This is a genomic window from Cobetia sp. 14N.309.X.WAT.E.A4, assembly GCF_030397495.1.
Classification (GTDB): domain Bacteria; phylum Pseudomonadota; class Gammaproteobacteria; order Pseudomonadales; family Halomonadaceae; genus Cobetia; species Cobetia marina.
In genome coordinates this window covers 57,489-113,034 of record NZ_JAPNXT010000004.1, presented here as the reverse complement: position 1 = coordinate 113,034, position 55,546 = coordinate 57,489, and the positions used below count along the sequence as shown (strand labels likewise).

54 protein-coding genes and 1 other RNA gene (2 of these 55 only partly in view) are annotated in these 55,546 nt (G+C 64.3%); 27 read left to right on the top strand and 28 right to left on the bottom strand.

From position 1 onward, the window contains the following. The 4 genes from OW493_RS07420 to OW493_RS07405 form a co-directional block, all read right to left on the bottom strand. Positions 1-866, bottom strand: partial view of a DUF4105 domain-containing protein gene (locus OW493_RS07420; RefSeq protein ID WP_077379608.1) — the 5' portion only. Its footprint begins 166 nt before the window's first position; 866 of the gene's 1,032 nt are visible here — the first part of the coding sequence; it begins with the start codon at positions 864-866; the stop codon falls past the left edge of the window. Positions 867-876: 10 nt separating this feature from the next. Beyond that, the gene (locus OW493_RS07415) at positions 877-2,028 is read right to left on the bottom strand and encodes a histidinol-phosphate transaminase (protein ID WP_289863749.1); all 1,152 of its coding nucleotides are present in this window, start codon (positions 2,026-2,028) and stop codon (positions 877-879) included. A gap of 88 nt (positions 2,029-2,116) precedes the next feature. Beyond that, entirely contained in the window at positions 2,117-2,647 is a 531-nt protein-coding gene (locus OW493_RS07410; protein ID WP_176503535.1) for a hypothetical protein, read from the bottom strand. Next, positions 2,635-3,645 (bottom strand): alpha/beta hydrolase, encoded by a 1,011-nt coding sequence (locus OW493_RS07405; protein WP_077379600.1) that lies wholly within the window; start codon positions 3,643-3,645, stop codon positions 2,635-2,637. Before OW493_RS07405 ends, OW493_RS07410 begins: the two co-directional genes overlap by 13 nt. Positions 3,646-3,927: 282 nt before the next feature. On the opposite strand from OW493_RS07405, the gene OW493_RS07400 reads away from it, so the two are divergent. Continuing rightward, positions 3,928-6,108 (top strand): malate synthase G, encoded by a 2,181-nt coding sequence (locus OW493_RS07400; RefSeq protein WP_084209511.1) that lies wholly within the window; start codon positions 3,928-3,930, stop codon positions 6,106-6,108. A gap of 279 nt (positions 6,109-6,387) precedes the next feature. Further along, positions 6,388-6,804 (top strand): PaaI family thioesterase, encoded by a 417-nt coding sequence (locus tag OW493_RS07395; protein WP_077379595.1) that lies wholly within the window; start codon positions 6,388-6,390, stop codon positions 6,802-6,804. A 27-nt stretch (positions 6,805-6,831) separates the two neighbouring features. On the opposite strand, the gene OW493_RS07390 is transcribed toward OW493_RS07395, so the two are convergent. After that, positions 6,832-7,251: a DUF423 domain-containing protein gene (locus OW493_RS07390; RefSeq protein WP_077379593.1), complete on the bottom strand. Its 420-nt coding sequence runs from the start codon at positions 7,249-7,251 to the stop codon at positions 6,832-6,834. 115 nt (positions 7,252-7,366) lie between these two features. On the opposite strand from OW493_RS07390, the gene thiS reads away from it, so the two are divergent. From thiS to OW493_RS07370, 4 genes are all read left to right on the top strand, one after another. After that, on the top strand, positions 7,367-7,567 hold the full coding sequence (thiS, locus tag OW493_RS07385; protein ID WP_077379591.1) for a sulfur carrier protein ThiS: 201 nt from the start codon (positions 7,367-7,369) through the stop codon (positions 7,565-7,567). A gap of 67 nt (positions 7,568-7,634) precedes the next feature. After that, the gene (locus tag OW493_RS07380) at positions 7,635-8,468 is read left to right on the top strand and encodes a thiazole synthase (RefSeq protein ID WP_077379589.1); all 834 of its coding nucleotides are present in this window, start codon (positions 7,635-7,637) and stop codon (positions 8,466-8,468) included. Between the two features lie 61 nt (positions 8,469-8,529). Beyond that, the gene (gene trmB, locus OW493_RS07375; protein WP_289863748.1) at positions 8,530-9,369 is read left to right on the top strand and encodes a tRNA (guanosine(46)-N7)-methyltransferase TrmB; all 840 of its coding nucleotides are present in this window, start codon (positions 8,530-8,532) and stop codon (positions 9,367-9,369) included. A 128-nt stretch (positions 9,370-9,497) separates the two neighbouring features. Then, positions 9,498-10,406 carry a putative RNA methyltransferase gene (locus OW493_RS07370; RefSeq protein WP_240704346.1) on the top strand — a complete coding sequence of 303 codons (909 nt, stop codon included), beginning with the start codon at positions 9,498-9,500 and terminating at the stop codon, positions 10,404-10,406. Between the two features lie 239 nt (positions 10,407-10,645). Here the strand turns inward: OW493_RS07370 and OW493_RS07365 are convergent, their stop codons facing one another. Next, positions 10,646-11,575, bottom strand: coding sequence for an AEC family transporter (locus OW493_RS07365; protein ID WP_077379585.1), 930 nt, complete (start codon positions 11,573-11,575; stop codon positions 10,646-10,648). 228 nt (positions 11,576-11,803) lie between these two features. Between OW493_RS07365 and OW493_RS07360 the strand changes: the two genes are divergently transcribed. Both OW493_RS07360 and OW493_RS07355 read left to right on the top strand, forming a co-directional pair. Next, a complete protein-coding gene (locus tag OW493_RS07360; protein WP_077379583.1) occupies positions 11,804-12,397 on the top strand; it encodes a hypothetical protein in 594 nt (197 codons plus the stop codon). Between the two features lie 58 nt (positions 12,398-12,455). Further along, positions 12,456-13,115 (top strand): SCO family protein, encoded by a 660-nt coding sequence (locus OW493_RS07355; protein WP_176493802.1) that lies wholly within the window; start codon positions 12,456-12,458, stop codon positions 13,113-13,115. A 424-nt stretch (positions 13,116-13,539) separates the two neighbouring features. Here the strand turns inward: OW493_RS07355 and OW493_RS07350 are convergent, their stop codons facing one another. Together OW493_RS07350 and OW493_RS07345 are read right to left on the bottom strand one after the other, a co-directional pair. Beyond that, positions 13,540-14,247 carry an FKBP-type peptidyl-prolyl cis-trans isomerase gene (locus OW493_RS07350; protein ID WP_077379579.1) on the bottom strand — a complete coding sequence of 236 codons (708 nt, stop codon included), beginning with the start codon at positions 14,245-14,247 and terminating at the stop codon, positions 13,540-13,542. A gap of 133 nt (positions 14,248-14,380) precedes the next feature. Then, positions 14,381-15,010, bottom strand: coding sequence for a TIGR02444 family protein (locus tag OW493_RS07345; RefSeq protein ID WP_289863747.1), 630 nt, complete (start codon positions 15,008-15,010; stop codon positions 14,381-14,383). A gap of 82 nt (positions 15,011-15,092) precedes the next feature. Here OW493_RS07345 and OW493_RS07340 point away from each other — a divergent pair, with 82 nt between their 5' ends. Both OW493_RS07340 and OW493_RS07335 read left to right on the top strand, forming a co-directional pair. Then, positions 15,093-17,027 (top strand): ATP-binding cassette domain-containing protein, encoded by a 1,935-nt coding sequence (locus OW493_RS07340; protein WP_289863746.1) that lies wholly within the window; start codon positions 15,093-15,095, stop codon positions 17,025-17,027. A gap of 3 nt (positions 17,028-17,030) precedes the next feature. Further along, on the top strand, positions 17,031-17,819 hold the full coding sequence (locus OW493_RS07335; RefSeq protein WP_271302715.1) for a pseudouridine synthase: 789 nt from the start codon (positions 17,031-17,033) through the stop codon (positions 17,817-17,819). A gap of 10 nt (positions 17,820-17,829) precedes the next feature. Here OW493_RS07335 and OW493_RS07330 read toward each other — a convergent pair whose 3' ends face one another. Both OW493_RS07330 and OW493_RS07325 read right to left on the bottom strand, forming a co-directional pair. Beyond that, positions 17,830-19,053: a patatin-like phospholipase family protein gene (locus tag OW493_RS07330; RefSeq protein ID WP_077379571.1), complete on the bottom strand. Its 1,224-nt coding sequence runs from the start codon at positions 19,051-19,053 to the stop codon at positions 17,830-17,832. A 198-nt stretch (positions 19,054-19,251) separates the two neighbouring features. Next, on the bottom strand, positions 19,252-19,683 hold the full coding sequence (locus tag OW493_RS07325) for a YqaA family protein (protein ID WP_077379996.1): 432 nt from the start codon (positions 19,681-19,683) through the stop codon (positions 19,252-19,254). Between the two features lie 138 nt (positions 19,684-19,821). Between OW493_RS07325 and thiD the strand changes: the two genes are divergently transcribed. Together thiD and OW493_RS07315 are read left to right on the top strand one after the other, a co-directional pair. Next, the gene (thiD, locus tag OW493_RS07320; protein ID WP_077379570.1) at positions 19,822-20,622 is read left to right on the top strand and encodes a bifunctional hydroxymethylpyrimidine kinase/phosphomethylpyrimidine kinase; all 801 of its coding nucleotides are present in this window, start codon (positions 19,822-19,824) and stop codon (positions 20,620-20,622) included. A gap of 169 nt (positions 20,623-20,791) precedes the next feature. Beyond that, positions 20,792-21,322, top strand: coding sequence for a chalcone isomerase family protein (locus OW493_RS07315; RefSeq protein WP_289863744.1), 531 nt, complete (start codon positions 20,792-20,794; stop codon positions 21,320-21,322). 160 nt (positions 21,323-21,482) lie between these two features. Here OW493_RS07315 and dctP read toward each other — a convergent pair whose 3' ends face one another. Beyond that, positions 21,483-22,574: a TRAP transporter substrate-binding protein DctP gene (dctP, locus tag OW493_RS07310; RefSeq protein WP_217493015.1), complete on the bottom strand. Its 1,092-nt coding sequence runs from the start codon at positions 22,572-22,574 to the stop codon at positions 21,483-21,485. 444 nt (positions 22,575-23,018) lie between these two features. Here dctP and OW493_RS07305 point away from each other — a divergent pair, with 444 nt between their 5' ends. From OW493_RS07305 to dtd, 3 genes are all read left to right on the top strand, one after another. Beyond that, a complete protein-coding gene (locus tag OW493_RS07305) occupies positions 23,019-23,681 on the top strand; it encodes a TRAP transporter small permease (RefSeq protein WP_191236449.1) in 663 nt (220 codons plus the stop codon). 124 nt (positions 23,682-23,805) lie between these two features. After that, positions 23,806-25,080: a TRAP transporter large permease gene (locus OW493_RS07300; RefSeq protein WP_077379566.1), complete on the top strand. Its 1,275-nt coding sequence runs from the start codon at positions 23,806-23,808 to the stop codon at positions 25,078-25,080. A 119-nt stretch (positions 25,081-25,199) separates the two neighbouring features. Further along, positions 25,200-25,649 (top strand): D-aminoacyl-tRNA deacylase, encoded by a 450-nt coding sequence (dtd, locus tag OW493_RS07295; protein ID WP_279855783.1) that lies wholly within the window; start codon positions 25,200-25,202, stop codon positions 25,647-25,649. A gap of 106 nt (positions 25,650-25,755) precedes the next feature. On the opposite strand, the gene OW493_RS07290 is transcribed toward dtd, so the two are convergent. The 6 genes from OW493_RS07290 to OW493_RS07265 form a co-directional block, all read right to left on the bottom strand. After that, on the bottom strand, positions 25,756-26,802 hold the full coding sequence (locus OW493_RS07290) for a TRAP transporter substrate-binding protein (RefSeq protein WP_240499768.1): 1,047 nt from the start codon (positions 26,800-26,802) through the stop codon (positions 25,756-25,758). A 251-nt stretch (positions 26,803-27,053) separates the two neighbouring features. Beyond that, positions 27,054-28,460 carry a TRAP transporter large permease subunit gene (locus OW493_RS07285; RefSeq protein ID WP_077379560.1) on the bottom strand — a complete coding sequence of 469 codons (1,407 nt, stop codon included), beginning with the start codon at positions 28,458-28,460 and terminating at the stop codon, positions 27,054-27,056. Continuing rightward, complete coding sequence (locus OW493_RS07280; RefSeq protein WP_084209503.1) at positions 28,460-29,029, bottom strand: TRAP transporter small permease subunit; 570 nt, start codon at positions 29,027-29,029, stop codon at positions 28,460-28,462. Before OW493_RS07280 ends, OW493_RS07285 begins: the two co-directional genes overlap by 1 nt. Before the next feature lie 503 nt (positions 29,030-29,532). Further along, positions 29,533-30,270 carry an endonuclease/exonuclease/phosphatase family protein gene (locus OW493_RS07275; RefSeq protein ID WP_240499767.1) on the bottom strand — a complete coding sequence of 246 codons (738 nt, stop codon included), beginning with the start codon at positions 30,268-30,270 and terminating at the stop codon, positions 29,533-29,535. 98 nt (positions 30,271-30,368) lie between these two features. Beyond that, a complete protein-coding gene (locus OW493_RS07270) occupies positions 30,369-31,013 on the bottom strand; it encodes a thiol:disulfide interchange protein DsbA/DsbL (protein ID WP_084209502.1) in 645 nt (214 codons plus the stop codon). A gap of 261 nt (positions 31,014-31,274) precedes the next feature. Then, a complete protein-coding gene (locus OW493_RS07265; RefSeq protein ID WP_289863742.1) occupies positions 31,275-31,958 on the bottom strand; it encodes a c-type cytochrome in 684 nt (227 codons plus the stop codon). Between the two features lie 314 nt (positions 31,959-32,272). Here OW493_RS07265 and yihA point away from each other — a divergent pair, with 314 nt between their 5' ends. After that, positions 32,273-32,962, top strand: a complete 690-nt coding sequence (gene yihA / locus OW493_RS07260; protein WP_077379554.1) for a ribosome biogenesis GTP-binding protein YihA/YsxC — start codon at positions 32,273-32,275, stop codon at positions 32,960-32,962. A 195-nt stretch (positions 32,963-33,157) separates the two neighbouring features. On the opposite strand, the gene OW493_RS07255 is transcribed toward yihA, so the two are convergent. The 8 genes from OW493_RS07255 to argH form a co-directional block, all read right to left on the bottom strand. Beyond that, a complete protein-coding gene (locus OW493_RS07255; RefSeq protein ID WP_289863741.1) occupies positions 33,158-33,607 on the bottom strand; it encodes a hypothetical protein in 450 nt (149 codons plus the stop codon). Positions 33,608-33,829: 222 nt separating this feature from the next. Then, entirely contained in the window at positions 33,830-34,552 is a 723-nt protein-coding gene (locus OW493_RS07250) for an HAD family hydrolase (RefSeq protein ID WP_271302709.1), read from the bottom strand. Beyond that, a complete protein-coding gene (locus OW493_RS07245; protein ID WP_176493794.1) occupies positions 34,552-35,610 on the bottom strand; it encodes a tyrosine recombinase XerC in 1,059 nt (352 codons plus the stop codon). The genes OW493_RS07250 and OW493_RS07245 overlap by 1 nt, the downstream gene beginning before the upstream one ends. Then, positions 35,607-36,398, bottom strand: coding sequence for a DUF484 family protein (locus OW493_RS07240; protein WP_289863739.1), 792 nt, complete (start codon positions 36,396-36,398; stop codon positions 35,607-35,609). The genes OW493_RS07245 and OW493_RS07240 overlap by 4 nt, the downstream gene beginning before the upstream one ends. Positions 36,399-36,468: 70 nt before the next feature. Next, on the bottom strand, positions 36,469-37,299 hold the full coding sequence (gene dapF, locus OW493_RS07235; protein ID WP_136939446.1) for a diaminopimelate epimerase: 831 nt from the start codon (positions 37,297-37,299) through the stop codon (positions 36,469-36,471). Beyond that, on the bottom strand, positions 37,299-38,570 hold the full coding sequence (lysA, locus tag OW493_RS07230; RefSeq protein ID WP_077379542.1) for a diaminopimelate decarboxylase: 1,272 nt from the start codon (positions 38,568-38,570) through the stop codon (positions 37,299-37,301). The genes dapF and lysA overlap by 1 nt, the downstream gene beginning before the upstream one ends. A 59-nt stretch (positions 38,571-38,629) precedes the next feature. Next, a complete protein-coding gene (locus tag OW493_RS07225; RefSeq protein ID WP_077379540.1) occupies positions 38,630-38,851 on the bottom strand; it encodes a lipoprotein in 222 nt (73 codons plus the stop codon). A gap of 78 nt (positions 38,852-38,929) precedes the next feature. Then, on the bottom strand, positions 38,930-40,324 hold the full coding sequence (gene argH, locus OW493_RS07220; protein WP_084209847.1) for an argininosuccinate lyase: 1,395 nt from the start codon (positions 40,322-40,324) through the stop codon (positions 38,930-38,932). A 282-nt stretch (positions 40,325-40,606) separates the two neighbouring features. On the opposite strand from argH, the gene hemC reads away from it, so the two are divergent. The 5 genes from hemC to OW493_RS07195 all read left to right on the top strand — a co-directional run bounded on the left by hemC (position 40,607) and on the right by OW493_RS07195 (position 46,260). Beyond that, positions 40,607-41,554, top strand: a complete 948-nt coding sequence (gene hemC, locus OW493_RS07215) for a hydroxymethylbilane synthase (protein ID WP_255317590.1) — start codon at positions 40,607-40,609, stop codon at positions 41,552-41,554. Then, positions 41,547-42,482 (top strand): uroporphyrinogen-III synthase, encoded by a 936-nt coding sequence (locus OW493_RS07210; protein WP_347882130.1) that lies wholly within the window; start codon positions 41,547-41,549, stop codon positions 42,480-42,482. Before hemC ends, OW493_RS07210 begins: the two co-directional genes overlap by 8 nt. Next, positions 42,483-44,048: a uroporphyrinogen-III C-methyltransferase gene (locus OW493_RS07205; RefSeq protein ID WP_084209496.1), complete on the top strand. Its 1,566-nt coding sequence runs from the start codon at positions 42,483-42,485 to the stop codon at positions 44,046-44,048. It begins immediately after the preceding gene. Continuing rightward, a complete protein-coding gene (locus tag OW493_RS07200) occupies positions 44,045-45,268 on the top strand; it encodes a heme biosynthesis HemY N-terminal domain-containing protein (protein WP_077379537.1) in 1,224 nt (407 codons plus the stop codon). Before OW493_RS07205 ends, OW493_RS07200 begins: the two co-directional genes overlap by 4 nt. Positions 45,269-45,675: 407 nt before the next feature. Then, entirely contained in the window at positions 45,676-46,260 is a 585-nt protein-coding gene (locus OW493_RS07195; protein ID WP_077379535.1) for a DUF2780 domain-containing protein, read from the top strand. Positions 46,261-46,399: 139 nt separating this feature from the next. Here the strand turns inward: OW493_RS07195 and ybiO are convergent, their stop codons facing one another. After that, positions 46,400-48,859, bottom strand: coding sequence for a mechanosensitive channel protein (gene ybiO, locus OW493_RS07190; RefSeq protein ID WP_167593067.1), 2,460 nt, complete (start codon positions 48,857-48,859; stop codon positions 46,400-46,402). A 427-nt stretch (positions 48,860-49,286) separates the two neighbouring features. Between ybiO and OW493_RS07185 the strand changes: the two genes are divergently transcribed. From OW493_RS07185 to OW493_RS07170, 4 genes are all read left to right on the top strand, one after another. Next, positions 49,287-50,243 (top strand): ABC transporter substrate-binding protein, encoded by a 957-nt coding sequence (locus tag OW493_RS07185; RefSeq protein ID WP_077379531.1) that lies wholly within the window; start codon positions 49,287-49,289, stop codon positions 50,241-50,243. Positions 50,244-50,398: 155 nt separating this feature from the next. Next, positions 50,399-51,367, top strand: a complete 969-nt coding sequence (locus OW493_RS07180; protein ID WP_077379982.1) for an iron ABC transporter permease — start codon at positions 50,399-50,401, stop codon at positions 51,365-51,367. A gap of 49 nt (positions 51,368-51,416) precedes the next feature. Next, positions 51,417-52,520, top strand: coding sequence for an iron ABC transporter permease (locus tag OW493_RS07175; RefSeq protein WP_289863734.1), 1,104 nt, complete (start codon positions 51,417-51,419; stop codon positions 52,518-52,520). Between the two features lie 132 nt (positions 52,521-52,652). Continuing rightward, complete coding sequence (locus tag OW493_RS07170; protein WP_289863733.1) at positions 52,653-53,513, top strand: ABC transporter ATP-binding protein; 861 nt, start codon at positions 52,653-52,655, stop codon at positions 53,511-53,513. A gap of 87 nt (positions 53,514-53,600) precedes the next feature. Here the strand turns inward: OW493_RS07170 and ssrA are convergent. Next, positions 53,601-53,955: a transfer-messenger RNA gene (gene ssrA, locus OW493_RS07165) on the bottom strand. A gap of 181 nt (positions 53,956-54,136) precedes the next feature. Beyond that, positions 54,137-54,613 carry an SsrA-binding protein SmpB gene (smpB, locus tag OW493_RS07160; protein WP_077379524.1) on the bottom strand — a complete coding sequence of 159 codons (477 nt, stop codon included), beginning with the start codon at positions 54,611-54,613 and terminating at the stop codon, positions 54,137-54,139. Positions 54,614-54,775: 162 nt separating this feature from the next. Between smpB and OW493_RS07155 the strand changes: the two genes are divergently transcribed. Together OW493_RS07155 and OW493_RS07150 are read left to right on the top strand one after the other, a co-directional pair. Next, the gene (locus OW493_RS07155; protein WP_077379522.1) at positions 54,776-55,213 is read left to right on the top strand and encodes a type II toxin-antitoxin system RatA family toxin; all 438 of its coding nucleotides are present in this window, start codon (positions 54,776-54,778) and stop codon (positions 55,211-55,213) included. A 72-nt stretch (positions 55,214-55,285) separates the two neighbouring features. Further along, positions 55,286-55,546: the 5' portion of an RnfH family protein gene (locus OW493_RS07150; protein ID WP_077379521.1), read on the top strand. 48 nt of this gene lie beyond the right edge of the window; only the first 261 of its 309 coding nucleotides appear in the window; it begins with the start codon at positions 55,286-55,288; its stop codon lies off the right edge, out of view.

The window sequence follows — 55,546 nt, the reverse complement described above, 5'->3', positions numbered from 1 at the left end:
TCCGGCAGATAGCCGGAGAGCAGCAGCCGATAGTCCAGCGGCAGGCCGTCGGTGAGGCGCGTCATCATCGCGTAGACGAGGGTGGTGCAGTTGCTGGTGGCGGTGTTGTAGAAGCGTGGCTGAGTGCGCAATGTCTCGGCTTCGTCGACGTAGGCCAGCAGCAATTCGCGGATCAGTTCGCGCGGCATCTGCACCCGATAGAGATGCACCTGCTCCCCGCGCACGTTGCTGCGCACGCGGATGATGTCGCGCTCGTCAGCGGCGATCACCGCCAGTTCGTACTCCTTGAACATCCCGCCCAGTGTCGAGAAGGCCTCGTCACGCTCCTTGCGGATTTCCACCGAGAAGGCTAGATGGCGTCCATCGGCGAAACCGAAGCTGACCAGCGTATGAGCGATCTGCGGCCCCATCCAGTGACTGGTCAACAGATCCACCGAGGTCAGTTGATCCAGAGGATAGTCCCGACTCTCCCAGCGCGGCGTGTAATCCTCAGGCGTGCGCCACTCGAAGTTGCGCACCTGTTCGAGGTGCAGGATGTCATCTTGGCTGACGCTCCCCTCGACCAGATGTTCGACCTCCGGTGCCCAGTCGCGGTCCGCCCGCGGGGTGATGCTGTTCCACCAGCCGAGGCTGGCGACCAACAGCATCAGGTAGCTGCCCGCCAGTCGCCAGCGAATCGCATGGAGTTGCGGCGACCACAGCGCAATGACACAGATGAGGCTCAGCGCACCCGCGAGGACGGCCAGTGTCGTGCGAAGCCCCTCCGGTCCCGGCAGGCGGAACCACAGGGCAGGCATCAGCCACAGGCTCGCCCCCAGCAAGGCAAGGCTGGTGACGCTGCGGAGCACGATGCTGGTCAGGCTCATCGGCCGGCACTCATGCGCGATTCTCTTCGACGATGGCCTGCTCGAGACGCGCCAGTCGACCCGGCACCAGGCTGTCCTCCAGGGTCGAGATGCGCAGGATATGGCCGAGCGCCGGGTGAGGGGAGCGGGTGATCAGCACGCCCTGCGCCATCAGTTGCTGCTGAACCTGAGCGGCCCGCTCGGCGCTCTTGAGGCGCACGCAGAGGAAGTTGGTGGCACTGGGGAGGACGTCAGCCCCCAGCGAGCGCAGGTGCTCGGCAAGCTGATCACGAGACTGGATGACCGCGGCGACGTGAGTCGCGGCTTCTTCGGGATGCTCCAGCAGCAGCTCGCCGGCTGCCAGTGCCGGCGCGCTGACGGCATAGTGGATCCGAACCTTGGTCAGAAGGGCGAGATCCTCACGCTCGGCGATCATGAAGCCGAGACGCAGGCCCGCCAGTCCATAAGCCTTGGAGAAGGTGCGCAGCCGGAAGGTACGAGCCATCGGGGCATTGTCGGCCTGCGCCGCATCGGGGCGGAAGTCGTGATAGGCCTCGTCCAGCAGCAGGCTGCAGTCCGCTGGGAGCGCATCACGCAGTGCTCGGACATCCTCATCCGAGTGCAGGTGCCCGCTGGGGTTGTCCGGGTTGGCGAGATAGACGACACGGGCCGCATGCTGACTTGCCGCCGCGGCGAGTGCGGCGAGATCCGGTGCCAGCTGGGCAGAGTGGGGGGCATCGTCAGAGGCATGGGCTTCGGTATATGGCACTTCAACGACCTCAGCACCGAGACCGCGCGCAAAGTACGCCAGTGTGGGGTAGGTGCCGGCACTGGTGATCACGCGCTCTCCCGCACAGATGGTGGCGCGCATCACCAGCGCCAGCAGGCTGTCGGCGCCGGCGTCGACCAGCAGCGTCTCGTAGGCGACGCCCAGGCGCTCGGCCAGTTGATGGCGCAGTTGCCAGGCATCGGCGTCCGCGTAGCTGCGGCTCAGGTCTGCCAGGGCATGGCCCAGCTCGCCGCCGAGTACCGCGTGGGGCATGTCGAGCCCTTCATTGGAGCCGTACTGATGCGGCAGCGCATGCCCCAGTCTGCGTTCCAGCGCCTTGATGCCGGGGAACGGGTTGTGCGGTCCCTCCTGATAAAGGTGGGCCAGGAAACGGCGGGGAGTGGCGGTAGTCATCTTGGCTCCAGAGGCGGTAACGGATGACGCCGGGAGGCAGGAGGTGGCCATGCGGCGTCAGAGAGTGAGTCGAGGAGACAGTGGGCGCTCAGGAGGCAGGTCGCGCACTGGCAAGGGCGTCAAGCGCAGCCTGATCGAAGGCGCCGCTGAGCGTGAATGTCCGGGTCTGCTGGCGCTCCGCGCTGAGACGGCGCACCAGCTCCAGTGTCAGCTGGTAGGGCTGCAGGGTGCGGTCGGAGAGCCTCAGGGGGCCACCGCTGGTATCCAGGCGTGCCACGAGGCGCCATTGCAGACTGTCGATGCCGGGGCGATCGTTGCTCCAGTTGAGCACCTGCGGGCCATCCTTGAGCGCCAGCAGGGCACGTGTCAGCGCTTCATTGAGTGCGCCGGGCTGCACCTCGAGACTGGCATCCACTTCAGGAGGTGCCAGCAGCAGGACCTGCTCGCCCAGTGGCGGGGTCCAGCTCTGCTCATCCAGCAGGCGGGCAGCACTCTGGCCCAGGCCATAGATGGGGTCGCGCTCCGCGCGTGGCACCTGATCCAGTCCCATGCAGCCGGTCAGACCGGTGATCAACATCAGGCTCGCCAGTGTTCGCAGCCCGCGACTCATTCGTGACATGCCGGGGCGCCTCCCCTGTCATCAGGGGCCTCAAGTTCCGGGCGCGGCGACAGCGCATCGAGGAAGGCATCCAGCTCGGCGAACAAGGCCGTGCGAATCGGCTCGGCCTCATTGACCAGATGATGCTGCGCCTCGGGGTGGCGATGAATCCGCGCGTTGGGGAACTTGCTGGCCAGCACGTCGAGATTCCACTGCCAGTCCACCGTGGTGTCCTGTTCGCCCTGCAGGATCAGGGTGGGTAGCGAGCAGGGCGGGAGGGCCTGCAGGCGTGGAATCCAGGCGCGCATGGCCGAGACCCACTTCACGGCGAGTCGATCCGCCTGAAGCGGGTCGTTGGTGCTCAGGAACTCGTAGAACGCCGCGTCATTGGTATTCGCGCGGTACTTGCGCGGAATGGAGTCGATGAAGGGGCGCGCCATGCTATGCAGCCAGCGGGACTGCGGCCACCCCCAGGGGCGAACCAGCGGGGCGAGCAGCGCGATTCCCTGCCAGCGCGAGTCACTGCCACGCATCAGGGCGTCGGTGGCCAGCACGGAGCCGCCGGTGCTCTGACCGATCCCGAACCAGGGGTGCGGCGCCAGATCATGGACTTCCAGATACTCCTGAAACGCCTGCAGGCAGCCGACATAGTCACCGAAGTCATCGATGGAAGCCGGCTCGCCGGAGGACAGGCCATGCCCCGGCAGGTCCCACAGCGCGACCTGCCAGCCCTGCTTCAGCAGGTGGGCCAGCAGGTGACGATACAGCGCGAGGTGATCGAAATATCCATGCACCACGAAGATGGTGCCGCGCGGACTCGGGGGAGTCCACAGCTGTGCCCACAGGCGAAAATCGCCAGCATCGAGGTGTCCGGCATGTACGGTGACATGTGCGCTGCGCAGTTCATCCAGGCCATAGTGGCTCAGGTAACAGGCCAGCGGGCTGGTCGTCTGACCGGGCAGACACTCAGGCAGACGAATGAAAGGGCCATAATCGAGCAGTGCGCTGAAGTCGGGCATGGTGATCTCCATAATGCTGCCATGCTAGCGGCTGGAGCTGTCGTGAGCCATAGGAAAAAACAGTGTTTCTTCATACAAGGGCTGCGTGTCGCGAACTGCCAGCATTCGTCATGCCATTTCCAGAACACGGTAATCCGGTTTCAGCCTCTTGTTCATTGGTCAAAGCCCCGCTTCCGCCAGCCACGGCATCGGGTATGGTGAAGTGATCCACAACCGCCCGGCAGATGATTCATTCCACGTACGGTTCGTCAGTTGATATTCGTTTCCAGGGAGAGCACACGCATGACTGATCGCATTCAACTTGAACGTCTGGCCATTGATGCCGGACTGCACCGCTTCATCGAGGAGGAAGCGTTGCCCGGTTCCGGTATCGCCTCGGCCGACTTCTGGTCCGGCGTCGATGCGTTGCTGCACGAGCTGGCGCCACGCAATCGCGAGCTGCTGGAAACGCGCGAACAGCTGCAGGCCAGCATCGACCAGTGGCACCGTGAGCATCCCGGCAAGGTCGAACTGCCCGCCTACAAGGCCTTCCTGAAGGAGATCGGCTACCTGGAAGACGAGCCGGCCAGTGTCGAGGCCACCACCGCCAACGTGGACAGCGAGATCTGCCAACAGGCAGGACCGCAGCTGGTCGTGCCGGTGATGAATGCCCGTTACGCCCTGAACGCCGCCAATGCGCGCTGGGGCTCACTCTATGACGCCCTCTACGGCACCGACGCGATCAGTGATGACGATGGCGCCGAGCGCGGCAAGGACTACAACCCGGTGCGGGGTGCCAAGGTGGTGGCCTACGCACGTCAGGTGCTGGATACCATCGCGCCGCTGGCTGGCGGTACGCACCATGACAGCGAGGGGTACTCCATTCGTGACGGCCACCTGCTGGTGCGGGTCGGCGGGCGTGACCTGAGCCTCAAGTCGCCGGAACGCTTCCTCGGCTATCGCGGCGACGAAAGCGCGCCAAGCGCGATCATCTTCGCGCACAACGGGCTGCACGCGGAGCTCGTGATCGATGCCGAGCACCCCATCGGCAAGACCGACCCCGCCAACGTCAGTGACCTGATCATGGAGGCTGCGCTCTCCACCATCATGGACTGCGAGGACTCGGTGGCCGCGGTGGATGCCGACGACAAGGTGGCCGTCTATCGCAACTGGCTGGGCCTGATGAAGGGCGATCTGACCGAGACGCTGGAGAAGAAGGGTCGCCAGATGACGCGCAGGCTGAACGCGGACCGTGAATACACCGGCGCCGATGGCACCACCCGCGTGCTGCATGGTCGCTCGCTGATGCTGATCCGCAACGTGGGCCATCTGATGACCAACCCGGCCATCCTGCTGGAAGATGGCAGCGAGGCGCCGGAAGGCATCATGGATGCCATCTTCACCAGTCTGATCGCGCTGCATGATCTCAAGGGTGACAAGGACAGCCGTGGCGGTATCTGCAACTCGCGCACCGGCTCCGTCTACATCGTCAAGCCCAAGATGCACGGTCCGTCCGAGGTCGCCTTCGCTGACGAGCTGTTCTCGCGTGTCGAGCAGCTGCTGGGCCTGCCGAATGCCACGCTCAAGATGGGCATCATGGACGAGGAGCGTCGTACCACCGTCAACCTCAAGGCCTGCATCGCCGCGGCCAGTTCCCGTGTAGCCTTCATCAATACCGGCTTCCTGGATCGCACCGGTGACGAGATGCACACCTCGATGGAAGCTGGTCCGATGCTGCGCAAGGGTGACATGAAGGGGGCGGCCTGGATTCAGGCCTACGAGAAGTGGAACGTGGATATCGGGCTGGAATGCGGTCTGCGGGGTCGCGCCCAGATCGGCAAGGGCATGTGGGCGATGCCGGACCTGATGGCGGCGATGCTGGAGCAGAAGATCGGCCATCCCCGCGCCGGTGCCAATACCGCCTGGGTCCCGTCACCGACCGCGGCCGTGCTGCATGCGCTGCATTATCACCAGGTCTCGGTGAAGGACGTGCAACATGACCTGCTCAGTCGCCCGCGCGCCAGTCTCGATGACCTGCTGACCATTCCGCTGGAGCTTGATCCCCAGTGGAGTGCCGAGGAGATCCAGGCCGAGCTGGACAACAACGCCCAGGGGATTCTCGGCTATGTGGTGCGCTGGATCGATCACGGCACCGGTTGCTCCAAGGTGCCGGACATCCACGATGTCGGCCTGATGGAAGACCGCGCCACGCTGCGCATCTCCAGCCAGCACATCGCCAACTGGCTGCATCATGGCATCGTCGACAACGCCCAGGTGCAGGACACGCTGGAGCGCATGGCGGGCGTGGTGGATCGTCAGAACGCTGCGGATCCCAGCTATCAGGCGATGACGGCGGATCTCGAGGGCTCCATCGCCTTCCAGGCTGCCTGCGAGCTGGTGTTCCAGGGACGAGTGCAGCCGAGTGGCTATACCGAGCCGGTACTGCATCGCCGCCGCCTTGAGAAGAAGCAGCAGGCTCACTGAGGCAGCGTCAGCGCTGCGCCATGAGCGTGGCACTGCGGATGCGGATCTTGGACATGCACGACGGCGGCTCTCGAGCCGTCGTCGTGCTTTCTGGCGATGCCATATTTCCCGAGGCGGCATTTGACGCTAGCCTTGCCCCCAGTAGCGCGCAACCGTACGATCAGCGCCCGCTCAGCCACTGCAGCGCCTGAAACGCGATGGTGTGGCGATCCCTGGTCACCACGCCTGTGCGTGTCGGTGCCACCAATCTGTCGTAGTCATCCTGTCGAGGAGAACGTCATGCCCGTCATGCACGCTGCTGCCATCGAGGACTTTCTCGATGATGTCTTCCCCCAGCGCCTGGGCACCATAGAAGCCGTGGGGGATGGCTGGGCCACCATGGGACTGGCCATCGAGGACGAGCATCTGCGTCCCGGAGGCAGCGTCTCCGGTCCGGCGATGATGGCGTTGGCCGATGTCTGTCTGTATGTCGCGATCCTGGGGGAGATCGGCCCGGAGCCGATGGCCGTGACCAGTGATCTCAACATCCATTTCCTGCGCCGTGCCCGCGGTGACCGGGATCTGATGGCCACCGCACGCCTCCGCAAGCTCGGGCGGCGTCTCGCCGTGGGCGAGATCGAACTGTTCAGCCATGGCGACACGGACCCGGTCGCTCTCGTGACCGCAACCTATGCCTTGCCGGATCGCGATGACTAGCGGCAGGTGGTGGGGGTGATCGCCCCGCTACAGCTTGTTGGCATCCTTTTCCTCGCTGCCGCGCTGACGCCAGCCGGTGATGGCCAGGCTCAGCCAGCCCGCGATCAGCAGCAAGCCACCGATGGGCGTGATGATGCCCAGCTGGGTGCGCGCCGTGGTGGCCAGCGCATACAGTGAACCGGAAAACAGCAGCATCCCGGCCGCCCACAGCCCCAGCGTCAGCATCTGTCCGCGCAGGGGCTGCACCGAGCGCCAGGCCAGCACGCCGACCGCCGCCAGCACGTGCCACATCTGATAGCGCACGCCGGTCTCGAAGACGCGCAGCATGTCCGCGCTCAGAGTGCCGCGCAGGCCATGACTGGCGAAGGCGCCCAGCGCGATGGTGGACATGCCAGCCAGGCCCATGGCCAGCCACCAGTGGCGGGAGTGGGAGTCGTTGTGACGCATAGAGAGAAAATTCCTTGAGGGCAGGTGGCGAGGGCATATCGTACCGACGATGTTGTGCCTACGCCTGTCCACGTAAAGCCGCTACAATGGCGGCCTCTTTTCGCGGGAGGACAGCATGCAGATACAGCTAAACGGTGAAGATCATGTGGTGGCGGATGCCATGACAGTCGCCGCTCTGGTCGAGAGTCTCGGACTTCAGGGCCGCCGCCTGGCAGTCGAGCGCAACGAGGACATCGTGCCACGTAGCGCTCACGCCGACACCCTTCTGCAGGCCGGTGATCGCATCGAGATCGTCCACGCCATCGGTGGTGGTTGAACGTCCCGCTGCCAGGGTCGATAGCTTTCACTTCACGCTCGCTCACGTCCAGCTCGATGAGGTCATCATGACAGACAGTTCTGCCCAGACGCTTAACGCCCCCGTCACCCAGGTCGCCGGTGACAGTCCGCTGGTCGTCGCCGGTCGCGAGTTCTCCTCGCGCCTGCTGGTCGGCACCGGCAAGTACAAGGACATGGATGAGACCCGTTCCGCCATCGAGACCTCCGGCGCGGAAGTGGTCACCTTCGCGGTGCGTCGCACCAACCTGGGCCAGAATGCCGATGAGCCGAATCTGCTCGACGTGCTGTCGCCCAGTCGCTATACCTTCCTGCCCAATACCGCCGGCTGCTACAACGCGCGTGACGCGGTGCGTACCTGCAAGCTGGCGCGTGAACTGCTGGATGGCCACAATCTGGTCAAGCTGGAAGTGCTGGGCGATCAGGACACGCTGTATCCCAATATCGTCGAGACCCTCAAGGCCGCCGAGGAGCTGGTGGCCGATGGCTTCGACGTGATGGTGTATACCTCCGACGACCCCATCGTCGCCCGTCAGCTCGAGGAAATCGGCTGCTGCGCCATCATGCCGCTGGGCTCGCTGATCGGCTCCGGCCTCGGCATCCTCAACCCGCATACCCTGTCGCTGATCATCGAGCGCGCCAACGTGCCGGTGCTGGTGGATGCCGGGCTGGGCACGGCGTCCGAGGCGGCCTTCGCGATGGAGCTCGGCTGTGATGGCGTGCTGATGAACAGCGCCATCGCCCATGCTCGCCAACCGCTGCTGATGGCGGACGCCATGCGCCAGGCCGTGATCTCCGGCCGTGGTGCCTTCCTGGCGGGACGCATGCCGACTCGCCTGACGGCGCGCGCTTCCTCGCCGGGGGCCGGCCTGATCACCGGCTGACCTCCTGAATCATTCGAATCCGATGCTCGCGCATCGCTCATGCAAAGACCAAGACGACCCCATGACTGACGAGACTTCCAAGCCGCAGGACGACACGTCCACTTCTGCTCCTGCTGACGATGCGCAGCAAGAGAGCGTGCAGAACGAGAGCGTGCAGAACGAGAGCGTGCAGAACGAAAGCGCGCAAGCGACCCCTTCCGTGGCGGATGAAGCCGTCGCCCGCAAGCGTGGCATCAAGAGCTACGTGATCCGCGGTGGGCGCATGACACAGGCCCAGACCCGCGGGCTCGAAGAGGTCTTCCCGCGCCTTGGTCTGCGTCACGAGCAGGGCGAGCTGGACCTCGAGGCGCTGTTCGGTCGCCGTGCGCCGCTGGTGATCGAGGTCGGCTTCGGCATGGGCAAGTCGCTGTGCGAGCAGGCTCAGGCCAATCCGGGCACCGACTTCATCGGGATCGAGGTGCATGCCCCGGGTGTCGGCAAGCTGCTGGATGATGTCGACAAGCTGGGTCTGACCAATCTGCGCGTCTATCGTCACGATGCATTGGAAGTGCTGGCTGACTGCGTGCCGGCGGGGTGTGCCGACACCTTCCAGCTGTTCTTCCCGGACCCGTGGCCGAAGAAGAAACACCACAAGCGTCGCATCGTGCAGCCGGCCTTCGTCGAGCTGGTGCGTCGTGTGCTCAAGCCGGGCGGTCACTTCCACATGGCCACCGACTGGGAGAACTACGCCGAGGCCATGGCCGAAGAGATGGCCGAGGCACCGGGCTTCGTCAACACGGCTCCGGCCGAGAGCGCCCCCTATGTGCCGCGTCCGGATTTCCGTCCGCTAACCAAGTTCGAGCAGCGCGGTGAGCGTCTCGGTCACGGCGTGTGGGATCTGATCTTCGTCAAGCAGGACTGATTCGCGCTTCGTGCGCAGTGGCGGCATCATCACGATGCTGCATCGCGGCCGCCTTCGGGTGGCCGCTTGCGTCTGAGACCCGCCGCTTTTGCCTTTCTCTTCCCACCTCGTCCCGAGAGCTGATGACCATGACGACGCCCACCCCTGAGCCGGCTGACCGGCCGACCATGACGCCACTGACGACCCTGACCTGCCCACTGGATGCCCAGCGGCTGATGCGAGATGGCCAGAGCTGGTGCTGCGCCGATGGTCATCGCTTCGATATCGCGCGTCAGGGGCACGTCAATCTGCTGCCGGTGCAGCGCAAGCGCAGTCTGGACCCCGGCGACAGCAAGGCGATGGTCAGCGCTCGCCAGCGGCTGTTCGCCCTCGGTGGCTATCAGCCTCTCGCCTCGGCGCTGGCACGACGAGTGCTGGCGCTGGCAGGGCAGGCAAGTGCGCTGGCCGTGCTGGATGCCGGCTGTGGGGAAGGCTTCTATCTGCGTCAGCTGGCAGGCGCTGCCGATGAGCAGCGGCGCTCGCTGACGGCGGCGGGACTGGATATCTCCAAGCACGCGGTGCTGGCGGCAGCGAAGCAGTCACGCGATGCCGCCTGGCTGGTGGGCACCAACGCGGCACTGCCGTTGGAAGACGCCTGTGTGGATGTGGTGATCTGCGCCTTCGGCTTCCCCGTCTGGCAGGAGTTCGCTCGTGTGCTCAAGCCCGGGGGCCATGTGGTGCTGCTGGAGGCGGGAGCCGAGCACCTGCTGGCGTTGCGCAGAATTCTCTACCGGGAGCTGAAGCCCGCGCGTGGCGAGGCCGGGGTGATGGCCGCCGAAGCTGCAGGTTTCGTGGTGGAGGGGGAGGTCGAGCATCTGCATGCAGGGCTTTCATTGACCAGCAATGAGCAGATCCGGGATCTGCTGACCATGACCCCGCATCTGTATCGTGCCGAGCGTGATGGTCTGGCACGAGCCGAAGCCATGACGGCCTTGGCGGTCGAGCTGCACGCGGAACTGAGAGTGTTCACGCGCGAGGAGGCACAAGGCGCGGCGTAAATAGAAATTCTTCGCATTTGGCTTGCAAAAGCAAATGAGAATGATTATCTTGTCTGTGCGGTGTCCGGGCAGACATCGCAGGGCGCAAGCCCATCCGCGGCGGCGGAGTCAGGCCCCCGCTGCGGAGTTTCTCCTCATCAAGCTAGTCACGGTCTTGGGCATCCTCTTTGGGATGCCCTTTTTCTTGTGTGCGGTTCATGCCGAGAGCCCTCAGGTCGCGAGCCGCGACGGAGCCTCCGTCAGGTCGCCAGCCACAGGGGCAGGGTCAGCATCGCCAGCAGCGTCTGCGCGGTGATCAGCGCCGCCATCAGTTCGGCATTGCCACCCAGCTGGCGCGCCAGGATGTAGGCTGAGGTAGCCGTGGGCAGCGCGGCAAACAGGATGGCGACATCGCGTGCCACGCCAGTCAGGCCAACGCCGGCGCACAGACCCACCACCAATGCCGGCATCGCCAGCAGCTTCAGCAGACTCGCCAGCCATGCCACGCTGCCACTGTTCATCAGTACTCGTGGTCGCAGCGCCACGCCTACCGCCACCAATCCCAGTGGCAACGCCGCGCGCCCCAGCAATGTCAGCGCATCGCCGCTCCAGCCCGGCAGGCCGATGCCGCTGAGATTGAGCGCCGTTCCCGCCAGGCAGGCCAGCACCAGAGGGTTGCGGGTCAGCGCCTTGAGTGAGCGCAGCAGTCCGCCGTCACCCAGAGTGCCGGCACCGATGAACGCCAATACGCACAGCAGGTTGGCCGCTGGCACCATCAGGGCCAGCGCCACCGCCGCGACGGTCGCACCGGCACTGCCATGCAGCGCTGCCGCGCCGGCCACGCCGACGTAGCTGTTGAAGCGGATGCTGCCCTGGAAGAGTGAGGTGAAGGACGCGGCATCGCCCAGCTGGCGGCTCAGCCAGTCGGGGGCATGACGCCACCCCAGCCACAGCGCGGCAGCGAACAGCAGCATCGAGCCCAGCATCACGCAGGCCAGAGGGATGACCGGGACGCTGGCCATGTCAGCGCGCGCCAGGGTGGACATCAGCATGGCAGGGAACAGCACGTAATAGATGAGGCGTTCCAGCTCGCTCCAGAACCCCTCGCCCGGGAAGCGCTTCCAGCCCAGCAAGGCGCCCGCGACGATGAGCAGGAAGAGAGGACCGAGCGCCTGTTGTACACTTGCCATTCTGTCTCCTGGACGTGCTCACGGTGCGGATGGGGCGTCGTGGCCAAGAACGTCTCGTGCCTCGACGTGACACGATGTCTCGGCGGCTGCGCCCGCCGGGGGGCCTGATAAGCTTGTCATGAGTGGCTCACCTGCGCATTCATTCATGTGTCTTAACCTGTCGACCTGTTTGCCACGCGACTGTCTCCTCCTGTTCCGGCGTGCTGCCGGATTGTCATCGGAACCGCCATGTATCGCGCCGAAGAAGAAAATGCCCGCCCGCCCTTGCTCAACCTGCTGATCATGGTGACGCTGCTCACCATCGTCGTATCGCTCTATTACCTGATCGACTACTACCTTGTACGTGACGGCAGCAACGGCAAGGTCACCTGGTTCGCCCCCAACCAGTCCTGTGAGCTCAGCCATGCGCCCTGCAGTGCCGAGCTGGGACGCTTCGGGCGTATCACGCTCGCACTCGATGGTGACATCAGTCCGCTGACGCCGCTGGGTATCCGGGTGATCACGGAAGATGTGGCACCCGAAGGCGTGGAGGTCGATTTCATCGGTCGCCACATGGACATGGGGGTCAAGCGCAGTCTGCTGACCACCCGGGATGCGCCGACGCAGGCACGTCAGCACTGGTCGGGGGAAGGACAGCTCGGTTTCTGCAGCAGTGCCACCATGGCATGGCGAGCACAGGTGATCGTGACCACTGAACGTGGCCGCCTGGGCAGCTGGTTCGACTTTGACAGCCATCCGCCTGCCTCCACGGCGGAGCAGCTCGAAAGCTCGGTCAACCAGCTGTTCTCCCCTGACGAAAGAAGCGTCCGGCGAGACAGCTAGCGCGCGGCGAGGCGTGAGGCGTCTGACCGGCAGGCCACCACTGACAAGGAGTCCAGGCATGCAGGAGGAGAACAGGCAGACCCTGCGCTGGCTGATGCTGGGCGTGGTGGGTGTCGTGGCACTAGTGGGCGCGGGGGTGACATGGCAGGCCCTTCACCGACCGTCGGCGCCGGTGTCCGGCATGCAGGCGTGGGCGAGCCTTGGCGGGCCCATCCAGTTGACATCGGCACGGGGCGACTTCCGGCTCGCCGAGGTCAGCATGGGGGAGGCCGCACCACCGGATGCCACGCCGGTGGTGGCGCTCTATTTCGGCTATACCCAATGTCCGGATGTCTGCCCGATGACGCTGGCGGCCCTGCGCCAGGTGCTGACCGAGTTGCCGGCGTCGGCGGCCGCTCGCGTGGTACCGGTGCTTGTCTCTCTGGACCCTGAGCGTGATACGCCAGCACGTCTTGCCACCTATGCCGGGCACTTTGGTCCGCGTTTCATCGGGGTCACGGGCAGCGATACCGAACTGGCCGAGATCGCGCGTCGCTACGGGGTCAGTCATCGGCGTGTCGATGCCCCGGATTCCGCGCTGGGCTATACCGTGGATCATGGTGCGGCGCTGTATCTCGTCTCCGCGCAGGGGCGCATCTACGATCGCATTCCCTTCACGCCAGGCGCGGCCGGCATTCGGGCCGGCCTGACTCGCGTGCTGAGCGAGACCGCTCCCTGACGTCTCCTTGTCGTGCTGTCATGTGCGTCTCGGACACGAGGGAAATACACATTGTCCACAAGTTGGCAAGAGCCTGTGACGAGAATTGTGGATAATCATTCCGCCATCTTTCAGCAACCTGCTGTTTTTGAAGGTAGACTTTTGTATTTCAACAAAATCAACAAGTTAAGGCGTACATTGCCGATTTCGGGAGTCAGTGTTCACTTTGCCGCCACCCCTGACGGCCGCTGAGTTGCCATGTATCACGGCCGGTTGTCAACCTATGGTCAATAGCTTCCCCACAGAATTATCCACAGGCAGATCGCTCACCTGGAGGCCCGTTTCACGCTGCCTGACCCGTCGCGGGATGCCTCCTGTACAATGAAAAAGCCGCCCCTGAGGGCGGCTTTTTTCTGGCTGACGGCGCGCATTCGCGCGTCAGGGATTACTTCGCGGCATCTGCCTTGGTCACGTCGAGCAGCTCGACCTTGAAGGTCAGCGTCTCGTTCGGGCCGATCGGGCCGCCAGTGCCAGCCTTGCCGTAGGCGAGGTCGGCCGGGATGTAGAGCATCCAGGTATCCCCGACGCTCATTTCCTGCAGCGCTTCCTGCCAGCCCTTGATGACCTGGTTGACCTTGAAGCTGACCGGCTCGCCACGCTGGTAGGAGCTGTCGAAGACGGTGCCGTCCAGCAGCTTGCCTTCATAGTTCACCTTGACGGTGTCTTCCGCGTCCGGGCTCTCGCCGTCACCGGATTTCAGCACCTTGTACTGCAGGCCGGAATCCAGGGTCTTCACGCCATCCTGCTTGGCGTTCTCGGCGAGGAACTTGTCACCGGCCGCCTTGTTGTCGGCCGCCTGCTGTTCGGCCATCTGCTGCTGCTCTTCCATCTTCTTCTGCTGGAACTTCGAGAGCGCATCGGCAATTTCCTGATCGCTCATCTTCATGTCGCCCTTGGCATAGACGTCACGCACGGCTTGCGTGAAGGCATCCAGGTCAAGATCAGTGATGTCCTGAGACAGGCTCTTGCCCAGTGTCGCACCGATGCCGTAGCTGAGCTGTGCCTGGTCGTCAGAGAGGCTGTCGTCGGCGGCAAAGCTGAACGGGGTAACCAGGAGGGCGCCGAGCGCGACGGCACTAACCAGCTGTTTCATGAAAACTCCTTCAGGATGGGATGGGCCTGAGACGGGCCCGAAACGCATATGCGGCACGCAGCGTGGCATGACCATGCTGATGCTCCGGTGCTACTGGGACTCTAACAGTCGCGTACAAGTTCCGCATCTGCCATTAGGGTTGAGACGAGCTTCGCCCGGCGCGGCTCGTGGCCAGCAGGTGCAGGGCACGTGCGATGCTGTCGTCGTCCTCGTCGAGCGACGCCTGACCGGTAAGCTGTCGCAGCGACTGCAGGAAGGCGCGTCGGGGGTCATGACATGACATGAACGGTGGCGTGGGAGCATGGGCCGGAGGGCTGAGGGCTTCCAGGCGTGCCAGCGCTTCCTGCTCCGCCGACAGTTCACAGGCCTTCAATTGCTGATACAGCGTTTCCAGCCGGCGTGTGGTGGCCGCGCTTCGCGTGTCGGTTGGCTCCGTCAGGTGCTGCTTGAGCTGTCGGCGACGCTCGCGCAGTGTCACGGTCATCCCGCGTTGCCAGTCACGCACCTCACCGAGCAGCAGGCACGGCGAGGCACCCAGCGCCACACCGCGTGCGGCCAGCCAGTGAATCCATAGAAGCTCGCAGACATCGAGACCGGCCTCGTCCTGCAACAGCAGACAGGCACTCATCACGTCAGTCGGCTCTGCGCCATCTTCCTGGTCGTAGGACAGGCCCTGAGGAGCAGGCTGTGCGTAGAGGGACAGCGCGTAGTCCCACAATCCGGTAGAATGTGCGCCCATCAAGTCGGCTTTCCTGTGGTTCATGGCGGTCATGCCTGTGGTTCACGGCGGTCATGCATGCTGCGCGCGGGAGCCGACGCCCCCGGATTTTCTAATCGAGGTTGTCATGATTGCACTGCGCCAGCTCGCCCTGCAACGCGGCGGAGCCCCGCTGATCGACGAAGCGGACCTGACGTTGCATGCCGGTCACAAGGCGGGCATCGTCGGCCCCAACGGGGCCGGCAAGTCCAGTCTGTTCGGGCTGATTCTCGGTGAGCTGACCCCCGACAGCGGCAGCGTCTCGCTGGCCGGTGGCGTGCGGGTCGCGCACATGGCACAGGAAATCGATGCTCTGGAGCGCCCGATCGTCGACTACGTTATGGACGGGGATCACGCACTGCGCGAGACGGAGCGGGCTCTGGCCGCCGCCGAAGAAAGCGGCGAGCATCAGCGTCAGGCCGAGCTGCACGCTCACTTCGACACCCTCGATGGCTACACCGCGCGTGCGCGTGCCGAGCAGCTGCTGGTCGGGCTCGGTTTCCGCCAGGCCCAGCTCAGTCAGCCGCTGGCGGCCTTCTCGGGGGGCTGGCGGATGCGGGCCAATCTGGCGCGCACCCTCTTCACGCCGTCTGACCTGCTGCTGCTGGATGAGCCGACCAACCACCTGGATCTCGATGCGCTGCTGTGGCTGGAACAATGGCTGGCACGCTACCCCGGTGCGCTGCTGCTGATCTCCCACGACCGTGACTTCCTCGATGCGGTGTGTGATCACATCATCCACTTCGATCGTCGCAAGCTGGTGGTCTACAAGGGCAACTACAGCCGCTTCGAGCGAACGCGTTCCGAGCGCCTGGTGCGTGAGCAGGCCGAGCACGAGAAGACCATGGCGCGTCGCGCCGAGATCGAGGACTTCGTGCGTCGCTTCAAGGCCAAGGCCACCAAGGCACGCCAGGCCCAGAGTCGCCTGAAGATGCTGGAGCGCATGGAGGAGACGGCGGCGGTGAAGGCCGATTCGCCGTTCCACTTCACGATTCCCTGCTCCGACAAGATCTCCCATCCGCTGCTGGGACTGGACCGTGCGGTGATCGGCTATCCCGGTCAGCCGCCGCAGCTGTCCGGGGTGCGCTTCTCGCTGCTGCCGGGCCAGCGCATCGGCCTGCTCGGCCCCAACGGCGCGGGCAAGTCGACCCTGATCAAGGCGCTCACCGGTGAACTGGCTCTGGTCGAAGGCCAGCGCACCGCCGGCGAGCATCTGGCCATCGGCTACTTCGCCCAGCACCAGGTCGATGGGCTCGACCTGACCTCGACTCCCTTCAATCATGTGCTGCGTCTCTCGCCGGGGGCCGGGGATCTGGAGATCCGCACCTTCCTCGGCAGCTTCGGCTTCCATGGGGATGAAGTGTACGCTTCGGTGGAATCGTTCTCCGGTGGCGAGAAGGCACGCCTGGCGCTGTCGCTGATCGCGTGGCAGAAGCCCAATCTGCTGCTGCTGGATGAGCCGACCAACCACCTGGATCTCGACATGCGCGAGGCGCTCACCGATGCGCTGGCGACCTTCGAGGGCACCGTGATTCTGGTCTCCCACGACCGCCACCTGCTGCGCGCCTGCGTGGATGAATTCTGGTGCATCGCCGATGGCCGCGTGACGCCCTTCGATGGCGATCTCGACGACTATCGTGCCTGGCTCAAGGCGCGGGTCGAGGGCGAGCGGCGTGAGGCGCGCGCCCAGAAGGATGCCGAGGCTGGCAGCGAGGGCACGCGCACGCCGGACCGCAAGGAAGCCCGTCGTCAGGCCGCCGAGCTGCGCGAGAAGCTGCGCCCGCTCAAGAAGCTCAGCGACAAGGCCGAGCAGAAGATGAGCAAGGCGCAGGGGGAGCTGGACAAGGTCGAGGAAGCGCTGGGCGATGCCACGCTCTATGAGGCGGACCGCAAGAGCGAACTGACCCGGCTGCTGGCCAGTCAGGGCGAGATCAAGGGACGTCTCGAGGACGCCGAAGCCGAATGGTTCGAGGCGCAGGAAGCGCTGGAAGAGATGGAAGCCCAGCTCAAGGCGGCGGACTGAGGCATGCGGCTGGATCGCTGGCTGACGCGCCAGCCGCAGCTCAATCGCCGCCTGGCGTTGCATGCGCTGGCGGCGGGGCGTGTGCGGATCAATGGCCAGACGGTCCGCGATCCGCTGCACGAGGTCGGTCCCTTTGATGCCATCGCGCTGACAGCCGATACGCTGGCGGACAATGACGCGACGCCAGGCGAGATACGCCTGCAGGCGCCACGTCGTCCACGCCATGTGCTGCTCAACAAGCCTGCCGGGGTCGTGACGGCCTGTCATGACCCCGAACATCCCACCGTCATCGATGTGCTGCGCGATTCGCTTGAATCACGTGGAGAGGATGACGGCTGGCTCGAGGAAATCCATCACGTCGGACGACTGGATCGCGCCACGACCGGTGCCTTGCTGCTGACCAATGACGGTGATGTCTCGTCACGCATCAGCGATGCCGGACTGGATGGGCCCGCCAAGCGCTACCGCATGGGGCTGGAGCAACCGCTGTCGGAGGCGGCGCAGGCCGAGGCGATCTCGCGGGTGGCACAGGGCGTCCTGCTCGCCAATGACGCTCGGCCGACGCTGCCCGCGCGGCTCGAGTTTCTGGCCGCGGACGAGGCGCGCCTGACGCTGCACGAAGGTCGCCACCATCACGTCAAGCGACTGTGGCGCACTCTGGGCAATCGCGTGGTGTGGCTGCATCGCGAGTCGGTGGCGGGGCTGAGTGTCGCCGGGCTTGCGGTGGGGGACTGGCGAGAGCTGACGCGTGACGAGTGCCTGCGGCTCGGCGCGGCGCTGGCACATGAGTGAGGCCGCTGCCTCAGCGGCCGCTGGCCTGGCTCGGCAGACCCTCATCCTCCTCTTCGCTCTCCGTCGGGGGGACATCCGGGGCTGACAGGCTGATCAGCTCACCCCGCGAGTTGCGGGTGAAGTTGCGGACGATGACCCCGATGTTGCGCGGCAGGGGATCGAACTGCTCGCAGCGGTTCAGCACCTCATGCATGTCCCCATAGCCGCTGCGACGACGTGAATCGATGGTCGCACGCGAGAAATCGATATCCTTGAGTGAGGTCTCGTCGGGGCGAGCCGCCGCCAGCAGGCGCACGACATTGATGGACGGTTGCTGGGTCATGGCCAGGATGTCGTGTATTTCCTGAGACTGGCGCAGGTCTTCCGGCAGCAGGTCGGCCAGGTGCTCCAGGCCCATGCGCAGTGCCTGATTCTCTTCCATCAGATGCAGATGCTCACCGGCGCGGCTGGAGTACTGGATGTCCTTTTCGCGTAGCTGGGCTTCCTGCAAGGTTTCCGGCACCTTCCCGTAGGCGCTCCACAGGTCGATGACGTAGCAGTTGACGATCGTCTCGCTGTGCGCGCGCTCCGACAGCACCCAGCTGATCGGCGTGTTGGAGTAGAGGCCGCCATCCCAGTAGGCCTGACCGTCGATCCACACCGGCGGGAATGCCGGCGGCAGGGCACCACTGGCCAGTATGTGGCGGTGATCCAGCGCCTCTTGTGACGAATCGAAGTAACGCAATGCGCCGCTGCCGATATTGACCGCCCCGACCGATAGCCGCACGTTCTCCGGGTGACGGGCGTCGAGGCGCTCGAAGTCCACCAGGCGATTGAGGGTGTCTCCCAGCGGTTCGGTGTCGTAGAGACTGGGCGGTTCGCCGAAGAAGCTCTGCCAGATGGGAACTGTCCACAGGGGGCGCGGACGGAAGAAGCCCGGGATACCCCACAGCATGGCGGAGGAGCGCGCGACGCTGCGCTCCCAAGGGTGGAAGGCCGGCCCGAGGCTGTTGGCCGGTTGCGCGATGCCATACCAGAACGCTTCGAGGGCCTTGAGGCGCTCGCCATCCGGATTGCCCGCGATCAGTGCGCCATTGATGGCACCGACGGAGGTCCCGACGACCCAATCGGGCTGGATGCCGGCCTCTGCCAGTGCCTCGAACACGCCGATCTGGTAGGCGCCAAGGGCACCGCCGCCTTGCAGGACCAGAATATTGAGCGCGTCAGCGCAGAAGTCGCAGGATGTATCACGCATGAAACCTTCTCCTTTCCGGTAGCGCCACGCTGATGGCCTGCACGGCCTCGGCTACCTGATTGGCAGGTGATCGGCTTGTGGCAATGAAAGCGAACACGAATTGTGCAGTGCAGCATAGCAGCTGTCAGCATAGCACGCTCCTGTGGCTCCTGTGGCTCGTGCATGGGCGGCCTGCGCGCGCGTGGCCTGACGGGTGATTCACGTACACCAGGGGGTCAGCCAGTGGTCCGCGATCACCAGCAGCAGGGCGTAGCGGCCGCCTTTGGCGACCAGAATCAACAGCACGCTCTTCCACCAGGGCAGGCGGAAGACGCCTGCCAGCACCGTCAAGGGGTCACCGATCACGGGTGCCCAGCTGAGCAGCAGGCTCCAGGCACCGATGCGGCGATACCACAGCGTGCCGCGCGCCAGCGCTCGCCGCGAGACCGGGAACCAGCGACGAGTCCGCAGACGCCGTGCGCCGCGTCCCAGGGCGACATTGATCAGGCTGCCCAGCGTGTTGCCAAGCGTTGCGACAAGCCATAGCGCCCATGGGGCGACCCCCTCGCACCACAGCCCCGCCAATGCGGCTTCCGACCCGCCCGGCAGCAGCGTGGCGCTGGCCAGTGCTATCAGGCCCAGCGACAGCAGGGCGACCACGTCATCCATGCCGCGATTTTCCTGAACCGCAGGGGCCGAGCCGAGGGTGAAGCAGCTGGGTGGCTTTCTTCCCCTCGCCGCTCGGGTATGCTGTTGGCAAATTCATGTCATTTTCCGGGAGTCTCGTGCATGCATATTCCGTGCGTCCTGACGATTGCCGGCTCAGACCCATCGGGCGGGGCCGGCATTCAGGCGGATCTCAAGACATTCTCCGCGCTGGGGGCGTATGGAGCCAGCGTGATCACGGCACTGACCGCCCAGAATACCTGTGGCGTGCGCAGCGTCGAGCCGGTGTCGTGCGCCTTCATCGGAGCACAGCTGGATGCCGTGCTGGATGATCTCGATATCATCGCCATCAAGATCGGCATGGTCGCGGACCCGGCTGTCGTGGAGCTGCTGGCGGACAGGCTCCGTCAGCGTCGCCCGCGCTGGATCGTGCTCGACCCGGTGCTGGTGGCCAAGAGCGGCGATGCGCTGGTCAATGACGCGGCCATCCAGGCGGTGGCAGAGCATCTGGTGCCATTGGCGGACATCATCACGCCCAATCTGCATGAAGCGGCGGTGCTGCTGGGCGAGCGTCGTCTGATCGGGCGGGAGGACATGCCTCAGGTCGCGCGTGAGTTGCGCGCACGCGGTGCCAATGCTGTCCTGATCAAGGGGGGCGCACTGGAGGGCCAGGCCTGCGATGACCTGCTGGTCAGTGATGCCGGTGAGCAATGGCTGTGCGCGCCACGGATCGAGACCGACAACCTGCACGGCACCGGTTGCTCGATGTCCTCGGCGATCACGGCGCGCCTGGCGCAGGGGCTGTCACTGACGAGGGCCGTGGAGGAATCGCGGGAATGGCTGCTGGGAGCGCTGCGTGCCTCGGATCAGCTGAATGTCGGCAAGGGGCGTGGCCCCGTGCACCACTTTCACGCACTCTGGTGAGACCGTGCGTCGCGAGAGCCTGAGCTGACCCCTCGCGCGTGAGAGGAACGCCTCCCTGTCACTTCCTTGAAGAGTCGATGCCATGTCCCGCTCCCGGATTCGCCTGCCCTCGCCAAGGGCTTTCTCGTCTCGATGGTTGCGCACCAGCCTGATGGCTGGAGTGCTTGCCATGCTTCCCTCCTGGGCGTTTGCCGCCGAGATAAAGGGAGTGACCTTCGCGGAGCAGGCCGAGACGCAAGGCGGCCAGCCGCTTGAGCTGATCGGTACCGGGCTGTTTACCTATCTGGTATGGGACGCCTACGTCGGTGGCTATTATCAGGATGCCCGGCGACCGCGGCCTGCACCACTCAGCGATGTCTCGCGACGTCTGGTGCTGGAGTATTTCCATGCCATCGAGGCGGCTGACTTCGCCAAGGCGACCACCAGGGGCGTGCGCCAGAATCTTTCCGAAGCGAATTTCGCGGCGATCGAGGCGGAGCTGTCGCGCTTCAATGCAGCCTATCGGGACGTGTCGCCGGGAGATCGCTATGCGCTGGAGTGGCAGGCAGAGGAGGGTGGCAAGGGACGGCTGACGCTGGCGCTCAACGATACCTTGCTCTTCGAGAGCGCTTCGCTGGCATTGGCCAACGGGGTGTTCGCGATCTGGCTTGGCGACTCCCCCGCGCGCGACGATTTTCGTTCACAACTGCTGGGGCGTTAGCCGTCAGCCTCTGAACTTCCGGGCGACTCGCGCCCATGGCGAGCCCTGCCTCATCAAGACGCCCCTGCCGGTTACCCGGCAGGGGCGTCTTGTCATCTGACACGGCCATCGTTGCCGTCAGGAAGGTCTCCCGCGGCAACTCGCTGGCCAATGCTGCGGCTTACTTGGCTTCTGCCGCCTTGATGTCAGCCTGCAGCGTGTCGAGGATCTTGCTGCCACGCTCGCCGGCCTGCTCCCGGAAGACCTCCCAGCCTTTCTCGCCGACCGGACGGAAGGCTTCACGCTGCTCGTCGTTCAGCGTGATGATCTTGATGTCGCTGTCCTGCTTGATCTTCTCGAGACGGTCCGCGTTGTACTCCTCCTGCTTCTCGAAGATATACGGGCGCATCTCGTTGGTGACCTTGTCGAGCATCTGCTGCTGCTCGTCATCCAGACCGGAATAGAAATCGCTGGAGGCCACCAGCGTGGTGATGAACTGCGCCTGCTTGGCCTGGATCATGTAGTCCTGAACTTCATAGAAGCTCATTTCCTGAATGGCGAACACCGGGTTCACCTGGCCGTCTATCTGCCCCAGCTGCAGGCCGGAATAGACCTCCGAATACGGCAGCGGCGTCGGGTTGGCGCCATAGGCGCGATAGCTCTCCACCAGAATCGGTGACGTCATGGTGCGAATCTTGAAGCCTTTCATGTCCTCAGGCGTCTCGATGTCACGGTTGCCGGTCCAGACCATCCAGCCTTCCGGAATCACGCCCAGCAGCTGAAGGTTCTGCTCGGTGTAGGCCTCGGACAGCATGTCGATGGCCTTGGAGTTGCCGAGCACCTCTTCATTGACGGCGTTGTCGTCGGAGAACAGGAAGTGCAGCGTGAAGACGCCTGATTCAGGAATCACCGAGGCCAGGTGACCCGGTGACGCAAAGGTCAGCTGGATGGCATCGCTCTGCACCAGTTCGGTGAGCTGTGAGGAGGTACCCAGCGCGCCGTAGGGGTAGATCTCGACATCGATGTCACCGCCGGAGGCCTCTTCGATGCGTTTCTTGAATTCCTGAGCGTAGGCATCCTGCACGCTGCCGGAGACTTCCTCCAGCGCGAAACGCCAGGTGTCAGCCTGTACGCCCGCGGAGGCCAGTGCCGCCATGCCGAGGCCGGCCGTGAGGGCGCCTCCCTTGAGGAGCGCGGCAAGACGAGAAAGGTGAACAGGAGTTCTGGGCGTCTCGCGATTCTGCTCGGGTGACGGGTTCCATTGCATCGTCATCTTGTTCTCCTTGAGTGATTTCCATCAGCGCCGGGTGGTATGGGGCGAACCCGGCGTGCAACTTGCATCATTTAGATAATATTGCCATTCTTAATATAATAAAAAAATTACCAAATCGGATAGTGTGATTAGAATTTATTATGAATAGGCTGAGCCTGTCCGCATGAGATTCTGGTACTCGATGACCCCTGCTCCGGGTCGGTGGCATGCCCTGCCAGATGGCTCGGTAGAGGTAGGCCGCGTGCTGGTTCGTAGTGTCGCTAATAAAGGGTACCGTCAATAAAGCTAGATCATGACTCACCAAAGTGAAAATCACGGCGGTGTCTCGGAAAATTTCAATGGATCGTACTGGCAAATGCAGACGGCGTGGCGCAAATCGCTGTGCGTGCGTCGCCTGACAGAAAGCCTGCCTGGCAGGAAGCCACATCAACAGGAAGCCGCTTCATGAATTCGCCCCCCTCCAAGTCTCCCCCCGCTGATGAGACCCGGCCCACCCCGGCCGAGGCGCAAGACGCTCAGGATCCCCTCGCACATCTGCCTGCACCGCTGCGCCGCCTGGCGGCGATATTCGAACGCGGTGATCAGGGCCTGGCACACGTCGAACGCTGGCTGATCGCGCTGTGCGTGCTGGGCATGGCGACGGCCAGTATCGCCAATGTGATCGGGCGCAACGTCTTCAACTACAGCCTGCCGTTCACCGAAGAGCTGATGCAGATCCTGCAGCTGTGGCTGACCTTTCTCGGCATCAGCTACGGCGCGCGCGCCGGACGCCATATCCGCGTGACGGCACTGCTGGACTTCATGCCGCCGTGGTTGCGCAAGGTGCTGTTGATCGCCGGCCAGATCATCACCTGTGCGCTGCTGGCCTACCTGTCCTGGCTGGCGGTGGATTATCTGCAGAGCCTGGCCAGGTCAGGGCGTGTCACGCCGTCGTTGCGCTGGTCGCTGGCGGCACTCTATGCCGTGGTCCCGCTGGGGCTGGCGCTGGGCGCCCTCCAGTATCTGATGGCGATTCTGCGCAATCTGCTGGCACAAGGTGCCTGGCTGTCGTGGCGTACGGCGGAGATAGACGAGAACGAGGAAGTCGACGGCAGCGGTGCGCTCTAACACGTCTCTTCCACTTCGGATGCGAGCCTGTAGCGCGGGAGTGAAGGCAAGAGATGCCTTGGCTGATGCGTGTTGCAGGGCTCGTGATTGATCACACTACATTGACCCAGGGACGGAAGCTGCGATGTGGATTCTGCTCGTGATGGTGGGGCTGCTGTTGCTTGGGGTACCCATGATGGTGCCATTGAGTGTCGGCACCTTTTTCTTGTTGTTCAGCGATTTCCCTTTTCTCAAGCCAGAGCTGGTGATCCAGCAGATGATCGGTGGCCTGCAACCGGTGGTACTGACGGCGGTCCCCATGTTCATTCTGGCGGCCGATATCATGCTCAAGGGCTCCACCGCCCAGCGTCTGCTGGATGTGGTCGAGCGTTTCGTCGGTCACTGGCGTGGCGGCCTGCCGGTGACCACCGCGCTGGGCTGTACCCTGTTCGGTGCGGTGTCCGGCTCCACCCAGGCCACGGTGGTGGCGATGGGGCGCCCGCTGCGCCCGCGGCTGCTGGAAGCCGGCTACAGCGACAAGTTCACCATCGCGTTGATCATCAATGCCTCTGACATCGCGCTGCTGATTCCGCCGTCCATCGGCATGATCATCTACGGTGTCGCGACCGGCACCTCGGTGGGGGATCTGTTCATCGCCGGTATCGGTCCGGGGCTGATGATCCTGGTGCTGTTCTCGCTCTACTGCATGTGGAAGTCGTGGAAGCTGGGCATCGCGCCGCAGCCCAAGGCGGACTGGCCTGCGCGCCTCAAGGCATTGAAGCGCGCCAGTCTGCCCGCCGGCTTCCCGGTGATCATCATCGGCGGCATCTACTCGGGAATGTTCTCGCCGACGGAGGCCGCCACGGTCTCGGTGATCTATGCGCTGATTCTCGAGATGCTCATCTACCGTGGCGTCACGCTCAAGGACCTGCCCGGCGTGGCCTTCTCCACCGGTCTGATCACCGCGGTGGTCTTCATTCTGGTGGCGGCGGGCGCCGGCTTCTCGTGGATGATCTCGTTCGCCAAGATTCCGGATGCCATTCTCGGCGGGTACATCCCGTACCTGTCAGAACACGCCCTGGCGCTGCTGGCGGTGATCGCGGTGGCCTATTTTGTCGGTTGCATGTTCGTCGATCCCATCGTGGTGATCCTGATTCTGGCGCCGGTATTTGCCCCGGCCGTCGATGCCGCCGGACTGGACCCGGTGCTGGTCGGTACCCTCGTCACCCTGCAGGCGGCGATCGGTTCGGCGACGCCACCCTTCGGCTGTGACATCTTCACGGCGGTGGCGGTGTTCCGGAAGCCTTACATGGAGGTCATCCGTGGCACGCCACCCTTCATTGCCCTGCTGTTGCTGGCGACGGTGCTGCTGATGCTGTTCCCGCAGATCGCGCTCTTCCTGCCCGGCCTGGCCAGCTAGCCACCGATACGGCTCGTTGGACATGCGCATCACGAACGCCCCGCAGACTCGGTCTGCGGGGCGTTCGCGTCTGGTATGCTCCTGCTCATCATCATTCATCTCTTGAAGGAGCAAGTGGCATGCGAGCATTGATCCAGCGCGTCACCCAGGCACAGGTCGTGGTGGAGAACGAGACGGTCGGCGCCATCGCGGGCGGTCTGCTGGTGCTGGTGGGGGTCGAGAAGGGCGATGATGAGGCGCGCGTCGACAAGCTGCTGCACAAGCTGTTGCACTACCGTGTCTTTGGCGACGAGAACGACAAGATGAATCTCAACGTCCAGCAGGCGGGTGGCAGTCTGCTGCTGGTCTCGCAGTTCACGCTGGCGGCGGACACCGGCAGTGGCATGCGTCCCAGTTTCTCCTCGGCAGCGCCGCCGGCGGAAGGCGAGCGGCTGTTCGCGTATCTGGTCGACAAGGCGCGTGAACGCGGGGAGGAGCTTGGCGTGGGAATCGAGACCGGACGCTTCGGGGCCAACATGCAGGTCTCGCTGCTCAATGACGGGCCGGTGACCTTCCTGCTCGAGAGCTGATCGCGTAGACCCAAAAAAGCCGCTCCCGAGGGAGCGGCTGCAAGCATTGGATGACAGGCCTGCGCCGTCTCGCGCGGGAGAGCGGCGCAGGTAAAGCTGGGACTCGTTACTGAATGCCTTCCGGATTACGGGCGTTCAGGAAGGCCTGTTCGGAGACTTCGTGCCACTTCTCGACCTTGCCTTCGAAGGTGGTGTAGGACTCGTAGATGCGGCCTGCCAGCTCATTGGAGTCGCCAAGCTTCTTGACCACTTCGCCTGACAGTTCACGTGCCTTGTCGAGCACGTCCTGCGGATAGCGACGCAGCTCGACCTTGTGCTCGTTGAGCAGTGTCTCGAGGGCATCGTTGTTGCGCGCGGTGTACTCGTCGAGCATGTCCTGGTTCACGTCACGTACCGCGGAGCGCAGGATGGCCTGCAGGTCCTTGGGCAGCTCGGCCATGGCGTCGTCATTGACGATGGCCTCGAAGGTGACGGTCGGCTCGTGCCAGCCCGGATAGTAGTAGTACTTGGCGGCCTGATAGAGACCGAAGGCCAGGTCGTTGTACGGCCCGATCCACTCGGTGGCATCGATGGCGCCGGACTGCAGCGAGGTGAAGATCTCGCCGCCCGGCATGCTGACGGTCGCCACGCCCATCTGCTGCATGACATCGCCACCCAGTCCCGGCATGCGCATCTTCAGGCCGTCGAGATCGGCAACCGAGTTGATCTCCTTGTTGAACCAGCCGCCCATCTGCACGCCCGAGGCACCACCGGCCATGACTTCGACACCGAACTTGTCATAGACCTCGTTCCAGAGCTCCAGCCCCCCGCCGTAATGCAGCCAGGCGTTCATTTCCTGTGCGGTCATGCCGAAGGGGACGGCGGCGAAGAACTGGGCTTCCGGCGCCTTGCCTTTCCAGTAGTAGGAGGCCGAGTGGCCGATCTGCGCCGTACCGGAAGAGACGGTATCGAGCACCTCGAAGCCCGGCACCAGCTGTCCGGCGCCGTAGACCTTGATCTTGAGGCGTCCATCAGACATCTCATCGACGAGGCGCGCGAGGCGCTCGGGACCCTGGCCTACGCCCGGGAAGTTCTTCGGCCACGAGGTGACCATCTTCCAGGTGTAGGTATCCGCGGCATTGGCGATGGCCGGTAGGGTGCCCATGGCGGTCATGGTGCCGACGGCGATGCCGAAGGCGAGTTTGTTGAGTTGCATGGCATGCTCCTTGAAGTGCCCGATTGTTGTTGTGCACCGGTCAGGGACTGGCGCTGGGCAAGAGGTGGGCCGCGAACGGCTCCCGTGCATCTGCATGAGCCGACTGGCGGCTCTCCCATCAGCTGGCGGGGCGAGCCCCGCCAATTCAGTTGCTGCTCTGTATTTGTTCTGTCCGTGTTCTGTTCTTGTACTGTCTCGTCAGTCGTGGCCTAGAACTGGGCCGGCAGCCAGGTGGCCAGGCCCGGGAAGGCGGCCAGTGCCCCCAGCATGCACAGCTGGATCAGGATGAACGGAATGACGCCCTTGTAGATCTGCTTGGTGCTGACTTCCTTGGGCGCGACGCCGCGCAGATAGAACAGCGCGAAACCGAAGGGCGGCGTCAGGAAGGAGGTCTGCAGGTTGATGGCGATCATGATGCCCAGCCAGATCGGGTCGAGGCCCATGGCCAGCAGCACCGGGCCGACGATCGGCACCACCACGAAGGTGATCTCGATGAAGTCGAGGATGAAGCCGAGCAGGAAGATCACCAGCATCACCACCAGGGTGGCACCGATGACCCCTCCGGGCATGTTCTCGAAGATCTCGGTGACGACCTCTTCGCCGCCGAAACCACGGAACACCAGCGAGAACAGCGCCGCACCGATCAGGATCAGGAAGACCATCGTGGTGACGTTGGTGGTGGAGCGCACGACTTCCGTCAGCGTCTTGAAGCTCAGCTTGCGGTTGGCGACGGCCAGCATCAGCGCGCCGAAGGCACCCACGGCAGAGGCTTCTGTCGGCGTGGCCAGTCCGCCGAGAATCGAGCCCAGTACGCAGACGATCAGCACGATCGGCGGCACCAGTCCCTTGAGGAGCAGCCAGCCGATGCCACCGGTGTGGCCCAGTTCCTTCATCAGCGCGTCACGGTCCACGGCCGGCGCCTTCTCGGGCTTGAGCCAGGCGATGATGGCGATGTAGACGATATAGGCGACCACCAGAATCAGGCCCGGCACCAGGGCGCCGATGAACAGGTCGCCCACCGAGACGGTCTTCGGGCTCCAGATGCCCATCGACAATTGCGCCTGCTGATAGGCGGAAGACAGCACGTCGCCCAGCAGAACGAGTGCGATGGACGGCGGAATGATCTGTCCCAGGGTGCCAGTGGCACAGATGGCGCCAGTGGCGAGCGACGGGTCATAGCCACGCTTGAGCATGGTGGGCAGTGACAGCAGGCCCATGGTCACGACGGTCGCGCCGACGATGCCGGTGGAGGCGGCCAGCAACATGCCGACGATGGTCACGGAGATGCCCAGGCCGCCACGCAGTGAGCCGAACATCAACGCCATGGCGTCGAGCAGCGTCTCGGCGACCTTCGATTTTTCCAGCAGCACGCCCATCAACACGAACAATGGCACGGCCAGCAACGTCTGATTGGTCATGGTGCCGTAGAGGCGATTGGGCATCGCCGACAGGAAGCTGGCATCGAATACGCCCTGGGTAATGCCCAGCGCGTCCAGCCCCATGCCCAGCCCGGCGAAGGCCAGCGCGGTACCGGCAAGCGACAGCGCCACCGGATAGCCCAGCATGAGAACGACACAGATACACACGAACAGCAGCAGCGGCATGATCTCGAGCATTACACCAGCTCCTCATCGTGATCAGGGGTGTCATCGCTCGCATGCGGCGACGGCAGCCGCCCGCACAGGAACAGGAGGTGGCGACCTGCTTCAGCGACACCTTGCAGCATCATCAGGATGGCGACCGCGGGGATCAGGCTCTTGAGCAGATAGACGCCAGGCAGGCCACCGGATTCGGGGGAGGCTTCCTTGATGCTCCACGAGTCGCCGACATAACCCAGGCTCGAGAGCAGGATGAAGATCATCACCGGGAACAGCAGGAACAGGGTGCCGCCGAGGTCGATCCACGACTTCCCGCGATGGGACATGCGCTGGTAGAAGATATCCACGCGGACATGGTTGTCATGCTTGAGCGTGTAGCTGGCGGCGAGCAGGAAGACGGTCGCGTGCATGTACATCACGGATTCCTGCATCGGAATGCTGTTGATGTTGAAGGCGTAGCGCAGCATCACGATGGCGAATTCGACCAGCATCATGATGACGACCAGCCAGGACACGCAGCGTCCCAGCCCTTCGGTCATGCGGTCGAGCCCTGTGAGCCAGCCGGGGGTAGAGGCAGTGGCAGACATGGAATCCCCTTGGCCTGCGGGTAGCAGGTGATATTTGTTGGCGTTGTTGTTGCCGAGTCTGGCGTTGCGTGTGCCGTCATCGTAGTCGGGGCGATCTCGTGTGCACGCTGACGATCGTCACATCAGTTCAGGCTTTGCTCATGTTGTAGCTTTGATGAGACGTCGGCAATCCGGCAATCGTCGTTTCAGACAACGCTATTCCACGCTGGTGGATGGCAGATGCCAGTGAGGCCATGCAGGCTCTCGGCAGTCATCAGCGTTGCTTTCACGATTAATCCACGCCCTCGGACAGGCCAAGAGTAGCGAGTGGCTGGCCAGTGACAAATGGATCATTGGTCTGACAGGCGAGATATATCTTTCGATTCAGTCACTTGGATTGAAAAATCCATGCCGGACGGGAACGGGAAGGTGGCAATCAAGGTGACGGACAGGCGGGTCCCGGCGGATATCGAGGGTGATATCCAGGCACCCGTGAGAGGGTTGCGAATTGAGGTGAGGGCGTGTCAGGCCAGACCAAGCGCCTTCTGACAGGCCACGGGGAGGTGCACTTCCACCGCAAGAGGCAGATGGTCGGAGAAGAGGTGGGACAGGGTGCTGGGGTGCTCGATGTGCAGGGTGGAGGAGGCCAGAATATGGTCCAGACCCCGCCGTGGCTGCCAGGCAGGATAGCTGTTGATCGCCTTGCTGGGCCGCGAGTCGAGCGCCTCGCAGAATCCCTTGTGCTGGCGCAGTTGTGCCAGGGTGCAGTTCAGGTCGCCCATCACGATGACGTGCTTGAGCGGTGCGATCAGCTCTCCGAGATAATCGAGCTGCTTGCGCTGGATTCGCGCACCAAGCGCCAGATGCGTGACGAAGACATGCAGCGCATGCTCCCCCTCGCCGAAGCGAGCATGGATGGCGCCGCGCCCCGGCAGGGTGCCGGGCAGGCTGTGCTCTTCGAGATGGCTGATCGGCAGGCGCGACAACAGGCCGTTGCTGTGCTGTGCCAGCCGGCCGAGGTTGCGATTGAGCTGCTGATAGCGATGCGGGAAGTGAGCCGTCTCGGCCAGCGCGTCCACCTGATTGACGTTGCCGGAGCGGAAGCTGCCGCCGTCGACTTCCTGCAGCCCGACGATGTCGTAAGGCGTGATGGCCCCGGCAATCAGTTCCAGGCGGCGGTGGCGCTTGGGATGTGGCAGCAGATGTTGCCAACCGCGGGTGACATAGTGATGCCACGCCGCGGTATGGATACCGACCTGCATGTTGAAGGTCAGCAGACGCAGCGGCGAACCCGACAATCCATGCCCGGCATCATCCGCTGCGTCGGCGGCCACTGGGGAGTCGTCAGCGGCCTCTGCCATCAGGCGGCGTCCTTGTCGCCAGCCTTCTCTTCACGCACCTGCTCGACCAGCTCATCGGTGATCTTGAGCATGTTCTTGAGCGAGCCAGCCGTGCTCGGAGAGACGACATAGCGACCGTCGACGATCAGTGCGGGGACACCCATGATCTTGTAGGCGCGCATCTGTGCGTGTGCCTGATTGACCTGGCTCTTCACGCCGAAGGAGGTCAGGGACTTCTCGGCGTCTTCTTCGCTGACACCGTAGTCGCTGTAGAAGGCGGCGATGTCTTCCGGGTCGGTGAGACGCTGGTGGTCCTTGTGGATGGCATCGAAGAAGGCCTTGTGGGTCTGATCGAGAATGCCCAGATCCTTGGCGGCATAGAAGGCATAGGCGTGCTTGACCCAGTCCTGCCCCATGGTGGCCGGCAGACGATGGAAGGTCACGTCACCGGGCAGCTCATCGACCCAGGGCTCGAGGCTGGATTCCAGTGCGTAGCAGTGCGGGCAGCCATACCAGAATGCCTCGACCACTTCGACGTTGCCGGCCGGTGCATCGGTCTTCACCGGTTCGTCGAGTACCTGATAGTCCTTGCCAGCTTCAGCGGCGAACACGCTTGCTGACAGGCCAAGGCCCGCCACCAGAGTCAGTAGGGGTTTCCACTTCATGGAACATCTCCATCGGGTTGAGGCATGCCCGGGCATGAGACCCGGCAACATTAGTGATGTATCGAGTATGCGTGTCAGCCACCACCGCTGTCGAGACTGCCGGGCGGGACACGGCGGATCACTGTCTGGCCAGCCTAGCGTGACAAGGTTGACCGCTGGATGAACGCCGTTCGACCACGTTGCCGTGCAGAGCACGCCACGCCGTGCCGGAGCCGGTCGCCATCGCAGATGTCATACGTGACATCAGCCTGACTGGATGCCTCAGCGCAGGCCGTGAAGATACTCGGCGACCTGCTGCATGTCGCTGTCACTCATGCGTGCGGCGATGCTGCTCATGATGTCATTGGGGTCGTTGTCACGCGTGCCGTCACGAAAGGCCGTCAGCGAGGTGATGGTGTAGGCGGGGAATTGCCCAGCCAGCGCAGGATAGCCTGCTGAATCAATCCCCTCGCCGCGAGGGCCGTGGCAGGCGGTACAGGCCGCGATACCTCGCTCAAGCGAGCCGGCCCGGTACAGCACCTCACCTGCTTTCGCGGCGTCGGGCTCTGCCTGGCCGCGGTTGGCGGGCTGCTCGGCATAATAGGCCGCGATATCGGCAATGTCCTGATCGCTCAGGGTGTCGGTGAGGCCTGCCATCTGGGGAACCGCGCGACGACTCTCGCGGATATCCGTGATCTGCTTGCGCAGATAATGGGCCTGCTGTCCGGCGAGGTGCGGGAAGGCGGAGGCTGGGGACACGCCCTGCGCACCATGGCAGGCAGCACAGACGGCTGCCTTGGCCTGGCCGGCGCTGGCATCCGCGGTGATCTCGTCTGCGCCGGCGCGGGGCGAGAGGCCGAGCGCCAGCAGGGCGCTCAAGGTGGCGAAAATCGTCGTGGCAAGTACGCCCCAGCTCGAGCTCTGCGGCCCTTCACGGTGCTGCGGTGATCTCATCAGCTTGTTCATGTCACTGGTCCCTGTTTGCGCAAATCCCGCAGTGGAGTCATCCCGGCGCTGGTGGCAAGCATCACCCGAGGAGAACTACGTCAGACGCCTCGCAGCCCGTGAGAGCTGGGTGGTACACTAGCGCATCATGAGCGTGATGCTTGTCATTTCGGCAGTATAGCGAATCCCCTTCAGGGCGCGTTAATGTGCCTGCCGCCTGCCTGTCGAGCTGACAGCGCCAGTGGTGCTCTATTCCGTTTCACCGGCCGTTTCTTCTGCTCTCACGTGATGTCGCGCGGGCGAGACGTCCGCCATCAACAGGTATTCAGATTCTCATGGCCGAGTCAGCCACTCCGTCCCCCAAGCTTCACTATCGTCAGGCGCGCTTCTTGATCAGCGCCGCCACCCTGGCCCAATGCCCGACGGATGTCGGCGCCGAGGTGGCCTTTGCCGGTCGCTCCAATGCCGGAAAGTCGAGCGCCATCAATGCCCTGACGTCCCAGAAGGCGTTGGCGCGTACCTCCAAGACGCCTGGCCGCACTCAGCTGATCAACTATTTCACCATCGGTGAAACGGGCCGCCATCTGGTCGACCTGCCCGGCTATGGCTATGCCAAGGTGCCGGACAAGGTGAAGCGTGAGTGGCAGTCCCATCTGTCCAACTACCTGCGCAACCGCCAGTCGCTGCGCGGCCTGGTGCTGCTGATGGATGTGCGTCACCCGCTGTCCGAATTCGACCAGATGATGCTGGGCTGGGCCGATGAGGCACAGATGCCGGTGCATATCCTGCTGACCAAGGCGGACAAGCTGAAGCGTGGACCGGCAGCGGCGAGCCTCCAGAAGGTACGGCACGCCCTCAAGGAGTGGGAAGACCTCGTCACCGTGCAGCTGTTCTCGTCGCTCAAGTATTCGGGAGTCGAGCAGGTGCACGCCAAGCTCGATGAGTGGCTGGCGGACCCGGCGGTGATGGAAGGTGTCACGGAGGGGGAGGCCGATGAAGCCCCCCAGGACCCGTTCGACGACTGAGTCGTCCGTGTCATGACATGTGCTGCTGCATAAAAAGAGACGCCGGTCACCCTTGGGTGACCGGCGTCTCTTTTGTGGGGCGTCTCTTTTGTGGGGCGTCCAGTTATGGGGCATCCAGTTAAGGGGCGTCCAGATCTCTGTCCTGACAAGCAGTCGGTCACCTGTGGCCGACCGCCTGTCACCGTTCATCACTGCTCACATGAACAGGCTGGGAGCGGTGTTTTCTGACAGCAGTCGCTGAGGGACCTGCGGCATCGCAGCCTGGCTCGCCCGCACCTCGAAACGTGTCAGGTGGCCACCCTGGGAGCTGTCGACAGGGGCATTCAGGCTGCGTGCCCGTGGATCACCGCCCGACATGTCGATGATCGCTGCCGGTACCGAGGTCACGCCTCGCGTGGCGTTTTCCATGCTGGTTCGCGCACTGTAGACCGCCAGTACGATCAGCATGGCGCAGAGCACGACCTGTCCTGTGCCGATCAACACTCCCTGCCAAGCACTGGCATGCGGCAGGGCCAGCGGACCGGGATCCTGCTGGAATCTCTCGATGATGTCGGTGGCGTCGCGGGACTCGGCGTCGTCACTGATGGCGCGGGAATATTGCCAAGTCTGGCAGATGACACGCCGAGATGATGATTGAGTGCTCATGCTGTCCTCTCCAGTCGCGACGACATCGAACGTGAGTTCTCGGATGACCCTGGCAGGCCCGTGGAAGGCTGGGTTGTCAGGCACGAGAAACTTGTACAACAAATATGGTCTCCGCCATAAAGTTGTACAAGTTTTAATTTGTGTATCGCTTTTCTGGAACGTCAGTCCAGGTGACAGCAGGTAACCGACGGTCAGGTCTGGAGGGTCAGAAGCGCTGTCGTTTCATCGTGATGCATGCAGGTGCCGCAACAGTTCCGGAAGCTCCCGGACATGCGAGATGACATGGACTCCGGCGGGAACCGGCTCCGGCGCGCCACGCCCCTTCACGTCGATCCATGCCGCCTGCATGCCGAGACGTACTGCCGGCAGGGCATCTTCCTTCCATGAGTCGCCGACATGCAGCGTGGTGGAGGGGCGGCTGCCCAGACGTGCCATGGCGGCGAGGAAGGGGCGTGCATCCGGCTTGGGCGCCAGCCATTCGCCGGCGGCGATGCTGAACTCGAAATGATGGTCCAGCGCCAGGCGTGTCAGGTCGACATTGCCATTGGTGATGGCGCCGAGGCGGTAATGCCGGGCCAGTGAGTCGAGCAGCTCACTGGCTTCCGGAAAGGGCTGCAATTCGTGGCGCAATGCCAGGAAGCGTTCGACGGCCGCATGTGACCAGTGATGGGCCTCCTTTTCGCCATGGCCGGCATCGCGCAGCATGATGCGCATGGCTTCACGGCGCAGCCAGGTGAAATCACCACGCCGCAAGGGATGTTCCAGCCCGAGCGCCATACGGCGACGGGTATATTCCTCGAGGGGAAAATCAGTGGCATGACCGATCTCACCGTCCAGCCAGGCGTAGTGTTCCGTCTCGGCGCGCTCCATGATCGGGCGATTGGCCCACAGGGTGTCATCGAGATCGAAGGTCAATGCGGTCAGCGAAGGCGTCGTTGCGGGCATCACAGGGGATCATCCTTGAGCGGAACATCAGCAGGGGAGGCGGCGTCAATGTCAGCCGGCGTTGCCTCTTCTGGCCCACGCTGGCGACGTGCACGGGGGTGAGCCTGGTCGTAGGCGCTGGCCAGCTGTTGCCAGTCGAGTCGGGTATACACCTGGGTCGTGGAGAGATGGGCATGGCCCAGCAACTCCTGCACGGCGCGCAGATCGCCACTGGATTCCAGCAGATGGCTGGCGAAGGAGTGGCGGAGTCGGTGGGGGTGCAGGTGCTCCGGCAGGCCGCGTGTCTTCGCTTGCGTCACCAGACGAAGCTGCACGCCGCGTTGTCCCAGCCGCTGGCCTCGCTGGCCGACGAACAGGGCAGTCTCGTCAGCAGGCGCGAGTTGGCCACGCACCTTCAGCCAGGCATCCAGCGCCTGACGCGCCCGCGAGCCGATGGGCAGCTGGCGAGGCTTGTTGCCCTTGCCGCGCACGCGCAGGCGGCGTGTCTCCAGCATGTCGAGATCGAGACTGACCAGTTCCGAGAGTCGCAGCCCCGAGCCGTAGAGCAGCTCCAGCATGGCCTGATCGCGGATCGCCAGTGGCGTGCCGTCGTGCGGGCAGTCGAGAAAGCGTGACAGGCTGTCGATGTCCACCGGGCGAGGCAGGTGGTCCGGCAGGCGCGGTGTCTGTACCAGGCCCGCCGGGTTGTGCGCCAGAATGCCGTGATCGACCAGCCAGCCACAGAAACGACTGATCGCCGCGCGACGTCGGGCCAGTGAACGGGGGGCGAGCCCACGACTGCGTTCAGCGCCCAGGAAGCGACGCAGTGTCGGCACATCCAGGGCCTGCCAGTCTGCAGGAGACCGAGCGGTGGTGCTGGTGTCGGCATCCACCGTGGTCTCGGCCGGTGAGGGGCGCAACATGAAGTGGATCAGTGCCTCGAGATCGCGCTGATAGGCGCTCACGGTCGCCGCGCTGCTGTCCTGGGCAAGATGGGCGAGAAACTGCTGGCAAGGGCGGGTCAGCGCCTGGCGCCTCGCAGTGTCGAGGGAGTCATCCGGGAGGTCAGAGGCGCTCATCGCGCGGCCTGATCATCACGCGAGGCAGCGGAGTCTGAGGTGTGTCTCGTCGCATGACGCCCGAGGCAGCGCGCCAGCACATCGCCGAGATATTCGGGGAAGAGAGTGTCGAGTCCGGCACGGAACTGCTCGGCCTCGGCACTGGCGACCACCAGATAGCCCAGGCATTCGCCACGGGTCAGACGCACGATGACGGCGGAGCCGCGCGTGGCATCCGCCTGGCTGGTCTCGACTAGATCGTGGCACTCCGCCCCCAGCGGCCAGCCATGGTCCGGCAGCAGGGCTTCCCAGCGCGTGCGTGGCATCGCCAGGCAACGGCTGGCGCGGCCTTCGAGCAGGCGCTCGAATTGCTCGGCACGCGCATCATCGAGCACCTGACGCGGTGGCTGGGTCGCGGGGCCGGCGCCGCGTTGCCACAGGCAGACGGCGGCGATGTCGAACAGCTCGCTGAGACGGGTTGCCAGAGTCTCCGCGAGGGCATCATCCGATTCGGCATCCATCAGATCCAGCACGATCTGACGCAGTCGCTGATAGCGGCTTTCATTGTCGCGGGCGGTATTGAGCAGCTCCTCGAGACGCGCTTCGGCCTGCTCGGTACGTCCGCGCAGGTCATGCACCAGCCGCTCCAGCAGCGAGACGCTGCCACCGCGTGCCTCGGGGTGTGGCACGCGCAGCTGCTGGAGCAACCCTTCCCGACCCTCGAAGAAATCCGGATGCGTGGCCAACCACTCGGCGACCCGGTCCGGGTCCAGCGTGCGCGGGCGACGTGAGGCGGATGGCTCGGCCATATGGCTCTCCTTGCGAGGGTTGGCGACGGGACGCCGGCGCTTCGCGCAGGCGTCCCCTGTCAGCGGCGGCTTACAGGATGATGCGGCCTTCGAAGACGGTCTCGGCAGGACCGGTCATGAAGACAGGGTGACCTTCGCCGCCCCATTCGATGCTCAGGGTGCCGCCAGGCAGCGTGACATCGACAGGACTGGCGAGCAGGCCACGACGAATGCCGGAAGCGACGGCCGCACAGGCACCGGTGCCACAGGCCAGCGTCTCGCCGACGCCACGCTCGAAGACGCGCAGGCGCGCTTCATGGGGCGAGACGACTTCCAGGAAGCCGGCATTGACGCGCCTGGGGAAGCGCGGATGCGCTTCGATCAGCGGACCGATCTCTCGTACCGGTGCCTCGTCGACGCTGTCGACCAGCAGCACCGCATGGGGGTTGCCCATCGAGACGACACCGATCTCCAGGGACTCGCCGCCGACCTCCAGCGCATGCACCGGCAGATCCGTCTCGGCCTCGAAGGGCAGCGCGGCGGGGGCGAAGCGCGGAGCGCCCATGTCGACGCGGACTCGCCCGTCATCGGCCACTACCAGTGTCAGCGGGCCACCGGCGGTCTCGACGCGGATCTCGCGCTTGGTGGTCAGGCGCTGATTGAGCACGAAGCGCGCAAAGCAGCGGGCCCCGTTGCCGCAGTTCTCGACCTCGCTGCCATCGGCATTGTAGATGCGATAGCGGAAGTCCATGTCCGGGTCACGGGGTGGCTCGACCACCAGCAGCTGGTCGAAGCCGATACCGAAATTGCGATGCGAAAGCCGTCGGATATCGGCATCGCGCAGGCGGCCACGCTGGGAGATCAGGTCAATGACCATGAAGTCATTGCCCAGACCGTGCATCTTGGTGAAGTGCACCAGCATCAGTCATCACCTTCCGGCAGCAGTTGCTCACCGGTCCACAGTTCTTCCAGACGTTCGCGGCGACGCACCAGGTGCATCTGGCCGCCATCCACCATCACCTCGGCGGGACGACAGCGGCTGTTGTAGCTGGAGGCCATCACGAAGCCATAGGCGCCGGAGGAGCGAACGGCAAGCAGGTCGCCCGGGGCGATGGCCAGTTCGCGGTCCTTGCCCAGGAAGTCGCCTGTCTCGCAGACCGGGCCGACCACGTCGTAGCTGGCGCTTGCACGTGACTCGCGCGTGTCGACGGGCACGATGTTCTGCCAGGCCTGATACAGCGACGGACGGATCAGGTCATTCATGCCGGCATCGATGATGGCGAAGTTCTTCTCTTCGCCGGGTTTGAGGTACTCGACACGCGTCAGCAGGACGCCGGCGTTGGCGGCGATGGAGCGGCCCGGCTCGAACAGCAGTGTCATCTCGTTGCCATGCTCGTAGCGCGCCAGGCGTTCCAGCAGGGCGCTTGCGTAGGCGAAGGGCTCCGGCGGCGTCTCGTTCTGGTAGGGCACGCCGAGGCCGCCGCCGAGATCCAGATGCTCGATGATGATGCCGCGCTCGCGCAGGCGATCCAGCAGCACCAGCAGGCGCTCGAGGGAGTCGAGGAACGGCGCCAGCTCGGTCAGCTGGGAGCCGATATGACAATCGACGCCTACCACCTTGACGTGCTCCATGGCGGCGGCGGTCTCGTAGACCTCCAGCGCCTGCTCGACCGGAATGCCGAACTTGTTGGCCTTGAGGCCGGTGGAGATGTACGGGTGGGTGCCGGCATCGACGTCCGGGTTGATGCGCAGCGACACCGGTGCGATACGCCCGAGGCGACCGGCGACGGCATTGAGGCGCTCAAGCTCGGGCAGCGATTCGACGTTGAAGCACTTGATGCCCAGCTCCAGCGCGCGCTGCATCTCGGCGGCCTGCTTGGCGACGCCGGAGAACACGACCTTGGCGGGGTCTCCGCCGGCCTTGAGGACGCGCTCCAGCTCACCGGCGGAGACGATGTCGAAGCCGGCACCCAGACGTGCCAGCACGTTGAGCACCGCCAGGTTGGAGTTGGCCTTCACGGCGTAACAGATCAGATGCGGGTGGTCGCCCAGCGCATCCTGATAGGCCTTGAAGTGGCGCTCCAGCGTGGCACGGCTGTAGACGTAGCAAGGCGTGCCGAACTGCTCGGCCAGCGTGGCGAGAGAGGCGTCTTCGGCGTGCAGCACGCCATCCTGATATACGAAGTGATCCATGATCCGGCCTGCAAGATGTCGCGCCGGCGGGTATCACCCGCCGGAGATGTAAGGGGGGCTCAGGCGTCGCTGCCGGAAGTCTCGGTAGCGGCGGTGCGCTCTGTCTCGGCGGCAGCCGGTGCAGGGGCGGGTGCCTCGGCACGTTGACCGCCGGCATCGGCGTCCGCCGGCAGATACAGCGGGCCCTTCTGACCGCAGCCGGTCAGAAGGCCTGCACCCAGCAGCAGGCCCGCAAGGGTACGAAGGGCGTGACGGGCGGACTGGCTCATCAGATGACGCATCGGGCGGCCTCCTGGCAGCTGACGATGAAGCGGTGAGGGCCTGACGGCAGTACACGGTCAGGCCCCGGCTTGACGGTTTCAGGCGCGGCTGGTCAGCGCCTCACGTGCACGCTGCACGGCAGCACGCACCTGATTCGGCGCGGTGCCCCCGATGTGATTGCGCGCCGCGACGGAACCTTCCAGCGTGAGCACGTCGAAGACGTCCTGTTCGATGGTGTCGGAGAACTGCTTGAGTTCATCCAGCGTCATCTCGGACAGGTCACGCTTCTGCTCGATGCCGAAGGCGACGGACTTGCCGACGATCTCGTGGGCATCCCGGAAGGCGACACCCTTGCGCACCAGGTAATCCGCCAGATCAGTCGCGGTGGCGAAGCCCTTGCTGGCCGAGGCGTACATGTTGTCGGACTTGGCGCGGATCGCCGGAATCATGTCGGCGAAGGCGCGCAGGCTGCCGCGTACGGTATCGATGGTATCGAACAGCGGCTCCTTGTCTTCCTGATTGTCCTTGTTGTAGGCCAGCGGCTGGGACTTCATCAGGGTCAGCAGGCTCATCAGGTGGCCATAGACACGGCCGGTCTTGCCACGCACCAGTTCCGGCACGTCCGGGTTCTTCTTCTGCGGCATGATGGAGGAACCGGTGCAGAAGCGATCCGGCAGATCGATGAAGTCGAACTGGGCGCTGGTCCACAGCACCAGCTCTTCGCTCATGCGTGACAGGTGCATCATCAGCAGGCTGGCGAAGCTGGTGAATTCGATGGCGAAGTCACGGTCGCTGACGGAGTCGAGGCTGTTCTCGGTCGGACGATCGAAGCCGAGCAGCTCGGTGGTGACGTGGCGGTCGATGGGGAAGGTGGTGCCGGCCAGCGCCGCGGCGCCCAGCGGCAGCACGTTCATGCGGGTACGGCAGTCACGCAGGCGGTCCTGGTCACGGGCGACCATTTCCTGCCACGCCAGCAGATGGTGGCCGAAGGTGACCGGCTGAGCGCTCTGCAGGTGAGTGAAACCCGGCATGATGGTGTCGGCTTCCTGCTCGGCCAGGCCCAGCATGCCTTCCCGCAGACGCGTCAGCTCGGCGTCGATGACGTCGATCTCGTCGCGCAGGTAAAGGCGGATGTCGGTGGCCACCTGATCATTGCGTGAGCGACCGGTGTGCAGCTTCTTGCCGGTGTTGCCGATCTTGGCGGTCAGACGTGCCTCGATGTTCATGTGCACATCTTCCAGCGCGACGGACCACTCGAATTCGCCGCGAGCGATCTCTTCGCTGATCTCCTTCAGTCCTTCGATGATGGTGTCGCGCTCTTCCTCGCTCAGCACGCCGACGCCGGCCAGCATGGTGGCGTGGGCGATGGAGCCACGAATATCGTGCTGCGCCATGCGCTGATCAAAATCGACGGACGCGGTGAAGCGGGCCACGAAGGCATCGGTCGGCTCGCTGAAGCGGCCGCCCCAGGACTGATTGGTAGATTCGCTCATCGGGATCTCGAATTGTGGTGACATGTCCAGAGTTCGGCGTCCGGTGCACGGTCGCGCAGCCGGTATCGTTGACCTTGGAGTGTACCAGACTCCGTCGGATGGGCGAGGGGGGCGCGCACCAAGATGCGTTGCGGCCAGGGAGGCGTGTCATCGTGACGCTTCCGGGGATTTTCCCCTTGGCCATCAGTGGCTTTATGATGACGGTATCCGGTGGCGGCCAATGTTGGCCGTCACGAACGTTTCGACTGTCGCGCCAGCGTCGCGCGTCCCAAGGAGAATGCCGTGTCCCGCCGTGAGACCCTGCGTATCGCGACCCGCAAGAGCCTGCTTGCCCTGTGGCAGGCTGAACACGTCAAGGCACGTCTGGAAGCCCTGCATCCCGGCTTGACGGTCGAGCTGGTGCCGATGTCCACGCGGGGCGACAAGATTCTCGACACGCCGTTGGCCAAGATCGGCGGCAAGGGCCTGTTCGTGAAGGAACTGGAAGAAGCCATGCTGGATGGCCGCGCCGACATCGCCGTGCACTCCATGAAGGACGTGCCGATGCATTTCCCGGAATCGCTGGGGTTGGCCGTGATTCTCGAGCGCCATGCGCCCACTGATGCGTTCGTCTCCAACGACCACGCCAACTTTGACGCGCTCCCTCAGGGGGCTCGCCTGGGAACCTCCAGCCTGCGTCGTGGCCTGCAGGCCAAGGCCGCCCGCCCGGATCTCGAGGTGCTCAGCCTGCGCGGCAATGTCCAGACGCGTCTCGGCAAGCTGGATGCCGGTGAGTTCGACGCCATCATCCTCGCCACCTCCGGCCTGCAGCGCCTCGAACTGGATGCACGCATCACCGCCGAGATGGACGCCGAGACCTGTCTGCCGGCCTGTGGACAAGGCGCGCTGGGCATCGAATGCAACCTGCAGGACGAGGAGATTCTTGCGCTGCTCGAGCCGCTGGCTCATGAAGACTCCAGTCGTTGCGTGCTGGCCGAGCGCGCCATGAATACGCATCTGGAAGGTGGCTGCCAGGTACCGATCGGTGGCTATGCCGTGCTGGAAGAGGGTGGCAGGCAGCTGTGGTTGCGGGCACTGGTCGGCAATCCCGATGGCAGCGTCATCCTGCGTGCCGAGGCGCGTGGTCCGGCCGATACGCCCGAAGCGCTGGGCATCGCCGTGGCGGAAGATCTGTTGCAGCAGGGGGCCGGCGAGATTCTGGCGGCGGTCTATGGCGATGCGCGTGACTGATGGCGCCCGCCATGCGGAGGTGGATGACCGGGCGATGCCTCGCGCGGCATCGAGTGCGCGGTCGTCTCTTGAAGTGCTGACGACGCGTCCGGGCTCGCGCGGTGCCGTGCTTGATGCGATGCTGAGAGACGTTGGCTGCGCCGTGGAGTGCCTGAAGCTGATGGCGCTCGAGCCGCTGCCGCTGGAGCCCGCCGGGCGTCAGGCGATTCTCGACATCGACCTCTATCGAGGGGTGGTGGTCATCTCGCCTCAGGCCGCCGGCTACCTGGCGGACTGGCTGGAAGACTGGTGGCCGCAATTGCCCGAGGGGCTTGCCTTCTACGCGGTGGGCTCCGCGACGGCAGAGGTACTCCACTCACGCCTCGGCGTTCGGGTGAGAGTGCCGCCACACGCCACGCGTGGCGCACATGTCGAGGTGGATGCCCCGGTCGGCACGACCAGCGAGGCCCTGCTCTCGCTGCCGTCCCTGCAGCAGCTTCAGGGGCAGCGCTGGCTGCTGGCGGCCGGAGAAGGCGGGCGCGCCCTGCTGGAGGACACCCTGGTGGCACGCGGTGCCCAGGTGACGCGTCTGGCGCTTTATCGACGCCTTCCGTTGGCTTTGTCCTCTCAACAGGCTGGCCGTCTGGCGGCGGGCGCGTATGATGCAATGGTGGTGACCAGCAATACGCTGCTTGAGGCGGTAGTGACCTCGGCAACGACGCGGACCTTGAACCAACCGCTAATCGTGTCGAGCAACCGTTTGGCTACACTGGCACACGCTCATGGGTTCGAGCGCGTGACGGTCGCCGCGGATGCCTCACCCGGGGCCCTGAGGCAGGCAGTGCTGGATGCCTGCGCCCCGACTCGCCATGCGAGAGAGACCGGCGCCACTGCGCCTGGTCCGCGCGAGGCCATCGATTCCCAAGAATCCGGAAAAGGGCAAGCGTAGATGAGCAACCGAGAACACGATCAGGAAGACCACGGCTCTGCCGGCACCACGCCAGGCAAGCCGAGCGACAAGGATGCTGCCGCTCGCGCATCAGATGCCTCTTCCGCTCCCGGCGAACACGCCGAAGACACTGCCTCTGGCCGCCCTGGCGCCGAGGCCTCCCGTTCGTCCTCCTCTTCCTCGTCATCCGCCACGGCTGACGCCCCACGTGAGCGACGCTCGCGTGGCGGGCGCAACCGTCGTGGACGGGGAAAGGGACAGGGCAGCTCCTCCTCTTCATCCTCCACTGCCAGCGAGTCCACGCCCGTGAGTCAGACTTCCGACGATAACGCCTCGACGCCTTCCGGCGCGAAATCTCCCTTCCCGAAGCAGTCCGATACCGCGTCTGCCGCCGAGACGACCACTGCCTCGACGGCGTCCGGCAAGGGCGCTGCCTCAGGCAAGGGAGGGGCTTCAGACAAGAGCGGCGTGACGGGCAAGAGTGCCGGTGCCACCGTGGGTGGCGCGGGAGGAGGCACGCCGCCGAGCGAGCCGCAGGGCAGCAAGAAGAGTGCTGCCGGCGGCATCGCACTGGTGCTGGTCATTCTTCTTGCCATCGTCGTCGCGGTACTGGCCTGGTTCGGCTGGCAGCGTCTGAACGCCCTGCCGGATGCCCAGGGCCTCGACAAGCAGGTCAGCGAATCCGTGACCCAGCAGGTCGGCCAGGTCGAGAGCAAGGTCGCCAGCCTGTCCGGCAAGCTCGACAAGAACGCGTCGCAGGTCAGTGATCTCGACAAGCGTCTGTCCGGCGAGAGCCAGCAGACCGAGCAGGCGCTCAACAAGGTGCTCGAGGAGCTCAGCAAGACCCAGCAGACCGATGCCCGCGACTGGCATTACGCGGAGGCCGAATACCTGCTGCGTCTCGCCAATCAGCGCCTGCAGCTGGAGCGTGACGTGAACGGTGCCGACGCACTGCTCGAGAATGCTGATGCGCGTATCGCCGAGGCGGACAACCCCGCCCTGCTGCCGGTTCGCAAGGCGATCCAGTCCGAGCTGGCCAGCCTCGACAGCGTGCCGCGTGTCGATCGCAGTGGCATCTACCTGGCGCTGCTCGCCGAGCAGGAACAGCTGGCGCGTCTGCCGCTCAAGCAGGACGTGGCCGAGATCGCCGCCAAGGTCGAGAACGACGCTCCGCCCACCGGCGGCTGGCAGCAGCAGCTGGCGCGCTTCGGCAATGAGCTGAAGAATCTGGTCACCGTGCGTCGTCACGATGAGGCGCTGGAAGCCCTGATCACGCCGGAGCAGGAATCCTATCTGCGCCAGAACGTGCGTCTGGTGCTCGAGCAGGCCCAGCTGGCGCTGCTCAAGGAAGAGCCGAAGCTGTATCAGGCGGCCATCGACAAGGCGATCACGCTGGTCAACGGCTACTACGACACCAAGACCGATGGCGTGCAGAATGCCGTCGCCAAGCTGGAAGACCTCAAGGGCAAGACCATCCGCCCGGAGCTTCCGGATATCTCCGCATCTCTCAACACGCTGCGTGAGCTGATCGAACGCCGCGCCCAGTCCGGGGGTGGTGAGGCATGAGAAAACTGATACTGCTGATCATCATCGGCCTGGCCATCGGTGCGCTGTTCGGTCAGCTGATGCAGTCGTTCCCCGGCTATTGGCTGATTCGTGTCGGTGATACCTCGGTCCAGACGTCCTTCTGGTTCGGGCTGGTGCTGTTGCTGGGCGCCTTCGTGGTGCTGCATTTCGGCCTGCGTCTGCTGTCGCGTTTCGCGCATCCGTTCTCGCGCCTCAAGGTGTGGAACAGCCGCACGCGCCATCGCAATGCCACCCGCAAGACTGTGCGTGGCCTGGTGGCACTGGCCGAAGGCCGCTGGAAGCGTGCCGAGAAGTCGCTGACCCATTCCGCGGAAGACTCCAGCACACCGCTGGTCAACTATCTGTCCGCAGCTCTCGCCGCCCACTATCAGGGGCGTTTCGAGCAGGCGGATACGTTGCTCAAGCGTGCTCATGAGTCCACTCAGGGCTCCGAGAGTGCCGTGGGGCTGGTGCAGGCGCAGCTGATGCTGGATCGCCAGCAGCACGAGCAGGCACTCGCGACGCTGACGCGTCTCGACAAGCAGCTCGGCGAGCACCCGCAGGTCCTCAAGCTGCTCAAGCAGGCGTATCTGGCGGTGAATGACTGGGATGGCCTGCGTCGCCTGATGCCGCGTCTCGACAAGCAGGACCTCATCTCGCCGGAAGAGAAGAAGGAACTGGAACAGCGCGCCTACGTGGCACTGATCCAGCAGGCCGCGCGTAATCCGGAAGACATCGAGCGCGTGCGCAACCTGTGGGCCGACATGCCGGACCACCTGCGCAGCGACGTGAATCTGGTCGCCCTGTATGCCGAGGCATTGATCGCCGGTGGGCAGGAAGGGCTGGCAGAGCGCCTGCTGCGTCACTCGCTGAAGGAATGCTGGGATTCACGTCTGGTGCTGCGCTATGGCCTGCTGGACGTGGATGCGCCGCGTCAGCTGGTGTATGCCGAGAAGTGGCTGCAGGAGCGTCCGAATGACCCGGACCTGCTGCTGTCGCTGGGTCGACTGGCATTGCGCAATGCCAACTGGGGCAAGGCGCAGGAGTATTTCGAGGCCAGTCAGCGTCAGCGTCCGAGCGGCACGGTGTGTGCCGAGCTGGCACGTCTGTTCGCCAACCTTGGCGAGCACAACAAGAGTCAGCTCTACTATCGCCAGAGCGTCGAGCTGCTGGATCGTTCACTGCCGGCGCTGCCGCAGCCCAGCAAGGACAACGCCTGATCGACGCCGCCCGTCGGGCGGCGCTGCACATTGTTTCCTCATTTCGCGAGAAGATGAAAAACTGCCGCCGGCCAGGTCTCTGGTCGGTGGACATTGGTTACTCTCCGGGTATCCGCGTTCATGCCATGGCGTGACGGGATACCCTTCTTTTTGCCTGTCAGATGGCGCTTTTCCCCCTCCGTGGTGGTGAGGGTCTGAGCCGGTAGCGGTCTCGGGCGGCCCTGCAAGACTCGGGGTTGCAGACCCTGCAACCGGCGATCCATGCCCGCCGTGGGGCGCTGGGCACCCATGGCGCTGGCTGTCGGCATTTCCTCCGTGCGATGATTCCGCGTGATGAATGATCTGCCGTCACGGCAGGCCATTCCTGAGCCTTGTTCGGCTTATCCCCAAGACATAATGGAGTCTGCATGTTGCAAAAGTCCCTGGCCCTGATGGGCGCCTCCGTACTGGCCGTGTCACTTGCCGGCTGTGCCGCTACCGGCAACAGCTCTTCCGGCAACACCGCCAGTTCCTCCAGCTCCTCCAGCTCCATGATGAGCCTGGCCAGCAGCATGCTGAGCAGCCAGACGGGCCAGTCCCTGCCGGCAGCCGACCTGATGTCCAGCCTGACCTCCCAGCTGGGCGTGTCTTCCACCCAGGCGCTGGGTGGCTCCGCTGCCATGCTGGCACTGGCTCAGTCCCAGCTGGGCTCCAGCGCGACCTCCGAGCTGTCCAGTGAAGTGCCGCAGCTGTCCAGCCTGACCAGCAGCAGCTCTCTCTCGACCCTGTCCAGCCTTGCCAGCCTGAGCGGCAATGACAATGCCACGGCATTGGCCAGCACCGTCGGCAATGTCGATGACAGTGCGTCTCTGGACAGCGCCTTCTCCGCGCTGGGCATGGACAGCAGCATGGTGTCCCAGTTCGCGCCGGTGCTGCTCAGCTACATGGGTGGCGAAGGTGTTAGCTCGACGCTGCTGAGCTCACTGTCTGGCCTGTGGGGCACCGGCTCCTGAGCCAGCCTCGCGCATGAGGTGTGAGGCATCGATTTACGCCCGCACATGAAAACGCCCCCGAGCCATTGGCTCGGGGGCGTTTTCGTTTCAGTCCGGCGGCCATCGCAGGCAGCCGTGTCGGGATACCCCTGGCGCGTGATCAGTCGCCGTCGGCATCCGGTTGGGTGGTCTGACGGATGCGCTGTTCCTCGGCATCCACGACTTCGCCGTCCTTGGTGGCATGGCGGGTCAGCGGGGTCTCCTCGCGACGCTGAGCCACCTTGGCGGCGGCCTCACGCTGCTCGGGAGTCTTCGGCTGACCGGCGGCGGAGCCATCGATCACGAACGGTTCGTGCATGGTGCGAACGTTGGCCGGCGGCGCACCACCGTCCTTGTCCTGACCGAAGTACATGGTCATGTGCGGGAACGGTATCTCGATACCGGCGGCGTCGAAGTGCTGCTTCACGAGCTTGTTGTACTCGCGGCCGATGGCCCACTGGTTGCCCGGGCTGGTCTTGATCATCACACGGATGTTGACCGAGCTGTCGGCGAGCGACGAGACGCCAGCGATGGTGACCGGCTCGAGAATCTCCGCGCCATAACTGCTTTCCTGGAGTTCGTCGAAGGCCGCACGCAGGTGCACGATGGCGTGATCGACGTTCTCGCGGTAGGAAATGCCGTACTCGCCGACATGGTAGGCGAAGTCACGCATGTAGTTGGAGACGGTATCCACCGAGGAGAACGGCACGATATGGAAGGTGCCGGACAGATCGCGGATGCCCACCGAGCGGATGGTCAGGCGTTCCGCCGTCCCGGTCACGCCACCGGCGGTGACCACGTCACCGGTGTTGATGGCATTCTCGAGCTGGATGAACACGCCGGTGATGATGTCCTGCACCATCTTCTGGGCCCCGAAACCGATCGCCAGACCGAGCACCCCGGCACCGGCCAGCAGCGGCGCGATGTCGATGCCGATCTCCGACAGCACGATCATCGCGGTGAAGACGATCATCGCGATGGCGATGGCATTGCGGAACAGTGCCAGCAGGGTTTCCACGCGTGAGGAGGGCTTGCCCTTGCCGGTATCCGGATTGAGCTTGTGCTCGATCAGGCTGGCGATGCCGACCCAGATCACGACCGCGAAGGCGAGGATGAACAGCACATGGAAGATGCGTGACAGCAGCAGGGCTCCGGCGTCCGTTGCCAGCCAGTCGCCAAGCGCCACGATGCTCCAGGCATTCAGCACCATGCCGACCACGACGACCAGGATGATGGCGCGCATGATGCGCAGTGCGGTCGGGATGTAGGAGTTGAGGCGCGTCTCCAGCATCGGCAGCTGACCACGCAGCTTGTCGGACACCTGGATGCGCTTGCCGATCAGCTGCGTAAGCACGCGAGACAGCAGTGCCCCGCCACCGATGGCGAGCAGCGTCTTGAGCGTCGCGGCCATCATGAAGGGCAGCGCCTCTTCCGGTGTCGTCTGCGAGATGATGAACAGGGTCGCGAAGTAGGCCAGCGCGATCAGGTGCCAGGTGCGGGCCAGAATGCGCAGGCAGACGGCGATGAAGGCATTGTGGGTCTCGCGGGCCTGATCGAGCAGGCGGTCACGCAGCAGTACACGGTTGCGGCTGATGACCACGATGGCCCAGATCAGCGCGATACCCATGATCAGCAGGCTGACGAAGCTGCCCACGGCCGGTGCCAGATTGTTGTTGATCATCGGTACCACGACGAGGATGCCGTAGCCGATGAAGCCGGCGAGCAATGCCAGTGAGCGATTCCAGTAGCGGGCGACCTCATCTCGCATCGGCATCAGGCGCAGGCCCTGGTAGCCGGAGGAGAACAGCATGCGCATCAAGGCCTTGACCAGCTCGATCACCAGATAGGCATTCAGGAACATCGACTCGCGCTGTCCTATCACGCCCTGTTCGCCATAGGCGAAGATGGCCAGCAGATAGCCCCCCAGGAACGCCAGACCGATCACGGCCACGTCGACGATCGCCGCGATGATCACTGCCATCAGGGTGCGCAGCAGCGGGCTGCGGTGCTGACCATCCAGCGACCATTGGCTGACGCGACTGAAGAGCGGATGGGCCAGCCGGCGCAGGATCAGGAACAGCCCGATGGTGGAGATGACCACCAGCCCCAGACTGATGGCTTCGGTCATGAAGCGCTCCCAGTCGATGCTGCTGGCATCTTCACTGCCGAGGCCGCTGAGCGTCTGGATCATGCGGTCCAGAGTGGCGGAAAGCTCTGCGACAAGCTCCTGGCTGATCTCGGCCAGCTGGCGAGACAGTGACGGTGAGTCCTCGCTCAGCGTGACTTCCGTCCCCGCCACCTCGGCTGCCTGTTCGCTCGTCTTGCTGTCCAGCTGGCGTAAGCCTTCAATCAGTGCCTCGCGCTGGTCGGGGTCCTCAAGCAACGTCGCCAGACTCTCATAGGACGAGCTGGCGGCGTCAGCATCGCTGGCGGGGGCGGCATGCGCCAGGCCACTGACGCTGAGGCACAGCATGATCGCCAGTGCCATCAGGCCCTGTAACCAGCCGGCACTCAGGCGCGAGGCGATCGATGACGTTGCGGTTTGCGCGGGAGGGGAGTGGGGGGGGATCGGGGTCGCCACTGATGGCTTCTCCTGTCTGGTGAATGTCGGATGGAGATGGAGTCGAGTCATGCGGGCTCCCTGAGGTGACTCGGAGGCACCCGGATAGCTGAGCGTCTGTGCCTTTTGGACATCGACATGGCCACGTCATACGTCAGGCGCTGTCGATTGGATGTGGGAGCGTGATGTGCGCATCCCGCGCACGCACTCTCCAGTGTTATCGGGGCGATTGCAGGTAACCCAACCCCCGATGACGGTATGCGAGAGATTCTTCAGCGCCACAGCCTGCGGCAGCGCTGCGCATCCTTCAAGCCTTGCTCACCGGATTGTTGCAATGTCGCGTTGCAGGAACTGATGTGGCCCGATGGCTGGACAGGCGGTATTGTTGCGATCAATTATTATTACCATCCGATCTCGCCGCCCTGATATTCGCTCCCTGGAGAAACGAATGACCCACTCTTCCCATGTGTTTGCTGTTCCTGCCCTGTCCCGCCTGCGTCGTGGGCTGATGGCGTCACTGGCGGTCGTGTTGATGGGAGCCACGGTGTCTGCCGAGGCTCGTGAGGTCCAGACCGCCTATGGTGAACTGGAGCTCGAGGGCACTCCGCAGCGCGTGGTCACGCTCTATGAAGGGGCATTGGATGTGGCGGTCGCCAGCGAGGTGACGCCGCTGGGCGCGGTCACCACGCGCGGCGGTGATGGCGTGGCCAGCTATCTCCAGTCTCGGGTGCCGGAGATCGAGATCGTCGGTACACCGCGAGAGTTCAATCTCGAGGCCATCGTGGCGCTCAAGCCGGACATGATTCTGGCTCCCCCGGGGCTGGACAAGGCGCAATATCAGCTGATGTCGCGTCTGGCGCCGACCATCGTGCCAGGCGGGGAGGCGCTCAGCCGGGAGGCCTGGAAGCAGCAGAGCCGAGTCTATGCCCTGGCACTCGGGGAAGAGGCCGAAGCGGAGCTCGAGGCGCGTCTGGCCGCCATCGACGCTCACGCGGCGCGCCTGAAGGCCGAGATGACTACACCGCAGACTGCCAGCCTGGTGCGTCGCATGCCGGGTGGCCTGATGGCGATGTCCGATGAGCTGTTCGCGACCGGCTTGCTCGCCGCGACCGGCTATCAGCTGGTGGGCGGGGATCTGGTCAAACCGGGGCGTCCGCACTCCGACCCGCTGAGCGATGAGAACATGGCGCGCATCGATGCCGACACACTCTTCCTGGCGACCCTGGATGATTCCTCTGAGGCTGCCGCTGACGCCCTGGCGAAGGAGCCGGCCTTCCAGCGTCTCGAGCACGCATCGCGTGACAGTCTGGTCGGCGTCAATGGTCAGTTGTGGACCAGTGCCAGTGGCCCGCTGGCGGCCGAGGCGCTGCTCAAGGACATCGAGCAGGCGCGCAGTGATGGGTAAGCGGGACTGGCCCGTCTCGACTCATCAGGCGTCATGCCGTCAGGTCGGGAGGCAGCATGGCGGCTGAAGGAGCGTCCTCACGGCCTGGCTCCCCACAGACAGCTCTTCGCCCGGCGACCCGCAAGGTCGCCGGGCGTCTGTCGTTGGGGCAGGTCATGCCAGTGGCGTGTCTGGCGGCGGTACTGGCCTGCCTGGCCAGTCTGTTGTGGGGCGCGGGAGATATCGGCCCTGCCCAGGCGTGGGCGGTATTGATGGGGCAGGGCAGCGAGGAGGCCCGCTTCGTGGTCACCGAGCTGCGTGCACCGCGTACCGTGATCGGCATCGCCGTGGGCATGATGCTGGCCTGCGGCGGCGCATTGATGCAGGTGGTCGCACGCAATCCCCTGGCGGAGCCGGGGCTGCTGGGTGTCAGCGCAGGCGCGGCCTTTGCCGTCGCCATCGCCCTGTTGCTGGGGATGGAGGCCGCAGGCCTGCATGTGCTGGTGGCTCAGGCTGGCGCCTTGCTGGGCTGCCTGTTCGTGATGAGCACGGTGCGGCTGAGTGGTGCACGCCAGGACCCCGTGCGCTTGGTACTGGCCGGTGCAGCGCTTTCCAGCCTGCTGGTGGCTCTCACGTCGCTGGTATTGCTGATCGACCAGCGCGCGGCAGACGAGATCCGTTTCTGGGTCATCGGCAGTCTGGCAGGGCGTTCGCTGGAGGCGCTGGGTGGCAGCCTGCCGAGCCTCATGCTCGCCCTCGCGTTGACGCTGTGGCTGGTCAGGCCGCTGGCGGCATTGGCGCTGGGAGAGGCGGTGGCCAGTGGACTTGGCCATCACCCGGGGCGCGTGCGCAAGCTGACGGTACTGGTGGTCGCGTTGCTGGTCGGGGCCGCCACGGCCCTCGCGGGGCCGATCGCCTTCGTGGGACTGGCCGTGCCTTATGTCGCGCGTGCGCTGTGTGGCGCGGATATCCGCCGCACCTTGTGGTTGTGCCTGCCGCTGGGCGTGGTGATGCTGGTGAGCGCCGACGTGGTCTCGCGTCTGCTCGTTCGTCCTTCCGAGTTGCCGCTGGGCGTGCTGACCACGCTGCTGGGCGCGCCGGTACTGATTGCCGTGGTGCGCGCTCGTCGCCTGCCGATTCTGTGAGTCAGGCTTCAATGCGCCGTTCTTCATGACAGATAACCCGGAAACGCCCATGTATCGCTCCGCTCCTTCTTCATCGGCCTCTTCTGATGCCGGGGTGCCTCGGCGCCAGGCATCATGCCCTGTCGCCACGGCACCGGCCGATACGTTCTGGTGGCGCTGCGGTCCCCTGTCGTTGCTGTGGCATCGGGCGCCATTGCTGGCCAACCTCGGTCTGCTGCTGGCACTGCTGAGTGCCTGCGTGGCCGCCTTGATGCTGGGCAGCGCGGGCCTGGGCCCCTACGCCGCCCTGAAGGCCGCGTTCGGCCATGGTGAATTCGCCGATGTCTTCGTGGTCCAGGAGCTGCGGCTGCCGAGACTGCTGGCCGGCCTCGGAACGGGCGCCGCCTTCTCGTTGGCTGGCTGTCTGATGCAGACACTGGCCAGCAACCGTCTCGCCACGCCGGGCATCATCGGCATCGACAATGGCGCGACCGCCTTTGCGGTTGCCTCCGTCGTCGGACTCGGCGCCTCGCTGGCGCCACCGGCGATGGCACTGAGCGGCGCCGTGGTCGCCACGGCGCTGGCCTTCGGGCTTTCCGGTGGCATCGGCACGCGCGGCTATCGCTTCCTGGTCGCGGGGATCGGCGTCGGGGCGCTGTTCGGTGCCGGTACCCAGTTGATGCTGGCACGGGTGTCCATCGATGTCGCCAACAGCGCCTATCCGTGGACGGTGGGGAGCCTCAACGCACGGGATGCCTCCTCGCTCGAATGGTTGGGCATTGCCTTGCTGCTGGCGGTGCCGGCGGCGTTGTGGCTGGGGCGAGGGCTCAATACGCTGCGCTTTACCGATTCTGTCGCCATCGGACTTGGTCAGCATGTCGCCCGTGTGCGCATGGCGACGCTGTGGCTCTCGGTACTGCTGACGGCCGCCGCGGTGGCCGTGGCCGGCCCGGTGGGCATGGTGGCGTTGGTCGGTCCCGAGATCGCCCGCTACCTGTCGCGCCACAAGGGAGTGCCCTTGCTGGGTTCGGCATTGGCTGGGGCGCTGGTGATGGTGCTGGCGGACCTCGCGGGACGCACGTTGCTGTCACCTCTCGAGATTCCGGTCGGTATCGTGATGGCGGTGGTCGGCAGCCCCTATCTGCTGTGGATCCTGCTGCGCAGCCCGCGCTAGTCAGGCTGTCCTGTCCGGCCGATGCCCCCATTCACCGTGTGGCTGCCATGTCTGCATCACCGACATGAGAGTCGCCCGCAGCCCTCGCGGACCAACCGGGTCACGAGGGTCATCGTTTCAGGAGAATGCGCCATGAGCGCTGAACATCATCCACGCTGCGGGGACACCGTGGCCGCCACTCTCAAGGCCAGTGAGCTGTCGCTGGGGTATGGCAGCGGACAGCGGCATGTGGCCGTGATCGATGCGCTGACGCTGGCGCTGCCGGATGGCAAGGTGACGGCTATCGTCGGGCCCAACGGCTGTGGCAAGTCCACGCTGCTGGCCGGTCTGGCTCGCCTGCAGGCACCGCATGCCGGCGCGGTATTGCTGGAGGGCCAGGACATACGGCGTCTCGGGCGCCGTGATGTCGCGCAGCGCATCGCGTTGCTGCCCCAGGAGACGCACTCGCCGGAAGGCGTGACGGTGCATGAGCTGGTGCGCTTCGGTCGCCAGCCGCATCAGGGAGCCTTCCGTCAGTGGTCGCAGGAGGATCAGGAGGTGGTCTCGGCGGCGATCGCGGCCGCTGACATCGAGAGTCTGGCCGACCGTGAGCTGGCCTCCATGTCCGGTGGCCAGCGTCAGCGTGCCTGGATCGCGATGGCGCTGGCGCAGCAGACGCCGCTGCTGTTGCTGGATGAGCCGACCTCGGCGCTGGATCTCGGCCATCAGATCGAGGTCTTCGAACTGATCCAGCGGCTGGCCCACGAGGAAGGCAAGACCATCGTGATGGTGGTGCATGACCTGGCCAGTGCCTGTCGCTATGCCGACCACCTCGTGGCGATGCATGCGGGCAGCGTGGTCGCGGAAGGTCCGCCCTCCGAAGTGGTGACACCGGCGCTGGTGCGCAAGCTCTACGGTGTCGAATGCCGGCTGATTCCTGACCCCGAGACCGGTACCCCGCTGTTGATCGGCGTGCGGCGCACGAACGAGCGCCTGAGTGGCAGTGCTACCTGAGAGCGCCTGGCACGACTCGGCGCGTGGAATATCAGACAGCAGAAAACAAGAAGGCCTCCCCGAGGGGAGGCCTTCTTGTCACGGATATGGTGGAGGCGACGGGAGTCGAACCCGTGTCCGCCGGCACTCCGCCTTCGGCTCTACATGCTTAGTTTCATTATTTGATTTAACACGACTGCCGCCAATGAACAGGCTACAGCAATGCGATTCTCTGAGTTTTAATCTCGACCTTAGAGACGTCGGCCAAGACGATCCTGTTTATACGGGCTCGTTCTCAATCCACCTTGAACAGGCGCAACGGTATCATGAGCAGCTTATGCAGCTAGAGCGTAGTTGTCGTCGTTTGCGACTATATATTTGCAACGTTTTATTTACGAGATACGTTACGATCTCGGCATGCACCTCAGGGTTTGCCACCAGCGTCGAATGCCAGAACGCCCCCATAACAGTGTTACTGCTTGCTGCTTTGCTACGGTGTCATCATAACAGGTGGAGACTGTGCTACGCCAGTTCAAGGCCTCAGGAATTTTTTCTGGTCTGACAGTGATTTGCCGTGATTCAAAGCCCTTGTCTCCCACATCGCAACGGCGCAGGCGCGGCGCGTGATCATGGCGCTGACAGTCTCAGCGATCCCGCAGGATTCGTGCCTTCTGGCGATTCCAGTCACGGTCCTTCTCGGTGGCACGCTTGTCATGCATCTTCTTGCCTTCCACCAGCGCGATCTCGCATTTCACGATCGCGTTCTTCCAGTACAGCTTGATGGGGACGCAGGTGTGACCCTTGTCCTGGGTGCGCGAGAAGATGCGCGCGATCTGCTTCTTGTGCAGCAACAGCTTGCGCGTGCGTTGCGGGTCCGCCACCGCGTGGGTGTTGACCGTCTCCAGCGGATGGATATGACAGCCGAGCAGCCAGGCCTCACCGTTCTTGATCACGATGTAGGTGTCCGTCAGCTGGCCCTTGCCCGCCCGCAGCGCCTTGACCTCCCAGCCTGCCAGTACCAGCCCCGCCTCGAAGGCTTCCTCGATGTGGTATTCGTGGCGTGCCTTCTTGTTCTGGGCGATCAGGTTGCCGCCCTGTTGGGGTTTCTTTTTCTTGCCCATGTTGCCTCGTTTGTCGTGTGCTCCTGCCACTGCCCGACGGACAGCTGGCGCATCCTTCTGGATGGGGGGAGGCGTGTTACCATTCAAGGCCAGACGGCACTTCATGCGCCGGCCCATTGTTCATGATACGCAAGGCGCGTATCCAAGTCAGCGGAGAGCTAGATGCCTACGGTCAACCGGTCTGCCCTGGTTCGGCACTCGGCCCAGGCGATGTTCGATCTGGTCAATGATTTCGAGCGTTACCCCGAATTCCTGCCGGGCTGCAGTGATGCCCAGTTGCTTGAGCAGGATGACGCCCATCTGGTGGGCAGGCTGACTCTGTCCAAGGCGGGCATGGAGCAGAGCTTCGTGACCCGCAATGATCTGTTCGCCCCCCAGCGCATAGAGTTGAGTCTGGTCGACGGCCCTTTCAAGCGTCTCGAGGGACGCTGGCTGTTCACGCCGCTGAGCGAGGATGCCTGCAAGGTCTCGCTGGAGCTGGATTTCGAATTCAGCAATCGCCTGCTGGGCATGGCCTTCGGCAAGTTGTTCAGTCAGGTCGCCGGTCAGATGGTCGAGGCGTTCACGCGTCGTGCTGACCAGCTGTACGGCGCGAATTGATGTCCGCCACAGGCAAGGCCGTAGAGAAGGCCTGATGACGTGGTCTGAAAGGTGAGTCCGACAGGAGCAAGCATGAGCGACAGAATCACGGTCGAGGTGGCCTATGCGCTGCCGGAGAAGCAGAAGATCGTCTCACTGGCCGTCGCGCCGGGAACCACGGCGCGCGAGGCCGTGCGCATGGCACATCTCGAGCAACATTTCCCGACACTGGGCGCCGAGGTCTTTCTCGAGGCGGATCTCGGGATCTTCGGCAAGGCGCTGCGCAAGCCCGATGAGCACGTGCTGGATGCCGGTGACCGGGTCGAGGTCTACCGTGCCTTGATCAACGACCCC

Excerpts from the sequence above, each read along its gene's own strand:
- dctP (WP_217493015.1), bottom strand. The coding sequence starts at position 22,574 with ATGACGATGCAATGGAACCCGTCACCCGAGCAGAATCGCGAGACGCCC.
- thiS (WP_077379591.1), top strand. The coding sequence starts at position 7,367 with ATGCAGATACAGCTAAACGGTGAAGATCATGTGGTGGCGGATGCCATG.
- OW493_RS07400 (WP_084209511.1), top strand. The coding sequence starts at position 3,928 with ATGACTGATCGCATTCAACTTGAACGTCTGGCCATTGATGCCGGACTG.
- OW493_RS07225 (WP_077379540.1), bottom strand. The coding sequence starts at position 38,851 with ATGCGTCATCTGATGAGCCAGTCCGCCCGTCACGCCCTTCGTACCCTT.
- OW493_RS07415 (WP_289863749.1), bottom strand. The coding sequence starts at position 2,028 with ATGACTACCGCCACTCCCCGCCGTTTCCTGGCCCACCTTTATCAGGAG.
- OW493_RS07155 (WP_077379522.1), top strand. The coding sequence starts at position 54,776 with ATGCCTACGGTCAACCGGTCTGCCCTGGTTCGGCACTCGGCCCAGGCG.
- OW493_RS07315 (WP_289863744.1), top strand. The coding sequence starts at position 20,792 with ATGCTTCCCTCCTGGGCGTTTGCCGCCGAGATAAAGGGAGTGACCTTC.
- OW493_RS07395 (WP_077379595.1), top strand. The coding sequence starts at position 6,388 with ATGCCCGTCATGCACGCTGCTGCCATCGAGGACTTTCTCGATGATGTC.
- OW493_RS07175 (WP_289863734.1), top strand. The coding sequence starts at position 51,417 with ATGTATCGCTCCGCTCCTTCTTCATCGGCCTCTTCTGATGCCGGGGTG.
- lysA (WP_077379542.1), bottom strand. The coding sequence starts at position 38,570 with ATGGATCACTTCGTATATCAGGATGGCGTGCTGCACGCCGAAGACGCC.
- OW493_RS07245 (WP_176493794.1), bottom strand. The coding sequence starts at position 35,610 with ATGAGCGCCTCTGACCTCCCGGATGACTCCCTCGACACTGCGAGGCGC.
- OW493_RS07405 (WP_077379600.1), bottom strand. The coding sequence starts at position 3,645 with ATGCCCGACTTCAGCGCACTGCTCGATTATGGCCCTTTCATTCGTCTG.
- OW493_RS07265 (WP_289863742.1), bottom strand. The coding sequence starts at position 31,958 with ATGAACAAGCTGATGAGATCACCGCAGCACCGTGAAGGGCCGCAGAGC.
- OW493_RS07340 (WP_289863746.1), top strand. The coding sequence starts at position 15,093 with ATGATTGCACTGCGCCAGCTCGCCCTGCAACGCGGCGGAGCCCCGCTG.
- OW493_RS07370 (WP_240704346.1), top strand. The coding sequence starts at position 9,498 with ATGACGACGCCCACCCCTGAGCCGGCTGACCGGCCGACCATGACGCCA.
- OW493_RS07180 (WP_077379982.1), top strand. The coding sequence starts at position 50,399 with ATGCCAGTGGCGTGTCTGGCGGCGGTACTGGCCTGCCTGGCCAGTCTG.
- OW493_RS07275 (WP_240499767.1), bottom strand. The coding sequence starts at position 30,270 with ATGCAGGTCGGTATCCATACCGCGGCGTGGCATCACTATGTCACCCGC.
- OW493_RS07270 (WP_084209502.1), bottom strand. The coding sequence starts at position 31,013 with ATGAAGTGGAAACCCCTACTGACTCTGGTGGCGGGCCTTGGCCTGTCA.
- OW493_RS07305 (WP_191236449.1), top strand. The coding sequence starts at position 23,019 with ATGAATTCGCCCCCCTCCAAGTCTCCCCCCGCTGATGAGACCCGGCCC.
- yihA (WP_077379554.1), top strand. The coding sequence starts at position 32,273 with ATGGCCGAGTCAGCCACTCCGTCCCCCAAGCTTCACTATCGTCAGGCG.
- OW493_RS07290 (WP_240499768.1), bottom strand. The coding sequence starts at position 26,802 with ATGACCGCCATGGGCACCCTACCGGCCATCGCCAATGCCGCGGATACC.
- OW493_RS07345 (WP_289863747.1), bottom strand. The coding sequence starts at position 15,010 with ATGAACCACAGGAAAGCCGACTTGATGGGCGCACATTCTACCGGATTG.
- OW493_RS07195 (WP_077379535.1), top strand. The coding sequence starts at position 45,676 with ATGTTGCAAAAGTCCCTGGCCCTGATGGGCGCCTCCGTACTGGCCGTG.
- OW493_RS07250 (WP_271302709.1), bottom strand. The coding sequence starts at position 34,552 with ATGCCCGCAACGACGCCTTCGCTGACCGCATTGACCTTCGATCTCGAT.
- OW493_RS07360 (WP_077379583.1), top strand. The coding sequence starts at position 11,804 with ATGTATCGCGCCGAAGAAGAAAATGCCCGCCCGCCCTTGCTCAACCTG.
- OW493_RS07390 (WP_077379593.1), bottom strand. The coding sequence starts at position 7,251 with ATGCGTCACAACGACTCCCACTCCCGCCACTGGTGGCTGGCCATGGGC.
- OW493_RS07255 (WP_289863741.1), bottom strand. The coding sequence starts at position 33,607 with ATGAGCACTCAATCATCATCTCGGCGTGTCATCTGCCAGACTTGGCAA.
- OW493_RS07350 (WP_077379579.1), bottom strand. The coding sequence starts at position 14,247 with ATGAAACAGCTGGTTAGTGCCGTCGCGCTCGGCGCCCTCCTGGTTACC.
- OW493_RS07240 (WP_289863739.1), bottom strand. The coding sequence starts at position 36,398 with ATGGCCGAGCCATCCGCCTCACGTCGCCCGCGCACGCTGGACCCGGAC.
- OW493_RS07285 (WP_077379560.1), bottom strand. The coding sequence starts at position 28,460 with ATGCTCGAGATCATGCCGCTGCTGCTGTTCGTGTGTATCTGTGTCGTT.
- OW493_RS07355 (WP_176493802.1), top strand. The coding sequence starts at position 12,456 with ATGCAGGAGGAGAACAGGCAGACCCTGCGCTGGCTGATGCTGGGCGTG.
- OW493_RS07330 (WP_077379571.1), bottom strand. The coding sequence starts at position 19,053 with ATGCGTGATACATCCTGCGACTTCTGCGCTGACGCGCTCAATATTCTG.
- OW493_RS07410 (WP_176503535.1), bottom strand. The coding sequence starts at position 2,647 with ATGTCACGAATGAGTCGCGGGCTGCGAACACTGGCGAGCCTGATGTTG.
- smpB (WP_077379524.1), bottom strand. The coding sequence starts at position 54,613 with ATGGGCAAGAAAAAGAAACCCCAACAGGGCGGCAACCTGATCGCCCAG.
- OW493_RS07185 (WP_077379531.1), top strand. The coding sequence starts at position 49,287 with ATGACCCACTCTTCCCATGTGTTTGCTGTTCCTGCCCTGTCCCGCCTG.
- OW493_RS07365 (WP_077379585.1), bottom strand. The coding sequence starts at position 11,575 with ATGGCAAGTGTACAACAGGCGCTCGGTCCTCTCTTCCTGCTCATCGTC.
- OW493_RS07205 (WP_084209496.1), top strand. The coding sequence starts at position 42,483 with ATGAGCAACCGAGAACACGATCAGGAAGACCACGGCTCTGCCGGCACC.
- OW493_RS07280 (WP_084209503.1), bottom strand. The coding sequence starts at position 29,029 with ATGTCTGCCACTGCCTCTACCCCCGGCTGGCTCACAGGGCTCGACCGC.
- OW493_RS07200 (WP_077379537.1), top strand. The coding sequence starts at position 44,045 with ATGAGAAAACTGATACTGCTGATCATCATCGGCCTGGCCATCGGTGCG.
- OW493_RS07170 (WP_289863733.1), top strand. The coding sequence starts at position 52,653 with ATGAGCGCTGAACATCATCCACGCTGCGGGGACACCGTGGCCGCCACT.
- OW493_RS07380 (WP_077379589.1), top strand. The coding sequence starts at position 7,635 with ATGACAGACAGTTCTGCCCAGACGCTTAACGCCCCCGTCACCCAGGTC.
- OW493_RS07335 (WP_271302715.1), top strand. The coding sequence starts at position 17,031 with ATGCGGCTGGATCGCTGGCTGACGCGCCAGCCGCAGCTCAATCGCCGC.
- dapF (WP_136939446.1), bottom strand. The coding sequence starts at position 37,299 with ATGCTGGTGCACTTCACCAAGATGCACGGTCTGGGCAATGACTTCATG.
- trmB (WP_289863748.1), top strand. The coding sequence starts at position 8,530 with ATGACTGACGAGACTTCCAAGCCGCAGGACGACACGTCCACTTCTGCT.
- OW493_RS07300 (WP_077379566.1), top strand. The coding sequence starts at position 23,806 with ATGTGGATTCTGCTCGTGATGGTGGGGCTGCTGTTGCTTGGGGTACCC.
- thiD (WP_077379570.1), top strand. The coding sequence starts at position 19,822 with ATGCATATTCCGTGCGTCCTGACGATTGCCGGCTCAGACCCATCGGGC.
- argH (WP_084209847.1), bottom strand. The coding sequence starts at position 40,324 with ATGAGCGAATCTACCAATCAGTCCTGGGGCGGCCGCTTCAGCGAGCCG.
- dtd (WP_279855783.1), top strand. The coding sequence starts at position 25,200 with ATGCGAGCATTGATCCAGCGCGTCACCCAGGCACAGGTCGTGGTGGAG.